This window comes from Archaeoglobaceae archaeon (assembly GCA_038734275.1).
In the GTDB taxonomy this organism is placed as follows: domain Archaea; phylum Halobacteriota; class Archaeoglobi; order Archaeoglobales; family Archaeoglobaceae; genus WYZ-LMO2.
In genome coordinates this window covers 57,109-114,779 of record JAVYOO010000001.1, presented here as the reverse complement: position 1 = coordinate 114,779, position 57,671 = coordinate 57,109, and the positions used below count along the sequence as shown (strand labels likewise).

52 protein-coding genes and 3 tRNA genes (2 of these 55 only partly in view) are annotated in these 57,671 nt (G+C 41.8%); 25 read left to right on the top strand and 30 right to left on the bottom strand.

All coding sequences use genetic code 11. The annotated features are described in order from the left end of the window. The 7 genes from QXI54_00595 to alaS all read right to left on the bottom strand — a co-directional run. On the bottom strand, positions 1-254 hold the start of the coding sequence (locus QXI54_00595; protein MEM0301651.1) for a hypothetical protein. The gene continues 424 nt to the left of window position 1, outside the view; the window shows 254 of its 678 coding nt (coding positions 1-254); it begins with the start codon at positions 252-254; its stop codon lies off the left edge, out of view. Between the two features lie 147 nt (positions 255-401). Continuing rightward, positions 402-2,042 carry an NEW3 domain-containing protein gene (locus QXI54_00590; protein ID MEM0301650.1) on the bottom strand — a complete coding sequence of 547 codons (1,641 nt, stop codon included), beginning with the start codon at positions 2,040-2,042 and terminating at the stop codon, positions 402-404. Positions 2,043-2,059: 17 nt separating this feature from the next. After that, positions 2,060-2,950, bottom strand: coding sequence for an ABC transporter permease (locus QXI54_00585; protein MEM0301649.1), 891 nt, complete (start codon positions 2,948-2,950; stop codon positions 2,060-2,062). Positions 2,951-3,034: 84 nt separating this feature from the next. Next, positions 3,035-3,946: an ABC transporter ATP-binding protein gene (locus QXI54_00580; protein MEM0301648.1), complete on the bottom strand. Its 912-nt coding sequence runs from the start codon at positions 3,944-3,946 to the stop codon at positions 3,035-3,037. A 103-nt stretch (positions 3,947-4,049) separates the two neighbouring features. Continuing rightward, positions 4,050-5,075 carry an ATP-grasp domain-containing protein gene (locus QXI54_00575; protein ID MEM0301647.1) on the bottom strand — a complete coding sequence of 342 codons (1,026 nt, stop codon included), beginning with the start codon at positions 5,073-5,075 and terminating at the stop codon, positions 4,050-4,052. Then, complete coding sequence (cofE, locus tag QXI54_00570; protein MEM0301646.1) at positions 5,054-5,908, bottom strand: coenzyme F420-0:L-glutamate ligase; 855 nt, start codon at positions 5,906-5,908, stop codon at positions 5,054-5,056. The genes QXI54_00575 and cofE overlap by 22 nt, the downstream gene beginning before the upstream one ends. Next, positions 5,793-8,486, bottom strand: coding sequence for an alanine--tRNA ligase (alaS, locus tag QXI54_00565; protein ID MEM0301645.1), 2,694 nt, complete (start codon positions 8,484-8,486; stop codon positions 5,793-5,795). Before alaS ends, cofE begins: the two co-directional genes overlap by 116 nt. 89 nt (positions 8,487-8,575) lie before the next feature. On the opposite strand from alaS, the gene QXI54_00560 reads away from it, so the two are divergent. Genes QXI54_00560 through QXI54_00550 form a run of 3 tightly spaced genes read left to right on the top strand, consistent with a single transcriptional unit; the run spans position 8,576 to position 11,282 of the window. After that, positions 8,576-9,658 carry a M50 family metallopeptidase gene (locus QXI54_00560; GenBank protein ID MEM0301644.1) on the top strand — a complete coding sequence of 361 codons (1,083 nt, stop codon included), beginning with the start codon at positions 8,576-8,578 and terminating at the stop codon, positions 9,656-9,658. Next, positions 9,643-10,794: a TraB/GumN family protein gene (locus tag QXI54_00555; GenBank protein MEM0301643.1), complete on the top strand. Its 1,152-nt coding sequence runs from the start codon at positions 9,643-9,645 to the stop codon at positions 10,792-10,794. The genes QXI54_00560 and QXI54_00555 overlap by 16 nt, the downstream gene beginning before the upstream one ends. Next, positions 10,791-11,282, top strand: a complete 492-nt coding sequence (locus QXI54_00550; GenBank protein MEM0301642.1) for an archaemetzincin family Zn-dependent metalloprotease — start codon at positions 10,791-10,793, stop codon at positions 11,280-11,282. The genes QXI54_00555 and QXI54_00550 overlap by 4 nt, the downstream gene beginning before the upstream one ends. A gap of 901 nt (positions 11,283-12,183) precedes the next feature. Here the strand turns inward: QXI54_00550 and QXI54_00545 are convergent. Next, positions 12,184-12,798 (bottom strand): hypothetical protein, encoded by a 615-nt coding sequence (locus QXI54_00545; protein MEM0301641.1) that lies wholly within the window; start codon positions 12,796-12,798, stop codon positions 12,184-12,186. Positions 12,799-12,914: 116 nt separating this feature from the next. Here QXI54_00545 and QXI54_00540 point away from each other — a divergent pair, with 116 nt between their 5' ends. The 11 genes from QXI54_00540 to QXI54_00490 all read left to right on the top strand — a co-directional run bounded on the left by QXI54_00540 (position 12,915) and on the right by QXI54_00490 (position 23,679). Further along, positions 12,915-14,054 carry an acyl-CoA dehydrogenase family protein gene (locus tag QXI54_00540; GenBank protein ID MEM0301640.1) on the top strand — a complete coding sequence of 380 codons (1,140 nt, stop codon included), beginning with the start codon at positions 12,915-12,917 and terminating at the stop codon, positions 14,052-14,054. Positions 14,055-14,065: 11 nt separating this feature from the next. Further along, entirely contained in the window at positions 14,066-15,319 is a 1,254-nt protein-coding gene (locus tag QXI54_00535; protein ID MEM0301639.1) for an acyl-CoA dehydrogenase family protein, read from the top strand. A 17-nt stretch (positions 15,320-15,336) separates the two neighbouring features. Beyond that, complete coding sequence (locus QXI54_00530) at positions 15,337-16,620, top strand: hypothetical protein (protein ID MEM0301638.1); 1,284 nt, start codon at positions 15,337-15,339, stop codon at positions 16,618-16,620. Next, positions 16,620-17,732 (top strand): 2-hydroxyacyl-CoA dehydratase family protein, encoded by a 1,113-nt coding sequence (locus QXI54_00525; protein MEM0301637.1) that lies wholly within the window; start codon positions 16,620-16,622, stop codon positions 17,730-17,732. Before QXI54_00530 ends, QXI54_00525 begins: the two co-directional genes overlap by 1 nt. Positions 17,733-17,735: 3 nt before the next feature. Then, the gene (locus tag QXI54_00520; GenBank protein MEM0301636.1) at positions 17,736-19,121 is read left to right on the top strand and encodes a 2-hydroxyacyl-CoA dehydratase family protein; all 1,386 of its coding nucleotides are present in this window, start codon (positions 17,736-17,738) and stop codon (positions 19,119-19,121) included. Further along, positions 19,097-19,885 (top strand): acyl-CoA dehydratase activase, encoded by a 789-nt coding sequence (locus tag QXI54_00515; GenBank protein MEM0301635.1) that lies wholly within the window; start codon positions 19,097-19,099, stop codon positions 19,883-19,885. Before QXI54_00520 ends, QXI54_00515 begins: the two co-directional genes overlap by 25 nt. Further along, positions 19,885-20,628 (top strand): acyl-CoA dehydratase activase, encoded by a 744-nt coding sequence (locus QXI54_00510; protein MEM0301634.1) that lies wholly within the window; start codon positions 19,885-19,887, stop codon positions 20,626-20,628. The genes QXI54_00515 and QXI54_00510 overlap by 1 nt, the downstream gene beginning before the upstream one ends. After that, on the top strand, positions 20,629-21,297 hold the full coding sequence (locus tag QXI54_00505) for a hypothetical protein (protein ID MEM0301633.1): 669 nt from the start codon (positions 20,629-20,631) through the stop codon (positions 21,295-21,297). It abuts the gene before it with no gap. Continuing rightward, positions 21,294-22,013: an AAA family ATPase gene (locus QXI54_00500; protein ID MEM0301632.1), complete on the top strand. Its 720-nt coding sequence runs from the start codon at positions 21,294-21,296 to the stop codon at positions 22,011-22,013. The genes QXI54_00505 and QXI54_00500 overlap by 4 nt, the downstream gene beginning before the upstream one ends. An 83-nt stretch (positions 22,014-22,096) precedes the next feature. Next, a tRNA-Val gene (locus QXI54_00495) sits at positions 22,097-22,169 on the top strand. 856 nt (positions 22,170-23,025) lie between these two features. Next, positions 23,026-23,679 carry an adenylate kinase gene (locus tag QXI54_00490; GenBank protein MEM0301631.1) on the top strand — a complete coding sequence of 218 codons (654 nt, stop codon included), beginning with the start codon at positions 23,026-23,028 and terminating at the stop codon, positions 23,677-23,679. Here QXI54_00490 and QXI54_00485 read toward each other — a convergent pair. Then, on the bottom strand, positions 23,669-24,373 hold the full coding sequence (locus QXI54_00485; protein MEM0301630.1) for an alpha/beta fold hydrolase: 705 nt from the start codon (positions 24,371-24,373) through the stop codon (positions 23,669-23,671). The two genes, QXI54_00490 and QXI54_00485, sit on opposite strands and share 11 nt — an antisense overlap. Further along, positions 24,373-24,741, bottom strand: coding sequence for an ArsR family transcriptional regulator (locus QXI54_00480; protein MEM0301629.1), 369 nt, complete (start codon positions 24,739-24,741; stop codon positions 24,373-24,375). Before QXI54_00480 ends, QXI54_00485 begins: the two co-directional genes overlap by 1 nt. 167 nt (positions 24,742-24,908) lie before the next feature. Between QXI54_00480 and QXI54_00475 the strand changes: the two genes are divergently transcribed. Further along, complete coding sequence (locus tag QXI54_00475) at positions 24,909-25,412, top strand: TIGR00288 family NYN domain-containing protein (protein MEM0301628.1); 504 nt, start codon at positions 24,909-24,911, stop codon at positions 25,410-25,412. Next, positions 25,409-26,317: an ATP-grasp domain-containing protein gene (locus tag QXI54_00470; protein MEM0301627.1), complete on the top strand. Its 909-nt coding sequence runs from the start codon at positions 25,409-25,411 to the stop codon at positions 26,315-26,317. Before QXI54_00475 ends, QXI54_00470 begins: the two co-directional genes overlap by 4 nt. Here the strand turns inward: QXI54_00470 and QXI54_00465 are convergent. After that, a complete protein-coding gene (locus QXI54_00465) occupies positions 26,298-27,812 on the bottom strand; it encodes an ATP-binding protein (protein ID MEM0301626.1) in 1,515 nt (504 codons plus the stop codon). The two genes, QXI54_00470 and QXI54_00465, sit on opposite strands and share 20 nt — an antisense overlap. Before the next feature lie 95 nt (positions 27,813-27,907). Here QXI54_00465 and QXI54_00460 point away from each other — a divergent pair. Further along, positions 27,908-27,978: transfer RNA gene (locus QXI54_00460), tRNA-Gly, on the top strand. Positions 27,979-28,210: 232 nt separating this feature from the next. Here QXI54_00460 and QXI54_00455 read toward each other — a convergent pair. Then, positions 28,211-29,863 carry a DUF262 domain-containing protein gene (locus QXI54_00455; protein MEM0301625.1) on the bottom strand — a complete coding sequence of 551 codons (1,653 nt, stop codon included), beginning with the start codon at positions 29,861-29,863 and terminating at the stop codon, positions 28,211-28,213. A 177-nt stretch (positions 29,864-30,040) separates the two neighbouring features. Here QXI54_00455 and QXI54_00450 point away from each other — a divergent pair, with 177 nt between their 5' ends. The 6 genes from QXI54_00450 (at position 30,041) to QXI54_00425 (ending at position 38,833) form a co-directional block, all read left to right on the top strand. Beyond that, positions 30,041-31,072 carry a (Fe-S)-binding protein gene (locus QXI54_00450; GenBank protein MEM0301624.1) on the top strand — a complete coding sequence of 344 codons (1,032 nt, stop codon included), beginning with the start codon at positions 30,041-30,043 and terminating at the stop codon, positions 31,070-31,072. A 4-nt stretch (positions 31,073-31,076) separates the two neighbouring features. After that, entirely contained in the window at positions 31,077-32,459 is a 1,383-nt protein-coding gene (locus tag QXI54_00445) for an FAD-binding oxidoreductase (GenBank protein ID MEM0301623.1), read from the top strand. Beyond that, the gene (locus tag QXI54_00440; protein MEM0301622.1) at positions 32,456-33,583 is read left to right on the top strand and encodes a (Fe-S)-binding protein; all 1,128 of its coding nucleotides are present in this window, start codon (positions 32,456-32,458) and stop codon (positions 33,581-33,583) included. The genes QXI54_00445 and QXI54_00440 overlap by 4 nt, the downstream gene beginning before the upstream one ends. Positions 33,584-33,668: 85 nt before the next feature. Continuing rightward, positions 33,669-36,509 carry a CARDB domain-containing protein gene (locus QXI54_00435; protein MEM0301621.1) on the top strand — a complete coding sequence of 947 codons (2,841 nt, stop codon included), beginning with the start codon at positions 33,669-33,671 and terminating at the stop codon, positions 36,507-36,509. Beyond that, positions 36,506-37,279, top strand: a complete 774-nt coding sequence (locus QXI54_00430; protein ID MEM0301620.1) for a PGF-CTERM sorting domain-containing protein — start codon at positions 36,506-36,508, stop codon at positions 37,277-37,279. The genes QXI54_00435 and QXI54_00430 overlap by 4 nt, the downstream gene beginning before the upstream one ends. Positions 37,280-37,399: 120 nt before the next feature. Beyond that, a complete protein-coding gene (locus tag QXI54_00425) occupies positions 37,400-38,833 on the top strand; it encodes a hypothetical protein (protein MEM0301619.1) in 1,434 nt (477 codons plus the stop codon). A 32-nt stretch (positions 38,834-38,865) separates the two neighbouring features. Here the strand turns inward: QXI54_00425 and aroA are convergent, their stop codons facing one another. The 8 genes from aroA to QXI54_00385 form a co-directional block, all read right to left on the bottom strand. Next, entirely contained in the window at positions 38,866-40,113 is a 1,248-nt protein-coding gene (gene aroA / locus QXI54_00420; GenBank protein MEM0301618.1) for a 3-phosphoshikimate 1-carboxyvinyltransferase, read from the bottom strand. Between the two features lie 169 nt (positions 40,114-40,282). After that, positions 40,283-40,852, bottom strand: a complete 570-nt coding sequence (locus QXI54_00415) for a hypothetical protein (protein MEM0301617.1) — start codon at positions 40,850-40,852, stop codon at positions 40,283-40,285. Positions 40,853-40,941: 89 nt separating this feature from the next. Further along, positions 40,942-41,463 carry a CO dehydrogenase/acetyl-CoA synthase complex subunit epsilon gene (cdhB, locus tag QXI54_00410; GenBank protein MEM0301616.1) on the bottom strand — a complete coding sequence of 174 codons (522 nt, stop codon included), beginning with the start codon at positions 41,461-41,463 and terminating at the stop codon, positions 40,942-40,944. 10 nt (positions 41,464-41,473) lie between these two features. Continuing rightward, positions 41,474-43,876: a CO dehydrogenase/acetyl-CoA synthase complex subunit alpha gene (gene cdhA / locus QXI54_00405; GenBank protein ID MEM0301615.1), complete on the bottom strand. Its 2,403-nt coding sequence runs from the start codon at positions 43,874-43,876 to the stop codon at positions 41,474-41,476. Positions 43,877-44,008: 132 nt separating this feature from the next. Beyond that, the gene (locus QXI54_00400) at positions 44,009-45,010 is read right to left on the bottom strand and encodes an ATP-binding protein (GenBank protein ID MEM0301614.1); all 1,002 of its coding nucleotides are present in this window, start codon (positions 45,008-45,010) and stop codon (positions 44,009-44,011) included. A 111-nt stretch (positions 45,011-45,121) separates the two neighbouring features. Beyond that, on the bottom strand, positions 45,122-47,368 hold the full coding sequence (locus QXI54_00395) for a vitamin B12-dependent ribonucleotide reductase (protein ID MEM0301613.1): 2,247 nt from the start codon (positions 47,366-47,368) through the stop codon (positions 45,122-45,124). A gap of 146 nt (positions 47,369-47,514) precedes the next feature. Next, complete coding sequence (rnhB, locus tag QXI54_00390; protein ID MEM0301612.1) at positions 47,515-48,129, bottom strand: ribonuclease HII; 615 nt, start codon at positions 48,127-48,129, stop codon at positions 47,515-47,517. After that, positions 48,126-49,415: a signal recognition particle protein Srp54 gene (locus QXI54_00385; protein MEM0301611.1), complete on the bottom strand. Its 1,290-nt coding sequence runs from the start codon at positions 49,413-49,415 to the stop codon at positions 48,126-48,128. The genes rnhB and QXI54_00385 overlap by 4 nt, the downstream gene beginning before the upstream one ends. A gap of 115 nt (positions 49,416-49,530) precedes the next feature. On the opposite strand from QXI54_00385, the gene QXI54_00380 reads away from it, so the two are divergent. Next, on the top strand, positions 49,531-49,755 hold the full coding sequence (locus QXI54_00380; protein ID MEM0301610.1) for a hypothetical protein: 225 nt from the start codon (positions 49,531-49,533) through the stop codon (positions 49,753-49,755). A 315-nt stretch (positions 49,756-50,070) separates the two neighbouring features. Here QXI54_00380 and QXI54_00375 read toward each other — a convergent pair whose 3' ends face one another. The 9 genes from QXI54_00375 to QXI54_00335 form a co-directional block, all read right to left on the bottom strand. Then, positions 50,071-50,715, bottom strand: coding sequence for an ABC transporter ATP-binding protein (locus QXI54_00375; protein ID MEM0301609.1), 645 nt, complete (start codon positions 50,713-50,715; stop codon positions 50,071-50,073). After that, on the bottom strand, positions 50,712-51,251 hold the full coding sequence (locus QXI54_00370; GenBank protein MEM0301608.1) for an imidazoleglycerol-phosphate dehydratase: 540 nt from the start codon (positions 51,249-51,251) through the stop codon (positions 50,712-50,714). Before QXI54_00370 ends, QXI54_00375 begins: the two co-directional genes overlap by 4 nt. Continuing rightward, complete coding sequence (gene hisA / locus QXI54_00365) at positions 51,235-51,954, bottom strand: 1-(5-phosphoribosyl)-5-[(5-phosphoribosylamino)methylideneamino]imidazole-4-carboxamide isomerase (GenBank protein MEM0301607.1); 720 nt, start codon at positions 51,952-51,954, stop codon at positions 51,235-51,237. Before hisA ends, QXI54_00370 begins: the two co-directional genes overlap by 17 nt. Then, on the bottom strand, positions 51,947-52,741 hold the full coding sequence (locus tag QXI54_00360) for a DNA-directed RNA polymerase subunit D (protein MEM0301606.1): 795 nt from the start codon (positions 52,739-52,741) through the stop codon (positions 51,947-51,949). The genes hisA and QXI54_00360 overlap by 8 nt, the downstream gene beginning before the upstream one ends. After that, entirely contained in the window at positions 52,741-53,139 is a 399-nt protein-coding gene (locus QXI54_00355) for a 30S ribosomal protein S11 (protein ID MEM0301605.1), read from the bottom strand. Before QXI54_00355 ends, QXI54_00360 begins: the two co-directional genes overlap by 1 nt. Continuing rightward, on the bottom strand, positions 53,132-53,632 hold the full coding sequence (gene rpsD / locus QXI54_00350; protein MEM0301604.1) for a 30S ribosomal protein S4: 501 nt from the start codon (positions 53,630-53,632) through the stop codon (positions 53,132-53,134). Before rpsD ends, QXI54_00355 begins: the two co-directional genes overlap by 8 nt. An 11-nt stretch (positions 53,633-53,643) precedes the next feature. Beyond that, on the bottom strand, positions 53,644-54,081 hold the full coding sequence (locus QXI54_00345) for a 30S ribosomal protein S13 (GenBank protein MEM0301603.1): 438 nt from the start codon (positions 54,079-54,081) through the stop codon (positions 53,644-53,646). Between the two features lie 105 nt (positions 54,082-54,186). Further along, complete coding sequence (locus QXI54_00340) at positions 54,187-55,002, bottom strand: IPT/TIG domain-containing protein (protein MEM0301602.1); 816 nt, start codon at positions 55,000-55,002, stop codon at positions 54,187-54,189. Between the two features lie 76 nt (positions 55,003-55,078). Further along, positions 55,079-55,915, bottom strand: coding sequence for an IPT/TIG domain-containing protein (locus tag QXI54_00335; protein MEM0301601.1), 837 nt, complete (start codon positions 55,913-55,915; stop codon positions 55,079-55,081). Between the two features lie 113 nt (positions 55,916-56,028). Between QXI54_00335 and QXI54_00330 the strand changes: the two genes are divergently transcribed. Beyond that, positions 56,029-56,111 (top strand) — tRNA-Leu (locus QXI54_00330). A gap of 96 nt (positions 56,112-56,207) precedes the next feature. On the opposite strand, the gene QXI54_00325 is transcribed toward QXI54_00330, so the two are convergent. Continuing rightward, on the bottom strand, positions 56,208-57,671 hold the 3' portion of the coding sequence (locus tag QXI54_00325) for a pectin acetylesterase-family hydrolase (protein ID MEM0301600.1). 2,280 nt of this gene lie beyond the right edge of the window; 1,464 of the gene's 3,744 nt are visible here — the last part of the coding sequence; the start codon falls outside the window, past its right edge; the stop codon is at positions 56,208-56,210.

Here is a 57,671-nt window from a genome sequence, read left to right as displayed (position 1 = left end):
AAGTCCTCGAATCTCACTCTTTCAAATCCTATCTCTGGCTGGCTGTAAATGAATATGAAGACGAGAAAACGCAAAAAATATGCAAGACCAAGGAATAAAAATGTGTTCGAGAAGTAATGAAGCCCAGGATAGTCTGTGAGCTTGTAAAGTTCGTGAACTCGGTAATAGATAACGAAGCTTGTAATGAAAATCACTCCAGAGAAGATCGCCTCTATGGCGAAGATTTCCAAGGGAGGTAGAATGAAATTCGGCATATTTTTACTTCTTCTATGGTTTAAAAAGAGATATGGATCTTAGATACATAATTTTTTTACCTCAAAAATATAATTTATAAAAAATTATGCTGTTTGAAAAATTTTGTCCAACTGCTCTCTAATTTGGATTGAGCATATTTGGAGCAGTCATCTCCTTCCGAGCTTCTTTATCAGCAAGTAGATCACAAACAGCGAAGCGGTGATTATCGCAATACCGACGAGCGTTCCATAGCCCTTTTCCTGAACAACAAAGGTTATTCTCTCTGCGGTCTCAGTTTGATCTGCTTTAACGTCAATCGTAACCTTATACTCACTCGGATAAGCATCTGAGGGGACATTGATCTTTATGCTCACCGGATAACTTTCTCCGGGCTTGAGCGAAGAAATCAGCTCTGGTGTTATGTCTTCAAGTTCCCAGTAGCTGTTTGGTAAAGTTACCGAAATGCGTATATTGGTTAGCGTTGTTCCAACTCCGGAATTTTTTACACTGCCTTTAAGCACAACCGCTTCGCCTTGAGAAGTTGTGATCGTGTATTTGCCGTTTTCAGGTTCGAAATAGAGTTTAAACGTCCCTATGAGCTTAAGATTTAAATTTTCAACCGCAGTGTAAGCACCTTCCACAACAACCTTAAGCGCTATCTCTCCCGGCTCAGCTGTTGAAGGAACGTAGATCTCAAGAGTTAATTCTTCAACATCTCCGCTTTCAATGAAGATCTCTGAGATCGCGAGGTTGTTTTGCTTAAAAGTAGCGGTGTATCCCGAAGGTAATCCCTCCACTCTTAAAGCGTAGCTGTCGTCTGCATAGCCGGAATTCTTTATTTTAACTGGAATTTTCGTTATCTCGCCAATCGTCGCAGAAACTCTTGAACTTACAACTATCTCTGCATAATAAGCTTTCTTTTCGAGCAAAATTGTGCCAAGATCTGTTGTCCTTCCACCTTTAACTTTTACATCCCTGATCGTCTTCTCTTCATAACCTCCTTTCGTGATCCTTAGCTCGTAGGTGCCCGGCAGAACTTCGATGATCGCTTCGCCATCTCCTGATGTGTAGAACACTTCCTCACCAACTGTGATTTTAGCTGAAGCGACACCCTTTCCATCTTTATCGATTAGCCTTAGCCTTATCTCTCCTTTTTCCCCAACATGAGTTTTATTGATCCAGATCTCAAGCTCTTCGATTTTATTGTCGAATTTCAGCTTAACAAAATAAGTGCCGACCTCTGCGGAGCTTTCAGTTTCGATTGAAACCTTAATAGTCCTTGTTTCTCCCGCTGAAAGTGTCAGCTTCTGTATTTCATAGCCTCCATCGTAAAACCGACATTCCCAGCTTTCAGGGACTTCACAGCTTAAGTTCAAGTTATAACGAGCGTTTAGCTTGTTTTTAAGCGTAAGATCGATGCTTACTGTGTCCCCAGCTTCCAGAATTACGCTTTTTATCTTTGGAATCACTTCGAGAGAGTTTTCGGGATAGCTTACGTTAAGAGTTATGCCTACACTCTCTCCAGCTTGCAGAGATATGTAATAGAGCCCAAGTTTTTCCGGAGCTTTGAAGACGAAGCTAAGCGTCGCGAATTCGTTTGCATTCAGCTTTATCGAACTAATCCGCTTACTTTCGTAGTAAAAGTAGCCTTCGATTTCGCCGTAGTATGAGAGGTAGTATGTTTCTTCTCGATTCTCAGTATTTATAATTTTGAGCGGAATCGCGACTTCTTCACCCGGCACAGCGTTTATCTCTGTAATCTTGCACTCCAATGCATTTGCAGATGTAAGAGCAAAAATTATTAGCATATAATATAAAAATATTTTCATAGTTCTTCCCTCGTAAATCTAACGTAAGCAATGGCAAAAAGAACTATGGGGATTATTATGAAGCTCAGCAAATTCTTTGTCACATCCACGGTTCTGAAGTATCCTCCCGCGGTTAGACTGCTCAGGATCGTTGTATAGCTGGAAACTGGAGAGAAGATCGAGAGCGAGGAAGTTATGCTCTGCACTTTTTCCCTGTAACTCCGCATTTCCTCCATGTAGCTCCTCAACCTTGGATCGTCGGTGCTAAGATTACCAATGCCTCGAAAGTCTCCGAATGGATTTTCTGGCTGAGGACCAGCGATCGATTGAGCGATGTAGTTGCTGAAAAGTGGGAGGAAGAGTGCAAGGACTATGAAAACCCCTATCGCTATTGTTAACGCAGTTGAAGAACTTTTGACAGTTGCAGAGATCAGGAAGGCGATGGAGAAGAATGTGTAAAGATAAGCTATGGTCACGAGCATCATCTTCCCAAGGTTAACGATTTCGTCGAAACTGGGTGTGTAGCGCATTGCAAGTGCACCGAGCATGAATAGCGAGGTGATCGCTACCGCGATGCAGATTGCGAAGAAGGCTGCGATTGCTTTGCCAATTATTATTTCATCCCTGAAAACAGGGTGTGTGAGCAAAGTCCTTAGAGTTCCGCTTTCCTTTTCCCTCGTGATCAGGTCAAAGCCAAGGGCGATGCCGAAGATCCCACCAACAAAAGCTACCGAGCCTCCAAAGAAGCCGATTGCTGGAGCCATCGAAATTCTCCCACCCGCTGTCGAGCTTAGAGTTTGCAGAACGCTCATGAGGTAGAAGATCACCAACGCGGAGAGCAGTGCAATGAACCTTCTGCTCGTAATTATGTCCGCAAGCTCTTTTTTTGCAACGATCAGAGCCCTCATTCCGATTCCTCCAAGTGCATTACCATTGGCTCCGTTTCTATAATAATAGACCTCTTAACACTCCAATTCGAAAGCCTTGCGGGTTTACCTTGGTAATAGATCCTCATTTGGACCCCCCACGAGACTGAAATAAACCTCTTCAAGGCTTGGCTCTTTCAAGTGCAATTCCTTCACAAGAAAGCGGTTCTCGACCAAGAACTTCGATAATTCGAGTCTGCAATCCTTTTCTACTTCGAGCAAAAAGCTCTTTGTTGTTTCTTCGTAGCTGACCTTCCCAAATTTCTCAAGCATTTCTTTGCTTATCTCTGGTTCCGTTTGAAGCACGATCTTAGTTTTATTCACTAATTCCGAGATCTTTCCGCTCTTAACAAGCCTGCCCCTATGAATGATCCCAATCGTTTTGCAAACCTCTTTTACCTCTGCAAGGATATGCGAAGAGAAAAAGATCGTCTTGCCTTTTTTCTGCAGTTCTTTTATAATTCTGCGGAAATCTGCAATACCTTGCGGATCTAAGCCATTCGTAGGCTCATCAAGAAATAAAACCTGTGGATCGTTGATTAAAGCCTGAGCTAAAGCTAAGCGTTGCTTCATTCCTCTGCTGAACTCTGCAACTTTTTTGTCCGCTACCGCGCTTAATCCCACGAGCTCAAGCAATTCATAAAGCCAGTCCTTGGAAATTCCGCCGTAGAATTCAGCAAAGTATTTCAGATTTTGCATTGCGGTCAGATTTTCATAGAGTCCATATCTCTCAGGCATGTAACCGCAGATCTTCTTGACTTCAAGCGGTTTCTTTTCCACATCTATACCGCAGACTTCAATTCTTCCAGCGTTTGGTCTTATGAGCCCGAGGATGCAGTTAATTGTAGTCGACTTTCCTGAGCCGTTTGGGCCAAGGAAGCCAAAGATCTCCCTCTCTTCGACCACGAGATTTAATGAGTCGAGAGCCTTGAAGTCCCCATAGAGTTTTGTCAAGTTTTCAATCACAACCGCGCTCATGCTTCATTTTCTAAATTTAGCTATTTAACCAAGAAGAAGCTCAGATGTGCATTTGAGATCCACAAAGAAAATTAAAAGTTCACTGAATAGAGAAAATCTAAGTTCAAGAGTTCTCAATTAGCTTTTTAAACAACTCCTTTCTGCCCTCAACTTTCTCAAATACATCTTCATAGCCACCGCTTGCCATTATAGAGACCAAAGGATCCCCTTTGCTGTAGAAGCCCTTGGGGATGTCTGCAAAGAATGGGTTGCCACAAAGGTCTTTTTTGATCTTCAGCTCCCGATCTGCAAAATAAATTGCCCGAATTGCAAATCGCTTGGGCTTTAATCTTTCAATTTTTCTACCCTCGAAAGCCTTTACGTGTAAAGAGAACAGATTGACATCTAAACTCCATTCAACACTGTCCAATGAGCCCTGAAATCTCGGATTGAGCTCCAGAACGTATGGCTTGTCTGCAAGAATAAAATCGATGCCGATTGAGCCTCTCAGCTCAAAAAGCTCCACTGTCTCTATGGCTACCTTTTCAAGCATTTTTCTCTGCTCCTCTCGCACATTCAAAGGGGTTAGATTTCCGCTATACCTGAAACCTTCCGCATTCATCTCTTTCCAACCAGAAAAGACATAGTTACAAGCTAAAGGAACGATTTCACGTGAAGCAAGCAAAGAAACACTGCAAGGAATTCCTTCAATGAATTCCTGCAAAATGTAGCCTTCTTCGCTTTTTTCTGCAAATTTTATCCCCTCTCCACCACCACCAAACCTTGGCTTTGCAATTGTTCTGCCCTCAGGCTTTTTCAAAACCTTTGGATGCGGAATTCCCGCTTTTTCGAGAGTTCTATAGAATTCAAGTTTGTCAACAATTCCCTTAACTTTTTTCGGCTCATTGCAGAGCAATTCCGCTTTTATTTCGAAACTTTCGAAGTTTGAACAGAGCACCACCTTGGCATTCTTTTCCTGAGCAATTGCTTCAGCCTCTTTAACCTTGTCAATTGAATATACTTCGTTGCAGTAAAGATAAAGGTCCAGATCTGGATACTTCGTTATCGCATAGACCTCATAACCCGCTCTTCTTGCGGAACTTGCGACATTTCTAACGTTAGTCCCAATCAGAAGCACTTTTTCAGGCATCTTCTTATTAAGTCTTCTTCTTCACTTCTGTAAATGTCTTTCACTTTCCCATTGCCCAGGACTTTTAAACCCCTGACAAGCACAGCGGGAATTGCATCGTTTGCTTCGCCCATCAGCAGATTTGCAAAACCCGCAATCTCGTCCGCTATGCATTCCACCGTTACTTCAAGAACGTTTCCGTAGAGGTCGCTGATTCCGCGCCAGTCCCTCATTGCCCAAAGTCCAGAGATGCCAACTGCAACTCCAACTACGCCTTTTCTGAAGCATCTTCCGTTTGTGTCAGTAATTATAATCCCGACTTTTTTGCCGGTAAGCTCCTCAATTCTTTTTCTGAGCCTTTCAGCACTCTGATCCGGATCCACGAGGGGCAGAATTATACTTCCTTTTTCAATGTTCGAAGCGTCGATACCAGCGTTTACACAAATATTTCCATATTTTGCCTTTACAAGCAAAAATGGACCTTTTATAAGAATCTCCTCGCTCTCCTCGATGACCGCCTGAACGAATTCTGGAGGTTTTCCGACCTTGGCACTTAATTCAAAAGCTAAAGGACTTGGCTTGTAATCGCTAAGCTTTCTAACTCTCCCTTCCGCCTTTGCAACAATTGTGGAGCAAATTACGATTATGTCCCCCTCCTCAAGTGTGGCTCTTTCGACAATTAGCTTGGCTATGTCATCCCCTTTTTTTATTATTGGTAATCCTTTTATTGGAATGAATTCAACCTTTTCTCGACAGATAGCCGAAGATGATGCTCGCAAGCTCGTCTCTGCTGAGCAATTTCTCAACTGCTCCCTGAGCGAGCTCTTTTCTTCCCCCACCACTTCCCTTTGCATGTCTCCCTACCTCCCTTATAATTTCCCTTGCGTCATAATTCCCAGAGGCGAAGGCTACAATAAACGCCTTTCCCTCGCCGGAAGACATAAGACATCCAACCACGCCTTTACGAGCTAAATAATCGCCAAGTTTGAGCAGTTCAGCCATATCTCCTGTGACGATTTCAGCGACAACCTTCAGACCGTTAAATTCCTCTGCATTTTTCAGCAAATTCTCTCCAATTGCCTCTGCAATTCTTTCCTTTAGCCTCTCTATCTCTTTCTTTTGTTCTTTCCACTCCTCAAAGAATCTCTCAACAGTTTTTGGAAGCATCTGTGGTTCAACTCGCAATATTCTGCTTGAATCTCTAAGCAGAGACTCCATTTTTGCAATCGCTTCAATTGCTGATTCTGCGACCGCAAATTCAAACCTGATAACACCATCCTGAATTGAATCAACGCTTAGAATTTTGATTACTCCAATCTCTCCCGTGCTACTGCAATGCGTCCCTCCGCAAGCCTGAACGTCGTCTCCAACCATTACAATTCTAATCTCCTTTCCTGGTGGAACTCCGCCTTGGTAGAGCCTGAAGCCGAATTTCTTCTCCGCTTCGATTCTGTCCATCCAGAACCACTTTATCTCCTTATTCGCAAAGACTTCCTTATTTGCAAGTCTCTCGATTTCTCTGACCTCTTCTTCGCCAATCTTTTTATAATGGCTAACGTCAAGCCTCGCCTTTTCAAATTCCTTTTTAGCTCCAGCTTGCCATATGTGCTTTCCATAGAGTTTTTGTAGTGTGTAAAGAAGCACGTGCGTTGCAGAGTGATGTCTCATGTGCCTAATTCTTCTTTCTGAATCGATAATACCTTTAATCTCACCGCTGATAGCTATGGGCTTTTCGAGTTTGTGCAAGACTACGCCATCGACTTCAGTAACGTAAACTACCCTTAATTTCTCACCATTCCAAACTATGTAACCCGCATCGCTGTCCTGTCCTCCGCTCTCTGGATAGAATGCGGTTCTGTCAAGAATCAGGAACCCATTTTCGTAGCCAATCGCTTTAGCGTTGAACTCAAAGAGCTTTGGATTGTCATAGTAAAGCTTCTCAGTTTTTGGATAACTTCTTGTAAGCTTTATCTCCTCTTTTTCTTCTTTTACAGCTTTAGAATGCCTCTTTGCAAGCTCAGAGTAAAAGTCAGCTGGCAAATCAACTTTCAATCCCTTATCTTCTGCGATCTTGAGCACAAGCTCCGCAGGAATGCCGTGTGAGTCGTAGAATTCAATCAGGTCTTCTTTTCCTATGCTCTTCTTTTTCTCAACTGTTCTCTCTACAAGCTTTAACCCCTTAGAAATCGTAGCCATGAATCTCTCCTTTTCGAGCTTCAGAACTTCTTCAATTGTCTCCAAAGGAATCTCAAACTTAAATTTAAGTGTCTTGTTGTGCAGATCGACAAGATCGTAAAGATCGAGGCTAACTTGTAGCTCGTCTGCAAGTCTAAGGCTTCTTCTAATCATCAGCCTTGCAAGATAGCCCGCTCCCGCATTGGAAGGCACTAAGCCATCGCCAAGCATGAAAAGAAGGCATCTTGTATGATCCGCCAAAGCATAAATCTTCGCTATTGGCTCCGTTAGGCTTTTTGCTTCTTCAACGCTCATATCGAACTTTTTAGAGATCTCTGAAAGTATTTTATCCCTCGAATAGCCCATTCCCGCAAGTCTTGAGGTTTCAGCAACTATTGCCCTCGTGTCTTTGCCTTTAAGATCCCTAAGACCACTTGAATCAAAGATCTTGTCAAGAACTTTGCCAAAAATTGCATCGTAAACCGTCGGAGAGCCCTTGCTCATCCATACAAATCTCTCAAGCCCGTAGCCCGTGTCGACGATGTAGTTGTCCATTCTGCGATATCTCTCCCCCTTGATCTCAATGTCCCCGTTTTCGTCAGCCTTTAAATTCATGAAGACGAGCGTTGCAAGCTCAAGTCCGCTGATGATTGCTTCCAAGCAGGGTCCAGCGTTTCCTCCACCCGCCCATGGTTCTTCTTTGTAAACTATGTTCTCTTTTTTAATTCCGAGCTTTTCAAGGAGCTCCGTGCAGTAAGCAACGGTTTCGTTCTTCCAGTAGATCTCCTTGCCCGGAAAGTTGAACGCATGGTGTGCCATCATTTCAAAAAGTGTCAAGTGTCTTCCAGTTCTACCAACGCTGTCCAAATCATCAAGCCTTATGCACGGCTGAGAAATTGTAAGCGGATTAGCTGGAGGTGGAGCAATTCCTGCGGTGACGAATGGCTGAAAGTCCGCAATGCTTGCGATTGTTAAGTAAATATCATCTCTCCATCTCGCAACCACCGGATACCTCTCAATCCTTGCATGTCCTCGCTCTTCAAAGAATTTGAGGTAGAATTCCCGCATTTCATCGAGCTCAAAGCTTCTCTTAAAAGGAGAATTGCCTATAAAGGTATAACCACCGCAAGGTGGGTCTCCGCAGATCTCACGTTCGTCCGCAGTCCAGAAGAACTTGCCACACTTGACGCATTTCTTCCTGACAAAGCCATTCTCCTTCAGAAACGTGATGTCAAGGTATTCCTTTTCGAGAGTCATCGAGTTCTGTTCTAATCACGGTATATATCTTTACTCTTCATTTGCAGAAAGAACCTAAAAGCTTAAAGATTGCATGAGCAAGAGAGACTATGGACGCCTCTCTCAGAATCGCAAGGGTGAAAGGTATCGAGATTATGATCCACTGGAGCCTTTTCATAATTCTATTCATACTTTCAAGCTACTTCTACGTCTCAAGTGAGCCATTTGGCTTTGCAAATCTTAAAGAACCTGAAAGAATTGCTTTTTCAATCTTGGCTTCGATCTTTGTATTCATTGCGGTGCTTTTGCATGAGCTTGCCCACTCACTTATAGCAATGAAGTTCGGCGTTAAGGTGAAGGGAATAATGCTCTTCATCTTCGGCGGAGTCGCAATGATGGAAAAAATCCCAAAGAATCCAAAAGAAGAGCTTGCCATAGCATTAGCTGGGCCTTTAGCGAGTTTAACGATTGCCATTCTGAGCTTCATTGTAGCTCTAAACACAGCGGGCGGAATTTCTATGTTTTTCCTGATCAGTGCCTATTTCAACTCAATACTTACGATCTTCAACCTTATTCCCGCTTTTCCAATGGATGGCGGAAGAGTTTTGCGTAGCATAATAGCAAGAAAGGCAAGCTACACAAAAGCTACAAAAACCGCTGCAGGAATTGGCAAAGCGATAGCGATTGCCATGGGAATAATCGGATTTTTTGGTGTGAATATCTGGCTCATGCTCATCGCACTCTTTATATATCTCGGAGCAAGCGAAGAAGAGAAGATCGTGACCGCTGAAGATCTATTTTCGAGGTTTTCAATAGGAGACATAATGACAAAAGACGTGATCTCAGTCTCTCCAGAGACAAGAGTTGGAGAGGTGATCGATCTTATGTTCAGACACAAACATCTTGGCTATCCCGTTGTTAAAGATAACAACCTTGTTGGAATAGTGACCTTAAAGGACATTATGAATGCAGATCCGAATGCAAAAGTGGAAGAAGTAATGAGCAAAGAAGTTATTACTCTCTCTCCAAAAGACAGGGCTTTTGAGGCTTTTAGGCTCATGAGTGAGAGGGGAATTGGGAGAATTCCAGTTGTCGAAGACGGAAAGCTTGTTGGAATAGTTTCAAGGAGTGATCTAATGAAGATCAAAGAACTGCTTGAATTTCTGGAGGTGTTGGAGTGGAAAAGAAGCTGATCATTGTTGGCACCGCTCATGTTTTGCAGAAGAGCGTTGAAGAAGTAAAGGCGGTCATAGAGAACGAAAAGCCCGACGCAGTGGCTGTGGAGCTTTGTCCAGCAAGATATAGAGCTTTGATTGGAGAAAGAGAAGAAGTAAAAGTGTCTGAGATACTTAAGAGGGGTGATTTCTTCTTAATATTGCTACAGCTAATTCTCGGCTATTTCCAGAGAAAAATGGGAGAAGAGATGAAGACAAAGCCCGGAGAAGAAATGCTTACAGCAATAAACAAGGCAAAGGAGGTCAATGCAGATATTCTGCTTATAGATCGGGATATTACGATTACCTTTAAGCGCCTCTGGGGACAGATGAGCTTCTTTGAAAAGCTAAAGTTCTTCTATTACATGCTCAGGGGTTCTTTTGGCAAAGATGTTGAAGTCGAGGAAGTGCTTAGGGAGGACATAATAGATCTTCTCGTTAGGGAGTTCAGAAAGATTTCGCCAAAGGCTGCAAAGGTTTTGATCGACGAAAGAGACGAGTTCATGGCTTACAATTTGCTTAGGGCAATGGAGAAATACAACAAAGTTGTTGCGGTAGTAGGAGCGGGGCACAAGAAGGGGATCGTTGAGGCGATGCAGAGAGGTGTGCAGAATCCTGAGAAACTGCTTGAGGTAAAGCAAAGCAATAAGCTCAGGTGGATCGGGATTGCATTCATTGGCATAATACTTACATTCTTCGCTCTGACTGCGATTTTTGCATTCGAGTTGCTATACAAGGTCTTTATCTATTGGTTTCTGATCAATGGAATTCTTGCAGGACTTGGAGCACTTATTGCAAGAGGACATCCGTTGTCTGTGCTGTCAGCATTTTTATGCGCATGGCTTACGTCTTTAAACCCGTTTTTAGCAGCTGGATGGATCTCTGGAGCAGTTGAAGCTTGGATCAGAAAGCCAACGATGAAGGATGTAGAGGATGTTTTCAAGACAGATAGCTTGAGAGAAATGCTCAACAACAAATTCTTCAGAGTGATCCTTGTCGCAGCGTTAACGAATCTCGGTAGCACGATTGGAACGATCTATGGGGGGTATTATATCCTTACAAACTTTGGTGTAGACGTTGCAAAAGTGATCTCCGAAAACCTGCGATTTTTATGATCCAGCTTCAGCCTCTCGGAGAAGTTGATGTGGAACTTTTAGAGTGGCTTGCAGGAGAATTAAGAAATGTATTCAACACTGAGATCTCGATTCTTCCCAAAATCCCGATGCCTTCGAATTGCTACAGCAAGCGGGGACAATACAATTCAACCTGTATCCTTGCTACATTGAAAGTGTCTGAGATCACACTTGCGGTAACATCAGAAGATCTATACGCAAGAGGGCTTAATTTTGTCTTTGGCGAAGCGGAAGTAGGGGGCAAAAAAGCGGTTGTTTCTTATCATAGGCTAAAATTAGGAGTTGACAGAGAAGAGCTCAAGATTAGGCTTCTAAAAGAAGCAGTGCATGAATTAGGGCATGTTTTTGGTTTGGAGCACTGCAAAACTCCTGGATGCGTTATGAACTTTTCGAACAATGTTCTGGAAGTCGATAAAAAGACTTCGAATTTTTGCAAGAATTGCGTTTCAAAATTAAAAAATAGAATTTAATTCTTCCTCCTAAGCAGATAAGCCACCGCTAAGAGCCCAGCGATTGCAAAGAGAGCTTCAAATCCAGAAATGAATCCTTGAGTGTGTGTTGTAACCTCTATTTTTTATCTGCTGGAATTTGTGTTTGCACGGGAGTTTCCGATTTTTCTGGAGTTTCTGTTGCAGTTGGAACAAATTTTTCCGAAGTTTGAACAGTTGGAGTTAGAAAAGGTTTTCATTTCCCCCTTTTCGAGAAAATTTCTTCTCCCTGTGAGTTGTAGAGCTTTGCAAAATTTATTTTCAGTTCACCCTCAGATTCTATTTTTGCGAGATTCATTTTTCCATTCAAAGGTTCGGCGCTAAAGCCAACTATCTTTATGATTCCAACTTCCCGATCTATGTTAAAATCTCCGTTAAAAGTTCTTTCTATCGATAGATTTTGAACTGAACTACCTGGATCAAATGCTATTTCGATTTCGAAAGCGCAAAGATCTTCAGCTTCTGCAACGAAGTCTATCTTCTTTCTGAAGCTCCTCTATCGTCTGATCAAATTTATTTTCAATTTACTATTCTTTATCGTTTCGTCGTGCTTCTCGAGCATCATTCTTTTTTCTTAGCATTGTGTCTTTCTTTTCGGGCATCTTGTCCTGTTTTCAAGCATCTTTACTCCGATTCGAACGATCTTTGAGAGCTGGGAATTTTTGAAACTCGCTCTGAACTTCGAATATCTCTAACTCTGCCTCTTGAACTCTCGATCGAAGCATGGAACGGAAAGCGAGTCAGCTTCTTCAATCAAAAAAAGTGATAACCAACATTCTGAACTTTTCCCTTAATCGATCTTGCAAACTATAGCTAAGCTTTGCTTTACTCTTAAAAAATTTCCTATTTTCCAAAGCCATTTCGTTATAATTTTAGGTAAAAATCAGGCAATCTGGAATTCTTTGCCCGCTTCAAGTCTCCCAGACTGTTCTGGGATCACAAGATCCTGTTTTATATGCTTTAACTCTGCAAAAATGCTATATCCTTGCGAAAATACTTCAAATGAAACTTTAACGTTGAAGTTTTTCTCAAGAAATCTTCTTATCGCTTCGCATACGATTATATCCGTATTTTTTCCGAGATTGGACGTCACAAGCAAGTAATGACCTCTGTTATCGGTTTTCAAGTTGACCTTTATTGCCTTTCTAGTTGTCAAAAGGCACTTTTCAATACCCTGAATAGCCTCGAGAACTGATATTTCGGCAAGTGGTTTTTTATAGATCCTTCTTATAATTATCTCCAATTCGTTATCGCACAAAGCTTTTTCGATTTCACCTGAAACCACGAGTTCGATTGTTTTTGCATTGAACGCAACGAGATTCGCTTCATCCATCAGCTCGATGAGATTGCAGGTGGTATCGAAATTGCCCTGTTTATACCGATCAAAAACCATTAAAGCTTCCTCAATAACATTATTCACTCTGCCATATTCGGCGAGATACTTTTCAATTATCTTACTCGCCTCAGCACTTATAGTGGTGTGAAGTCTTTTCTTCATGATCGAATGTTTTTTAGTCGATTTAAAACTTTTGTGCATGATATTTAAAGATTTGTGCAAGACATTATCATGTTTATACAAAACAGTTTTATCGATGTGTCTGCAAATAAAATACGATGAAAATGGAATTTGAGAGTATTTCCGAACTTAGAAGTGACGTTGCAGAGATGCTTGGAAAAAGCATAAATGAGTGGGCAGAGAAGGAAGTTATTCCCTTCAGAGCACAGATAGACGACGAACTTGAAATAGCTGAAAAAGCCATGAAGAAGCTTTTTTTGGATATTGGGATGCAGAAGTTAGTGCTTCCCGAAGAATTGGGTGGTGCGGGTGTTAGTGGTGAGGAATTACCAGCGGTTTTACTCAGAAGCTTTGAGGAAATAGGGAAAGCAGATTCTGGAATAGGTTTTGTGCTCTCTGCAGTATTGGCTTCGATGATTTCCGCTCAGGGAAGCGAGGCATTTGATTTAATTGCTAAAAAATCTTCACAGGATTTGCTAAGGATCTCTATTTTTCCGCCACAGTTTGGAAAGAGTGATTTTAGGGGTTTCGAACTTGCTAAAGCTGTAGATAGGGGGGATAAAATAAAAATAAAGGGTTTTGGAAGACCTTTGAACTCGGGCTTTGATGCAAATTTATTTGTTGTTTTTTGCAATTACAATGGTGTATCTCTTGCTCTCATAGATTCCGAAGATGTTGAAAAAGGCGAATTGGTTAAAAACACTGGATTGATCGCAAGCAGGAATTGTGATGTCAAGATCAACGCAGAGATTGAGAAAAACAGAATACTGACTGGAAACGCTTGGATGAAATTATACACGTATCTAAATCTATGTCTCTCAGCGCTCTGCGTAGGCTCAGCTTTTGATTCATGCAGAATTCTTAGAGACTGGGCAGAAAAAAGAACGATCAGGGGAAAGCCTCTACGAGACAACACAGTTGATGCGCTTGTAATAGCTGAGGTTGCAAGAGAAGCGATTGAGGCAAAGTCAATTGCACAAATTCTGGCAAAAATGATGCTTGAAGATAGAAACGAAGAAGAATTATACCTTTTCTCGATACTCTCTGCTCTGAAATGCTCAAATTCCGCTTTCTTATCTGCAGACCGAGCCATGGAGCTAATGGCTTCTCAAGGCTATGCGCGAGAGGGGCTTTTGGAGAAGCAGTGGAGAGATGCAAAGAGCCTAAAAACAGTTCTAAATCAATATCATCTGCTTCTGGAACTATCCTCTGGTTACTTTGGTGCTAAACTCTGGTAGGGGGTGATATTTTGGAGTTTGCGAGAATTAAAGAATTTGAATCTCCTCTTGAAAGGTATCTCGCTGAGATGATAAGGGATTGGGGCGAGAAATACGTTATACCACATAGAAGAAACTTCGATGAGGACTGGAAAGAGCACAAAACAATAGAACCCGCCTTGGAGAAGCTAATGGTTAACTACGGAATTCAGATGGCTATTTTTCCAGAAGAAGTTGGTGGATGGGGGCTTGGCAGTTCAGACTATTTTGGCTCAATCACCGCAAGAGTAATGGAAGAAATCGGAAGATACGACACTGGAATAGCAGTATCGGTAGGCGTTTCTTTATGGCCACTCTTCGTGATAGCTGTGAAGCCTCACATAAATTATGACCTTTGTGCAGAGTTTGCTCCACTTTACAGGCGTAAAAAGCTGACAATTTCAGCAAATGCTATGACAGAACCACAGGGTGGCTCAGACATAGAGAACCTCGATGAGCTTAAAGGAAAAACCATAAGAACTACCGCAAAGCTCGAAGGCGACGAATGGGTCATAAACGGTCACAAACTTTGGCCAACAAACAGTGGAGGTCTTGCAGATTTATTTGGGGTTGTTTGCACGACAAATCCAGGCGTGGCAGATGAGAGATGCTTTGCCTATATCTACGTTCCTGCGAATTTGCCAGGAGTAAAGCAAGGGGAGCCATACAGAAAGGCGGGAATGGCTGCAGACAAAAATTCTGACATCTGGTTTGAAAACGTAAGGGTTCCAAAGCATTACCGAGCCTGGGGCGAAGGACTGGATGCAAGGTATTTCAGAATAATCATCTCTACAGGCTGTCTTGGTAGCGCTGGGATGGCACTTGGAGCAATGGAGAACATTTACGAAATTCTGCTTGAGAAATGCAGTGAGTTCAGGTATAGAGGCAAACCTTTAAAGGAGAACACAGCAGTTGCAGGAATTCTGGCTGATATCGCTGCTGAAATAGAGATCTGCAGATCTGCTGTTTACACCTACGCAAGAATGCTCGACAACCCTGAGCTCTATGGCGAGAGGTTCTCTTCTGAGATAATTGCCAGAGGGAGAGCTTTAAAATTGAAGGTATGTGATGCCTGCTGCAATGTTGCAGAGAAGGCGATGAATCTTCTCGCACACTACGGTATTGATCGGAACTTCGATGTTGAAAAGCACTGGAGAGATGTTAAAATAATTCAACTATGGATGGGCGGAAGGCAGTTGTGCCAGATGGATGTTGCAAGACATTTTTATGCCTGCACCCAGCTTTAAAATTTGGAGGTGATGCTATGTTCGACATGTTTTTCGGTTTGATGAAAACGATGGGGACTTCGGTATTTGCCAAAGATCTTGTTAGAAGAATGGCTACGGAGTTTGCGAGTCCTGTTAAGATAGAAAAAGACGTTAGAGAGCTTCTCAGCAAAGATCTGGAGTTTGCAACAACTCTCTTCAGCCTTGCACCGAGAACAATAAATGCAACTTTTGGAGTTTTTCGTGGATTAAATTCCTATATTGGAAATTTTGCCACTGATGCGGTATTTGGACTACTCAAGGGAGTCGCTAACGATCTCAATGCAATTTACGCAGCCAAGGCGGTCAACGACTTTTTCGATCAGATGGAAAGGCTAAGAAAGGAGCATCCAAAGCTTGTTGCAGAAGTATTGGGAAGCAAAATTGGTGAATTTATCGACACTATGGACTTTGGTAAACTCAAGAAATTCATTGAGGATTCCGCATACTGCGCAACTGGAACATTTGAGATTATAAATGAGAAAATTTTTGGAAATCCTGTAAAGCTCGGGAATCTGATAACACCTATTCCCGCTGTTGTAAATGCCAGCTTGACTATAGCTAATGATGCGCTCAAAAGAGTCGAGATGCCGTCCGAAGTTCTTGCGAGTGCTCTTTTTGGAACTATCGGCAAGTTTGACGTGGAACAATTGGGAAAAACCGTGGGAAGCGTTTCCGCACTGATCAATAAGGTGCATGAGGGTAATTATGTGCTCGGGAAGGGCGACAGAAAGTTCAAAGAGGTAGCTGAGGCTACAATGGAGAAGTTTTTCAACTCTTTAGACGTTGAAGAGTTCAGAAAAGCGATCAACGCAATTTTAGAAGATTTAAGCGATTTAAGCGATGCATTAAACAATGCGCTGTGGAAAAATCCGCTAACAATTATGGCTTTAGCTCCTTTGGCACCCACTGCACTTAACCTCTTGATGAGTATGGGAAGCAAAGCAATTTCGAAGTTTAACGAACTACCACCAGATCTCTCTGCACAGGTTACAACATCTTTGCTTAAGGAGGTTGACACAAAGAAACTTGGCGAAATTTTAAGCGGGATTGCGAAGATCATAAATGGAATTGCTGAGAGTGATCCAAAGGCGATTTCAGGAATTATAAATTCTGTAATCGCTTCTTCAGACAAGAAAGAGCTCGAAAAATTACTAAACAACTTAGTAAAGTCAATAATGGACGTCATAGCATCAAATCCGCAAATACTCTCAGCTCTTGCACTTCCACTGCTCCAGTCCTTTGCGGGTTTTATGAGCATGAGGAGAGAAGGTGAGAGATAATGGGGCTGGATAAAGTCCAAGAAATCTCCAGAATTCTGGAAAATGATTATATAAAAGACTGGAAGTCTAAAGGCGGTTTTGTAATTGGTCATGCATGCATAGCTCTGCCAAAAGAAGTTGCTGAAGCAGGTAAAATTCTGCCCTTTAGGCTAAGAGGAAACAGCAATCCAGATACTTCCACAGCAGATTCCTACCTCTCCAGATATAACTGTAGTCTGTGCAGAAGTTGTCTTGAACTTGTTTTAAATGGGAGCTACGATTTTCTCGATGGCTTTGTTAGAGTTAGGGGTTGTGATCACTGGATGGGCACTTTCGATGAAATCAACCACGCAAAGAAGGCTAAATTCATTTATTACTTTAAAGTCCCACACATTGTCAATGAGGATACCCTAAAATTTTTCGCAGATGAAATAAGGGATCTAAAAAGCTTTTTTGAGAAACAATTCCAGCTGAAAATACACGAGGATGATATTATAGGTCAAATAAGGCTCCAAGCTCAGATTAACAAAAAGCTCGCAGATTTTGGCAAAAAAAGATACAAGATTCCAAATTTTTATGGACACGAAGCCATAGCACTGGCTATCGCACGCGAATCCTTGCCTTCAGAGACTTTCAACTCTTTGCTTGATAAAGTTTTGAGCCAAGGCAGAAAAATAGACTTTAGGGCTAAAATCGTGCTTGGAGGAAGTCCGTTAGATGAAATTGAACTTCTAAAAAAGATCGAAGAAATGGGTGCGTTGATTGTGGCAGAAACAACGTGCTTTGGCACAGGTGGATTCTGGAATGCGATGGAGTATGATGGTGGAGACATCTACGAGTTTCTTGCGAAAAAGTATCTCGAAACTCTGAAGATATGCGCAAGGATGTTCGGAGAATACAATTTCAGGAAGAATTTTATAAAACAAATGGTTGAAATGGCTGAAGCAGACGGGGTTATTTTGACCCATAACAAGTTCTGTGATTTATTTGGTATTGAAAACGCCAAGTTAAGATTGGATCTTGAAAAAGAGGGCATTCCAGTGCTTTTGCTGGAAAAAGAATACGCTTCATCAGCAGACATTGGCAGAATAAAAACGAGGGTTCAGGCTTTTATGGAAAGGCTGGGGAGGTGAATTATGTCGGAAATTAAGAATGGGCTGGTTTTGAGAAGTTATCAGGTTCTGAAAACGATCAGGAATTTTGGTGCTTATACAAGAGATGAAATCAACAGCATGTTGGATCTATTTGTAAAGGAGCAGGCTCACACGCTCAAAAGCTTTCTTGATGAAAGACATGATGGGGCCGGACTACAATTTTTGCAGGATATTCTTGGTAAACACGTTATTGAAGCTGTGGAAGCGAAGGATAAGGGCAAAAAAGTCGTAATGATACCCTTTAACTTCCCTCCTGAAGTTATAAATGCTTTTGATAACGCGGTTCCGTTTACAACTGAAGTTGTAACTACAACTGGCACACTCGCTCTTGCTCATCAGGGCGAGCCATACTGGGATTTCGCAGTCTCTCTCGGAATTCCCGACTTTGTGTGCTCAGCAAATACAATAGCATTGGGTTCTATTTTGTTGTCCACGCAGGCAAGAGAATTTGTTCCCGATATGATGATCTCTGCAGCTCCCGGATCCTGTGATGCAAACTCGAAGATTCATGAATTTGTCTCTGAGTATCTTGGAATACCTGAGATAATACTTGACAAAACTGGAGAAAGTGCAAGGGATTTCGAACTATACAGGAGACTATTTCATAAGATGTTTTCAAAGCTTGAGGCGGAATTGGGTGAGGTTGATGAAGACAGATTGATAAAAACGATCGAAAAATGCAATGAAGCGACAGAGCTTTACTGGGAGCTTTATGAGCTCAAGAAAAATTCTCCGTGCCCTGTGCCAAACATGTTCACACTGATGAGCTACGGAACCCGCTTTACAATGTGGGGAAGAGATGAAGCAATCGAGATGTTTCAGAAATTCATAGAAGTGGCAGAGAAGAGACTACGTAAAGGAGAATACCCTGCTGAAAAGGAGATTGCAAGAAGTCTCTGGGTTTATACTGGCTATTACATCGACCTCTTTGAGTTCTGGCTCTGGCTTGAGGACAACGGAATAAGCTATCTCAACGATCTCCTTAATTCTCAGGTTTTGAAGGAGATGCATGAAGTTAGCACAAAGGAAGAAGCGATTGACGCTCTTGCCAACAATGCTTGGAACTACGTTATGACGAGGCAGATGGGTGCGGAAAACATGGGACTCAAGTGGGTTGAAGATACTCTGCATCTGGTAAAAGATTTGAATGCGAATTGCGCTGTTTATAGCGGGCATCATGCATGTAAGCAGTCCCAAAGCGTGTTCAGAATTCTAAGAGATGAACTGACGAAAGAAGGAATACCAGTTTTGAGACTTGATGGGGACTGCTGGAATCGTAGAATAACGCCGATTAGCGTTCTTCATAGCAAAAGGCAAGAAGAGGAGGCGAAAAGGCTGATATTATGCTATTCGCAGGAACCGATGTAGGTTCTCTTACGGCTCAGGCTGTTATAATTGAAGATAACAAGGTCATCGGTTGGAAAAACATGAGAGTGCTTCCAAATCCAGTGGAATCTGCAAAAAAGGTGATGGGTGAGTTACTCGATGAGCTTGGTTTGAGCAAAAACAATATAATAACTTTTTCAACTGGCTATGGAAGAGAGAAACTTGTCGAAGCTGGATTTGCCAAAGAACACGTTAGCGAGATAAGCTGTCACGCAAAAGGAGCCTTCTGGCTTAATCCCACGGTTAGAACTGTTATCGACATAGGCGGACAGGATGCAAAGGTTATAAGAATAGATGAAAAAGGCAAGCTTGTAAACTTTGTGATGAACGATAAATGCGCAGCAGGCACTGGGAGATTTTTGGAAATTCAGGCAAGAGCACTCGGGATAAAGCTTGAAGAACTCGGAGAGATGACTTTTATATCAAAAAATCCAATTGAGATTACTGCAAGATGCAGTATTTTTGCTGAAACCGAAGTTCTTCATTTTCTACAGAGAGGTTTCCCAAAGGAAGACATTGCAGCAGGAGTGAACAGATCGATGGCTCAAAGAATTTACTACCTCGCAAGACGTGTAGGGGTTGAAAGGGAAGTTGCTTTGACTGGTGGTGTGGCAAAAAACAGAGGAGTTAAATGGGAACTCGAGAAAATTCTGAACATAAGGTTTATCGATTTGGGTATGGATCCACAGATAATCGGAGCCCTTGGAGCGGCGATTTTTGCAAAGGAGAAATATGGAGGTAAATGATGTTTCTCGGGATTGATGTAGGAACAAGATTCACTAAAGCTGTTTTATGGGATGGAAAAGTCAAGGGCTACGTAATTGAAGAAACTGCGGGAAACTTGAAGCCCGTGTTTGAGTCTGTGCTCGGCGGGATTAAAAAATTTGGAAAATTTGAGAAATGTTGTGCAACAGGAAGCGGTGCAGAACTTGTTGAATTTGCTGAGATCAAAGAAGACGATGTTGTGTGTCTTGCAATAGCTGGAAGAGACATAGTAAACGCTGACTACGTCATCGACATCGGGGCGCAAAGCATAACTGTAGTTTCTATTGATAAAGATGGCAACGTAATTGATTACGTTAAGAACGACAAGTGTGCAAGTGGTAGCGGTAAATTCTTGGAAGTAATGAGTTCTGCACTCGGCTTAGACATTCGCAATGTGGATAAATTTGCGGTGAATTCTGATAAAAAGCTCTCCATAACTTCGCAGTGTGCTGTTTTCGCTGAAAGTGAGGTAATTTCATACGTAAATGATGGGGAAAAGAGGGAAAATATTATCTCTGCAGTCTGCGACTCCATTGCGAAAATTGTGGCATCTCAGGTGAAAAAGCTGAATATAGCTGGAAAATACACGATTACAGGAGGAGTTGCAAACTTTGCAACCATTACAGAAAGAATAAGAAAAACAATTGGCGGAGATTATGTAAGCTTCCCACAACCACAGCTTGCGGTAGCAATTGGAGCGGGAATAGTGGCAGAGGAATTTTGAATGTTTGACGAAATCGTCGATAGAATAAGGGACTACGTTGAGGAAGAGATAAAAATGGGAAAAGTTCGCAAATACGATCCTTTTCTGTTTCAGCAGTGGAACAGAAAAAGAGATGTTGTGACAAGAAATGAACTGGCTTATGAACTCGGAAAAAATAGCTCAGCACTCCTGCTCATCTGGGGGAAGGCTGAAAACAGGATTTATATCTCTGAGGATTCTGATGGATCTCTTGCGATTATTGTTATCTGCGAAATTTTATGGAATGACAAGCTTGAGAAGTATGAGTGCTTTAAAGCTATGAGAGATGCCTTCTATGATCTTGGATTGTCAGGGGTAACAATCAGAAGCCTTCCAAGCCAGATGAAAGTATGGCTTAGGGTAGGCAAGAATGCCACAGCCAGTGGCTTCAGTCTTGGAGTTTTTGGAAGAGCTGTTCTGGAAGCCATGAATTCAATTAAATTTGTCAAGGCTACCGATGTGATAATTCTGACTTCAAAAAAGGATATCGATGCCCTGAGCGATGTTTTTGAAAAAGCAAGAAAGATAACCAACGCTTTGATAAAAATGCACGAGGAAAAACTGCTGAATTGCGAAGAATGTGATTATAAGGACGTTTGCACCGAAATTCCAGAACTTAAAATGATAAGAGAGAAAATCAAGAGAGTATGAAAATTGCGGTTGTTGGAAAGGGTGGTGCTGGTAAAACAACCGTTTCCGCACTGTTAACCAGAGTTCTGTCTGAAAAAGGCAAGGTTTTGGCAATCGATGCAGATCCAGCAGGAGGGCTTTCGATTGCCCTTGGAGTCGAGATTGAAAAAACGCTGGAAGATATAAGGAAAGAAATAGTCGAAATGATCAGAGAAAAATACGACAAGGTCGAGATTGCAACTTCGATAGATTACAAAATACTCGAAGCATTGATTGAGAGTGATAAATTCTCATTTCTGGCGATGGGAAGACCTGAAGAAGAGGGATGCTACTGTCAGCTGAATTCGATGCTAAGAGAAGCAATTGAAATTCTTTCAGGATCTTTTGACTACGTTGTGATCGATGGCGAGGCGGGAGTTGAGCAGATAAACAGAAGAGTGATGAGAGACGTTGACGTGCTTTTAGTTGTATCAGACATGAGCAAAAAAGGATTTTTGGTGGCGGATCAAATTAGATCCGTAGCCCAAAAGGCTGTAAAATTCAGAAAATGTGCACTCGTGATCAACAAGGTTCGAGAGGCGATAAGAGTTGAAAATAAGAATTTTGACTTTGTCTTCACGATTCCTGAAGATGAGGCTATATTCAGACTTGATGTCGAAGGAAAGCCTTTGCTGAGCATCAGCGATTCAATTGCCCTAACTTCGGCTATAGATCTGACAGAAAAGCTCCTTGGCTAATACTAATTTTTCCCTCTGAGATATAAAATTCCTTTAAGTTAGAGAAGAGAAAGGGATAAAAACAATAAAGCTTACGACTTTCAGGGCTCGTGGTCTAGCGGTTATGACGTCGCCTTCACACGGCGAAGTTCGAGGGTTCGAATCCCTCCGAGCCCATTTTTTGCGGGAATTTGAGCAATTTGAGAGGTTATCGTTAAATTCTCGATTTTTTGAATGGCTTGATTTTCGGTTTGAGGGCTTTGGAGTTTTATTTTTGCTGGATATCTCATATGAGAAATTTTTTCGCATATGAGATTCGCCTTTCTTAGAATCAAACTCTTTTATCAATTCGAGTATTTTCCGCTCGATTAAATCTGAAATGGCAATGTCGTGGACTTTAGCAATCTCTCGCAACTCTGAGAGAAGATCTTTATCCACACGGAACAATTAACTCTACCGCTTGGCTTTCTTCCCATGCGTGGAGTTGAATTGCTATCAAAAATTATCTTTCATCTTTTTTCATATACCTGCTTTTCAACAAATGGATCCATATAACTATAAGTTGGCTATAGGTGCGACTTGAAGAGAAGAAGACATCCAATTTTTCCTGAGAGGAGCTGACAGCCAAAGCATTATGCTACGTCAAAACTTTCAGATAGACCTAATGGATAACTACTCCTGAAACTCACTTTCAGCTTTAGAATTTCTTTTCAACCAACTCTGCAATTAAAACCGCGAAGTCTACAATCTAAGAATATTTTTACTCATAGAGGCAAAAGATTAGTTTACCGCTGATTTTTGCCCGGAGTCCTAATTGGTGGGTAGTTCAAGATGTTGAATTATTCCCAAAACTAAACCAAGATCAAAAAATTGATTGAGAAAAATTTTAAAATCCCAGCACTAATTTTTATCAGCTCTCGCCACCCTAAGCTTTGAAAGCTTTTGCTGAGCCATGAGGGGTGGCTCCCCGTTTCCTTATTTTTCAAGAAGAAAAATCAGAAATAATTTATACCGCTCTTCTTAGCTAATTCTCATGAAAATAATTCTTCTAGGTGCTCCCGGAGCAGGAAAAGGGACGCAAGCTAAGTTTCTGGCAGAGAAATATGGAATACCGCAGATATCCACGGGAGATATGTTAAGAGAGGCAGTGGAAAAGAGCACTGAGCTTGGGAAAAAAGCCAAAGAATATATGAACCAAGGAAAACTCGTTCCCGACGAGATAGTAGTGGGCATAGTAAAGGAAAGGCTCAAACAAAAGGATTGCGAAAGAGGTTTCATTTTGGATGGCTTTCCAAGGACTATAGCCCAAGCAGAAGCCTTAGACGCAATGATGGTCGAATTAGGTAAAAAAATAGACGCTGTAATTAATATAAACGTTTCTGAGGATGAAATAGTCAAAAGAATTGTGAACAGACGAATCTGCAGAAAATGTGGTGCGATTTACCACTTGATTTATGATCCCCCAAAAAAGAATGGGGTATGCGACAAATGCGGGGGAGAATTATATCAGAGAGATGATGATAAGGAAGAAGTGGTCAGAGAAAGATTCAAAGTTTACAGAAAGAATACCGAGCCTTTAATAGAATATTACAAAAGAAAAGGCATTCTTTTCGATGTTGATGGCACAAAGGACATTGAAAAAGTAAAGGCTGAAATTCTATCGATTCTTGAGAAGATTAAACTCTGATCTCTAATTCTTTATCCTTTATTCCTCCAGCAAGCCATTCCGCAATAACGCTCATGACTTTAAAGTTTCTTCTGAGAAAATGATCCCCATTTAAAACCTTAAGAAAAGCTTTTGGTTCTTTAGAGTTCCTGTAAATATCTTCTCCGCACCAAAAAGGAACTATTTCATCGTTTGTCCCATGAACTATAAGCTTCGAAGCCTCTATTTCACGTGCAAATTTTCTTGGATCCATTTCTTTTGCTTTGCTAAATTCCTCGTAAAAATACTCAAAGCTTCCTACTCTCATAATTTTCTTGGCATTTTCGAAGATAATTTCGATTCTTTCTTTTGTGAAAATATCCGGGACTGGGGTTGAAACCGCTACAATTTTTTCCAGATTGTCCAGTTCTGCTCCCACTCTTATTGCAATCATCCCGCCCATGCTATAACCGACAAGAGAGACTTTTTCGAATTTTTCAGCAATATTTTTGACGTCCTCTACCCATCTTTCTAAGCCAAATACTCCGGAGCTGTTTCCACAGCCAGAAAAATCAAAAATAACCGTAGGAGCTACACTTGATAATAACTCTGCTAAAGCCCCATATCCCTTATCAATCACTGATCCGGCTTCGTATGGGAATCCATGACAAACTATTATCGCATAGCTTACATATACTCTCCCAAAATTTCTTCCAAAAATTGTATCAAAAAACATTATTTTGTAGAAACGATTCTTTCAAGTTCTTCCAAGTCTTTTTCGATTTTCTTTATCTCCTCTCTTTTCTTCTGGATAATTTCCATTGCTATCTCTCTAAGTTCTCTTGTCATCTTATAGCTTTTTAGTGGTCTACCCTTTCCTTTTTTCTTCAGCTCCCTTTCTTTTACCCATCCCCACTCTTTTAGTTCTTTCATTGCAAGGCTTACTTCTGGTTGTCTAAGGTTTGCGGTTCTTTCGATGTCCCTTGAGACTGCTTCTCCTACTTTGGATAAGAATACAACGACCTTTGCAATATTCCTATTAAGCCCTGCTTCCGCAAGTAGAGAGACCAGTTTTTCGTCAGTTTCAGATAGTTCCTCAACCATCATGCTCACCTCAGATAGATAGTAGATATACTATTGAGTATATAAATTTTTTTGCATTTAGCTATTTATCTAAAACCGACGTTTTAAGGTTTTGGAGAGACATATCCTCATATTATTAAAAATGTCCATCATAAGATTTTTAAACTTTAAAATCTCAGTGTTATAGAATGAAAAGCTCAAAAATTCAAAAAATAAGAGAGTATCTCTCCAAGAGAAAATCGCTCTCAACCAAGAAAATCGGTGTTTTAGTTGATGGTCCGAACATGCTCAGAAAGGAATTTAATACCAACTTAAAAGAGATACGGGAACTGTTAGCCGAGTATGGCGACATAAAGATCGCAAAGGTATTTCTAAATCAATACGCCACTGACAAGCTCGTTGAGGCAATTGAAAACCAAGGTTTTGAGCCTGTGGTTACCTCGGGCGATGTCGACGTTAGAATGGCGGTCGAAGCGATGGAGCTGATCTACAATGAGTCAATAGACGTTATAGCTCTCGTAACGAGAGATGCTGACTTTAAAGCGGTCCTAATGAAGGCAATGGAGATGGGCAAAGAGACGATCATAGTCGGTGCTGAGCCTGGATTCTCTACCGCCTTGAAGAACTCTGCAGACATTGCTATCATTTTAAATGAGGAAGAGGAGGAAGAAAAGGATCTACTTGAAGTATGAGTCTGTTCTTGTTTGAATTTGCCACATGTGGCGAGAAGGTAGTTGACTCCATTGCGGTTGAAGGACTGGCAATGTTTAAGACTCTCTACAATGGTTTCAGAAGACATTGCGAGGTTAAAGCTTTTGTAAGAGAAGAATTTAGCCCGCTCGGTTTTCCAACAGACAAATTGGAAAGAATTGAGAATTGGTTGGAGAATTGCGACAGTTTCTTAATCGTAGCTCCTGAGGACGAATTTATTTTGCTAAATCTAACCAAGAAAGCAGAGAAATACTGTGAAAACCTTGGATCTTCAAGTAAAGCAATTGCAATAACCTCAGACAAGTGGAGGCTTTACAAAAAGCTCAAAAGCAGAGTTTTAGTTCCTAAGACCTCAAAAAGACCTCTTGGCGAGAAATTCCTCGTTAAACCAAGGGTTTCATGTGGTGGCGAAGGCATAGGCTTTGGCAAAGAAGTAAAAAAAGGTTTTATAGCTCAAGAATTCATTTCAGGAAAAGCTCTGAGTGTCAGCCTTGTAGTTAAAGACGATATCGAGGTAGTAAGTGTAAACGAACAAATTCTTGAGGATTTCAGGTATAAAGGGGCGATTGTTCCCGCAAAAATAGATGAGAAAACCGCCATAGAGGTTTGCGAGGAGGCAATTAATGCGGTCGAAGCAATTAAGGGGCTGAATGGCTATGTTGGTGTCGACCTTGTTTACGCTGACCAGCCATACGTTATAGAAATAAATGCTCGAATCACAACACCGGTGGTTGCATTCGAGCGTGCCTATGGGGTAAACGTTGCGGATATGATCTTGGGCGACTTTGAATATTCTGGATTTAGGAGACAGAAAATTGAAAAGGGAGATTTTGAAGACTGCGTCGCAAAAGTTGGTAGTGTAGCGCTTAGGGTTTGCGACTTCTGAAAATTCTACTTAAAAATCCCTTCCTTTTCTCCTTTTCTTTAACTTCTTTCGTCTCCACTGCAGTCTCTTCTTTTGCCTCAATCTCCTCTTTTTCTTCTTCTAAAACACTCTTAGCCTCGCTGTGCTGGCTTCTCCTAACCCTGACCCTTACTATAACTGGAACCTCAAGCTCAGGGCTTACAACCACTGCGCTACCCGTCGGAAGCCTTTTTATTTCTTCAACCATCTCAGCGGTTATTCCCTCAATTCCCTTCTTTATCGCATTTATGTCATTAGGATTCGTGACGCGAAGAATGATCTGGGTATTGCATTGGCTTATGACGTTCTTGTCGATCCTTGCGGGTCTCTGGCTGATCACCATCAACCCAAGACCAAATTTTCTACCTTCGCTTGCCACAGTTCTCAGCACATTGCTTGAAACTGTCTTCTCTCTTTCAGGAGCAAAGTTATGTGCTTCTTCAACCACGATCATTCCCGGCTCAACTTCCCCTCTCTTTCTGAGCTCGAAAAGCTTTGAGATAACTCTTGAAACGATTAAGTTCTGATAGGCAGGCTCAATTCCACGGAGATCTATTAAACTTGCCTTTCCCCTAACCAAGAGGGTTCTAAGATCTGTTGGTCTCTGCTTAAAAAGTCCTGACTTTTCGATCTTTGAAAGCGCTCCTATGAGTGTCCATTTTCCGCTGTGTCTTATGCTCTCAACTTCTTTTATTATATCTGCGATCGTATAATTTTTTAAGTCTCTGAGAGCCTGATAAAGCAAAGCCTGCGCGGTTGGGCTTCTCAGACCACTTAATTCGATGAGCTCTTCAGCAGTTAGGTCTACCCCATCCAGAGACAACTCCTTATCTGCAGAATCAATAAAGGGTGATGTTGGAGGAGCGTAAACAACGATTTTGTCAGCGTAGCCTTTTGGTTCCACTCCAAACTCGTTATCCTTAATCTTTGCTGGCTTTTTCATTGAAACATATTCCCCATGGGGATCGATGATCAAAAGCGGAACATTTCTTTCAAGGAGCTCTTCTATTATAACCCCAGCGGTGTAGCTTTTTCCGCTACCAGTCTTTGCGAGAATGCAGACATGCTTCTGCACAAGAGTGTTCGGATTAAGCTTAACTTTAACGGAAGTGTCTCCAAGAAGCCCTATGTATGCTCCATCTTCGGCAAAACCGAAGGTTTCTGCAATCAGCTCATCTTCCGCAATGTAAATATTATCTCCCGGGATAAAGGGGCTTGTAGGCATTCTTAGCTTCCCCGCTTCTCTTTTTCCAAGCACTCTTGCCTTGGCGATTAGAACTTCCTTAACCTTGTATAACTCAGAGAGCTTCGGATTGTCAACCGCTAAGATGTCGGAAACCTGTCCAAGAACCCAGCCGTCTTTGTCGTTCCAAACCTTTATGTAATCTCCCCTCTTTACCAATTTCGAATTTGTTATCACAAACTCAAATTCAAACGAAGATGCGGAACCATGAATTTTTCCAATCGCACTTCTCATTAGTCTTAGTTTTCAAAAGAATATTTTTATTTTTCGCTCCCTGAAAATACTGCATTTCGAAAAAAATTTAAGCTACAAGACTTATAGTTTCCCAAGCGCGGATAGTCTAGTGGTAGGACAACGGCTTTCCGAGCCGTTAGCCCGGGTTCAAATCCCGGTCCGCGCATCTCTTCTTTTGGATCATTTCTTGAAACTAATGCATATACGGGATGTATATGAGATTTAGAGCTTATTACTTGGCTGTAGATTTCCTTATCAGGGGGTTATGTGTAATCTTGGCTTTAAGCGGTTCGTTCTGGGTTCTGAGCCCTATAAGGGTTTTAACTGTATCCAGACAAAGAATTTTTGCTCTCATTTTTTGTTGTTTTTGATTTAAAAAAGATAGAAATTATTTTAGGCTAACCAAAACCGAATTTCGTTAAATCAATACCTCCTTTTGCATTTTTAGCCACATAAGTTATCTCGAAATTCTCTTTGTATGCCTTCCAAATAAGATCCATTCTGGTTTCAATGAATTCCTCGTATTTCTCTAATTTCCATATTTCTTTGTCAGTGGGAATGAAATGCGCTTTTAAAACCCCAAGATAATCATTAAGGTATTCTTCAGGTTTTTTGTTTTGAATTTCAGTATTCAAGCCGCTGTTCATAAAAGTAAGATTACCTAAGTGATTTATCAAGACAGGATCGTCGTATCCCTTCTCGATCAGCAAATCTTTCGGGAATATGTGGTGTTTTGCGAGATTGTGATAGTTTTCGTAAATTGGTTTTCCTGCCCAATCGGTAGCTTTGTTTATGTGAAGGAGGATGTAGAGAATAAAAAGATACCTTTTTCCAGCAGATCCACGTAAAATGTTTATTTCGATGTTTTTGAAATCTTTTTCGCTGATTTCTTTTGTTCTGATCTTATCCTTCATTGATTCAAGAAGTTTAAAAATCGGAAACTCTTTTTTGGCTTCTCTTATTTTCTTGAGATCGTCTTCTAACCTTTTATCTGTATGAGAAGAATACAACCCATTAAAGGACGCGACTGTGAACCAATAGAGTAAACTTCTTTTTTCGCTTTCCTCTGGAATTTTGTCGTAGAAATGCTGGAAAATCGGGACAAGAACGGTTTCAGAAGGTAAAATATCAACAGAAACTATTCCTAGCTCTTCTTTAAGGAAATTCATTGCTCTTTCAATCGCTACTTTGCATTTATTTATAATTTTTTCCGCTTGCGTCTTGTCATATTTTTTGCTTAAATCGTTAATGGCTTTTTTGAACGAGTCTATTTTTGAGATCTGGCTCTGGCTTAATCCAAAATTTGAAAAAATGAACCTTATAATTGGTTCCAAATCCATGCCATATTTTTTGTTCATTTCTCTATATAGCATAGTTACATTTTGCTTTCCGAGACCAGTCGAAGCAAAGAAAGACAGAAACATCTCCAAATTTCCCAATCTGACTCCTGCTCTATTTATTCTGGTGAATATCTCTGCCATGTCTCTATACATCTCTTCCTCGGGTTTCGAACCTTTAATCTCAATTATGTAGAACGGAATCGTTCGAATAAGGAAATTTCTATCTATTTCCTGTAGAGTTTTTAAACTATGCTCATCTGGTTTTTCAAATCCTAATTTCTGTCTAACGATTGAAGAGAAGTCAATACCCACGGGAATTTTGCCTTTTATTCTGAGTTCTTTCTTGTCTGGATTGTAGTAGATTGGTTTTAACTCTAAGATTTCCCCATCTCTTTTGATTTTCCATTGGTTTCTTACCATTAGAAGTGATGTTAATCGCTGTTGTCCGTCTAAAACGTAGTATTTTGTTCCAGAAGAATTATCAATACCAAACCCATCTGGATCTAAAAAAGGTATCGAGGGTAATTCGAGTTCTGTTTTGACAACTGTTATAATCCCTACTGGATATCCTTTAATAAGAGACTCTATGAACTCTTTCACGTCCTCTTCGTCCCAGACAAATCCACGTTGTATAAGGGGTAACCGAAATTCTGAGAAATCTTTTAGTAAAATCTGGTGTACAGTAAAAGTTTCGGTTCGAGCTTCATACATACTATTTTTCTTAAAATACCCTATTTAAGTTTTTCTGCATTTTTTACTTGGTAATTTTGAGCGTCTAAATGATTATTCGAGTATTAGAAGCACGATAAGGTTCCGCCAATCATTCTCTATAAAACCTTACAATACGACCAAAGATAAATTTTAATATTTTTAAATGCTACAATTCCTATGCAGAGCCAAAATTTTGTTTTGAAATTCCAAAAAGAGCTTTGCGAAACTTGTCCAACATACGACTGCCTTACAAGATGCCAATATCTGAACATTGACACAAAGACTGCAGAAAGAGAAATTAGAAAATTGCTCAACGGTGAAGATTCATTCGTTCTGCACGAATGCGTAACCTGCTACGCTTGTGAGGAATACTGCAAGCGTGGAAATCATCCATTTTACCTGATCACCGATCTACAGGAAAAGAAAGGAATTCTCCCCGCACCAAAGCCAATTGTTAAGCAATGGGTCAATCTTGGAATTCCTGATAAGAAGGACATTCCGCATTTTTATGGTGCTGAAGAACCAGTAATTTCTTTATGCCTCTTTCCAGATTTTGTTAACTCAATCCGTGGAAAGCTTTTCCAAGGCGTTTCTATTGTGCTTGGGAGGCACTTTTTCTGCAACCTTGTCTATTTGCACTTTGGAAAACCCTCGCTGATCAGGGAAAGACTGCCAAAGATCATAGAAAACATTGCAAGCCACGGCTTCAAGGAAGTTGTATTTTTCCACGACGAATGCTACTCAACTTTCACTTCTTATGCGGATGCTTATGAAATTAAGGTTCCATTCCGTCCAGTCCATTTATTCGAGTATCTATACAACAGACTTAAGGAGCTAAAAGACGAAATAAAGCCTTTGAACGTTAGAATTGCATATCAGAGGAACTGCTCTACAAGATTAACGCCACAAAAGGAGCATTACTTGGACAAGATCTTTGAGCTTTTGGGAGTTGAGAGGGTTGAGAGAAAATACGACAGAGAAAATGCACTTTGCTGTGGTGGGATAATAAGGGGTTTGCAGAAACTCGATCTCTTCGTTGAGGTGCAAAAAAAGAATGTTGAAGACATGAAGAACGCCAAGGCAGAGTATTGTGTCTTTAATTGCCCCGCATGTTACTCTTCTTTAGCAGAGAGGGTGAGAAAAGAGGGAATAAAGCCAATCATGCTTCACCAGCTTTGTAAATTAGCTCTCCGCGAAGAACCGAGGTGAGGGTATGGATAAGATCTATAAAGCTCTGGCTGAGATCGTTGGTGAGGAATTCGTTTCAAACCGAAAGGAAGAACTTTATATCTATTCTCGAGACTCTGGACTTTCGGAGCCACGTTTTCCAGATTACGTCGTAATGCCGAGGACTGTTGAGGAGGTTCAGAAGATCATACAGCTTGCAAACAAGGAGAAAATCCATGTTGTTCCAGCGGGAGCCTCGCTAAGCCTTTCAGGGCTCACGATTCCGCAAAAGGGTGGCATTGTGATCGACATGAGGAGAATGGACAGAATTTTGGAGCTAAACCGAAAAGGCAGGTATGTTGTGCTCGAAGCAGGAGTCACGCAAGGGAAGCTTCAGGCTTTTCTTGAAGAAAATGCACCAGATCTCTGTCATTCTCTCCCAGAAGCACCTCCTTCAGCGACAGTAGTTGGAAATCTTGTAATTCATGGGCAGGGGAATTTAACGCAAGCTTACGGCTTCAACTCTTCAATGATCTCAGGACTTGAAGTTGTTCTACCAAATGGTGAGATCTGCAGAATTGGCTCATGCTCTCTGAGCCCTTACTGGTTCTCTATTGAGCCTTTGCCTTATTTGGCGGGGCTCTTCCTTGGCTGGTTTGGAACAACAGGTGTTATAACGAAGGTCGGTTTGAGACTATACCCAAAAAAGAAGCTAAGAGATGTTGAGCTATTCGTATTGGAGGATCCAAAGCTTGTCTCTGAGGTAATTTACCGCGTTACCCATACGGAGATGGCTGAAGACATCACAACTGTAGCCCAGCCCTATCCGCTCATGTTTCAGGGAACGATCATGATCGGCATTTATCTGACTGGCGACACCGAAGAGGAGCTTGAATTCAAGCGGAGGCTAATTTGGAGCAGTTTGAGTGATCTCATAAAGGCAAAAGAGGGTGGATTTATGGCATTAACCCCAGATATGAAAGTCGGACTCCTTGAAAAGCCAATGTCGAGCTTAACGAGGAGTGCGGACATACTAAAGGGTGGTGGATTCGTTTACTGTGGGGCAATAATACCCATAGAAAAATTTCCTGAAGCTTTAAAGAAACTTTTTGAGATCGCTGAGAGAAATGGGGTAACATTTGCTCACACGGGGAGAGTGATCGGTAGGGGGCACTGCATGATGTTTGCATTTGCCTATCCATTCAACAGAGCGGATTTGGAGAGTATGGAGAAAGCTAAGAGAGCTCTTTTCGACTCATACGTTGCAACGCTTGAAATTGGAGGTGTTCCATGGAAGCCCGGAGCGGAAGAGCAGAAGTTGATCCTCGAGAGAATGGACAAAAATTCAGTTGAGCTTATAAAAAGGATCAGAGAACTTCTTGATCCAAACAAGATCATGAATCCCGGCAACTGGGAGGTGGAATTATGAGCATGGAATTGCACAGATGCTTCAGATGTGGCTGGTGCAAGCTACCGAGCGACTTTGTCGACTACAACTGTCCTTCGTATGCTAAATTCAGGTTCGAGAGTTTCTCTCCGGGAGGTAGATTGTGGCTGATAAGGGCTTGGTTGAACGGTGAATTGACATGGTCAGAGAATTTTGCAAAGATCCTTTTCTCATGCGTTGCATGCAAAAATTGTGCTGAACAGTGCAAAATGAGGTTTAAGGACGAGATCGTTGACTGGATCACTTCTGCAAAGAGCTCGGCAATCGAGAAGGGCTTAGCACCGCCTAAGGTTAGAGATTTTCTTGAGAATATAGCCAAGCATGGAAATCCATGGGGTTTGCCAAGAGCTCAAAGAGCGTCATGGTTGGATCTGAATAAATTCGAGGGCGAGGGGGATCTTCTCTACATTGGTTGCGAATGTGCTTATGAGGAGAGGGGGCAAAAGATGGCTAAAAACGTTATAGAGCTTTTTAAGGTCGCTGGACTCTCATTTGGCACTCTCGGCAACGAAGAGGAGTGTGATGGAAACGAAGCGTATATGCTCGGCGAATTGGGGTTGTTTCAGGAATTGGCTTCCAAGAACACACAGAAATTCAAGGAGCTCGGAGTTAAGAAAGTCATAACGATCTCACCGCATGCGTTCAATGCAATGAAGAAATACCCAGACAGAGATTTCGAGGTGCTCCATTTCACACAGCTTTTGCTCGAGCTAATTCAAAAAGGAAAGCTAAAACTTTCAGAGCTTGATCTCACGGTTACTTACCATGATCCCTGCTTCCTTGGTAGACACAATGGGATCTACTCAGAGCCAAGGAAAATTCTGAAAAGCATTCCGGGGTTAAAGCTTGTGGAGATGAAAAGAAACAAAGAGAATTCCTTCTGTTGCGGCGGTGGAAGCGGGAACTTCGTTTTCGATCTGCTTAGTGGCTCTGAAAGTCCCGCAAGGCTCAGGGTTAGAGAAGCTCTGAATACTGGGGCGGAAATTCTTGCGGTTGCTTGTCCAATCTGCAAAGCAATGTTTGAGGATGCTGTGAAAGACGAGGGTTCAGATCTTGAGGTTAAGGACATTGCTGAGATTTTGCTGAGTTCGACAAAGATGTTGTGAGAGTGTTGTTAAAATTTAAGTTTATTATTTTTACCATAAAAGTAGACAGAGGAAAAAATATATACTAAAAGAGCGAAAATCAATCATGAAAAAAAATTTTGGTATTGGTGTATTGGTTGGAATGATTCTACTGATTCTCACGATTCCGAGTGCTTTATCAGCAGTCTGTCCAGAGGGATGCACCTGTTTAACTGAAGAAAATGCCAAAAAGCTTGGATACGCTTATTGTCAGAAAGAGAAAATCCTCTGCGGATACGACCAGTTCAAGAATCCGATGTATTGTTATCAGCTCCCAGTAACCACTACTCCTTCTTGTCCCGTGAACTGCAGTTGCCTAACCCAGGATGAAGCCAAAAAGCTTGGCTACGTTTACTGCAGAAATGAGCAGATTGTATGCGGTTATGACAGCTACCAGAATCCGAAGTATTGCTTTGAAAAGCCCTCCATTACTCCAACACCTACCACTCCAACTCCAACCACCCCTACAACCCCATCTGGAAAACCCGATCTCGTTATTTTAGACGTCTGGGGCTATGGAGATGTTGAAGGAGTTTACACAGAGATTAGATACACGATCCAGAATATTGGCAACGCTACCGCAGGAGCGAGCACGACAGAGATTTACATAGATAGCATAAAGGTCGCTGAGCACAGCATCGCCCCTCTGAATGCCAGCGAAGTAAGAGTTGAAAGAGTTGCTTACAATGGAACCTGCTCAGGAAGCTCAGACGAGTTCGTTGCAAAAGCAGATGCTCAAAACGTTGTGGATGAGCTCAATGAGGCAAATAACAAGTATCTGCGCATCTATAGCTGTCCCACAACCATAGTAAAGCCAGATTTTGTAGTTGTCGATTTCTGGCAGGAAAATGAGAGCATTTATTATTGCAAGAACAGAGATTACGAGAACAACATAAAGTTTAGAGTTACGAATAAGGGTAACGCGAGTGCTAGCGCTGAAGCAGGCCTTTACATCGACGGCACATTGGTTGCAACACGAAGTCTTCCAATACTTGCTCCCGGGGAAAGTTATGAGGGGGCGTTTACTTATTTCGGCACTTGTTCTGGAGCAAGCGATGTTATTGAAGTTTATGTTGACTATCAAAGGCTGGTGAGCGAGTGGAACGAAGATAACAACGCTTTGCTCAAGTCTTTCAACTGCTTCGTCTCACCAAGCACTGGAACACCAGATCTTGTTATCGATTACACAAGATGGACTATGCTTAGGCAATGGGTTTACAAGCTCGAATACAGAATTACGAACCGTGGCAGTGGATATGCATGCAACTTTACTGTTGGAGTTTTTAATGAGACCTGGCATCTCATAGCCACAGATTCCGTCGAAAGATTGGCTCCAATGGAATCCAAGCTTGAAGAGTTCACTACATGGAGATATGATCGATCTCGCTGTGAAGACTCGCAAGACATAATTAGACTGGTTGCAGATTACGCCAATGAAATAGCAGAGATAAACGAAACTAATAATATCCACACAGACGTTTGGGATTGCTTGCCACCAACTCCAGTTATAAAGCCAGATCTTGTAATAACAGAAGTGCATTACTCTCCGCCAAGCTCAACGAGGGATCTTTCTATAAGCTATACAATAACAAATCAGGGTAACGTAGCCTGTGGGGCTTCACAGACAAAAATCTGGATTAATGGACAGTTAATCTCAAGCGACAACGTTCCGGGATTGAACAACGGGGAATCTTTAACAAGGACTTTTGCAGTCAGGTGGACTCCAACTTTCAAGGAAAATCGAGTTCAAATTTGTGCTGATGCGAACAATCAGGTGGACGAAATTACTCCACCGCCTTCAGGAGAGCTGAACAACTGCTTAACCGTAACCTGGAACTTCGTATTCAGCTGTCGCAATGGAGTAAGGGATGGAGATGAAACTGGCGTAGATTGCGGTGGAAGCCTTTGCCCGCCATGTGGTAACTGCAGAACAGGAGCCAAGTGGGCGCCAAACGATTCGCCTTGCACAACGCACTGGCCAACAGATGAAGGACCAACTATAGGTATGAACACTGAAGACGATTCGTGTGCAATCGTTGAAGTCTGCCACCCAGGCTTGGACTACATTGTTGACGATGCAATAGCCTGTTGCGAGAACTCGAATTTTGCAACGATCTTTGCTGGAACTAACAGAGAAAGCGGAAAGATAAGCGCTTGCCAGTACGCGAGAGACAAGTCTGGAATAAATGTCGCCACAACCGCGATTTCTTTCAAGAAATGTCTTGGATTTTATGCAATTCAGAGCCTTGGTTATGGAGCGGTTTACATGCAGGGGTATTTTGATGGCGAATTCTCGTGCTATGGAGATCCAACTGCTGAAAATTGTCCAAAGTGGAAAGTTAAGCCTACCGCATGGGAAATGGGAACCTCTGCAAGCTGTGCGGGTCCCTATGGAGCACGACCAGACTTTATGATGGGTGGGCATAGGTGCGAATACTATGATGCATGGATCTTTGGCAAGTATGGAAAACATGGTTACTGGAAATCTGACACGGACTTCAGAAAGAACAGCGACAGCGCTGCAGACGTTCCAGCACATGCAAGCATAAATTTGCTCTCGACTGGCACTTGCGTCGATTATTCATTTGCTCTAACAACACTCTTGCGAAGGCTCGGCTACAGCAAAGACGAAGTATTCTCGGTGAACGGTGATGGTCATGGCTACAATCTCGTAAAGTTCCCGGGAGAGACGAAGTGGCATTACGTTGATACAGTCGGAAACAATGGCGGTGGGGTTTACGGCGGCACCGGCTTTCCAGCAATTTACAACTCAACGGGGCATTTGGTGGCGTGGTATGATTACTGCAAGAATATGGACGAAGGTTGCTCCAACGACTATTATTCCGAGAGTGTGAGCAATTGTCCGCCAAACAGTCAGATCTACAGCTGTGAGGGGGTGAGCAGATGAAAATATTGGCTATAATTTTAATTGCTTTGCTCAGCATGGCAACAGCTTTAGCCATTAAACCGCTCGAAGATCAGTTGCCTCCGAATGTTCCGAAGGAGAACGTTACAATTCGAGAAGAAATCGAAGAGGGCACGATTGTGGTAAAGCAGACGAACATGTCAATTGCAAGAATACACGAGCCAGAAGCCAAAGCTAATGAATTGGTCGAGATTAAACTGCGGATCACCAATGGCGAAAATTCAGAGATGAAGGTTTTTGTCACCGAATTCCATGTTGCGGGACTGGAATACCCAGATCCGATTGAAGTGAAATTTGTTAAATACCAGGCGTTTAAACTGCCCTACTATGGCTGGTCTTTGAGCGTTCCAGCGAAGAGTAGCAAAGAGATCGTTTATCATATAAAAGCTTCAATTCCCGGGGCTATAAGCTTCTCTCCAGCAACGATTGCTGACGAGTTTGGCAACGTCTTTGAAAGCGCTCCTACAACGATTAAAATTTTGTGCAACGCAAATGGAGTTTGCGAGAAAGGCGAAAGTTATGCAAATTGCCCTGAGGACTGCGAAACTGGGATTGCTGACGACAACTGCGATGGTGTGAAAGATGACAAGGTTGATCCCGACTGTGCTCCAGGATTTGATCCTGATTCCACAATGGTGACACCAACAGTAACCCCAACAGCGACTCCAAAGGCTTTCATTCCTGGATTTGAGTCGATCTTTGCAATCGCTGCACTGATAGCAGTTTTTTACCTGCTTAGAAGAAGGGATTAACCTTTTTTATCTATTTTTTCAATTGGGCTAAACAAAACTGGATAAGCCGAACATTATAATTATAATTGTTATACATGTTGTCTCAGTAAAACTTATATATTGAATTATGATGATTCCAATATGAAACGGGTGCTGTTGGTAATCGCGTGTGTGTTTTTGTTAGTTCAGACTGCAACTGCAGAAGACTTCAGACCCTTGATCTTTGTGCACGGTCTTGCTGGTTCTGGAGCGCAGTTTGAAAGCCAAGCGTTGCGATTTACCTCGAATGGATATCCAGAAAGCTACATTAAAGTATTCGAGTATGACACCATAATCTGGGCACTTGTAGTGGAAACAGACTTGTTGATGAGCGGTTTAGGTGGAGAACTCGGCATTAATCTTACCGAAATTATTGACCCAGAAACTCTAAATGAGATCCTCAAGAAGCCAAGAGATAAAGTTATCGGGGAAGTCTTTGGCAGATTAGACGAGCTGATAAATAAAACGCTGGCTGAAAGTGGAAAAGATAAGGTTGACCTCGTTGGACATTCAATGGGAACCTCATTGCTGATGCGATATGTCAACTCATCTCCAGAGAGAGCTTCGAAAGTTGCACACCTAATCCTACTTGATGGTATTTTCGGGGTTAATGCACCTCAAGGCATTCCGACGCTTGCAATCTTCGGAAATCCAAAGAGCCTTTCATTTGGAATTTCACCAGATCAAAAGGAGATTTATGGAGCAGAGAACGTTTACTTTAACAACATGACTCATGTGCAGGTATGCACAGCCCCACAGACTTTTGTTGAGATGTTTAAATTCATAAACGGCTACGAACCAGCAACAGCGGAGATTTTGCCTCAGAATGGAGACTACGTAAAGGTGCAAGGAAAGTTCTTAGCCTTTGCGACAAATGGAAAAGTTTCTGGCTGGCTTGCGATCTATCCTATTGATAGCAACGGAAAAAGGCTAACAGCTTATCCAATCAAATCTGTTAGGCTAAATGACGGAGCATTTGGACCTTTTAATCTGAAGAAGGGACAGAAATACGAGTTTGTTCTATACAAAGACCTGAGTCCAATTACCTACCATTATTACAGAGCAGAATTCCTTAGAAACGACAGTTGGGTGAGGTTCTTAGCTTCTGTGTTCCCATTGGACATAGAGCTACTGATTCTGCCAGAAAGACTTTCTTCGAAGGCAAAAGAAACTTCTGGACTGCTTTTAGTCAGATATAAGGAGATGATAGGCGAGTTTGACGAAGAAATTGGTGGAGTCGATGAAGTCTACGTAAACAATGTGAATGTCTGCACAGAAAAGATATGTCCGATTTCTAAAGCGGTGAATGGTCTGTGGGTCTTTGATAGGGGAGCGGATGGAAAAAGCGAGCTTGATAAAGAAGTGGTTAGATTTTCAATACTCCCATTCATGTCCGCAGCTGATCTTGTTGTGCCAGCAAAGGGAACAATTAGCTTAATGGTGAAATCTCGAACTGGTGGAGAAGAAACCTTTGTGGTGCCAGCTTGGTCTGCTGACAAGCATTCGATAATCGTGCAGTTCTCGGATTATAGATAAAAAATACCTGATTTTATTTTTTCAAATAGCGGTCAATAGACATCTAATTCAGCCCCTATTTTTTTAAGGTCATCAAAAAATCCCGGATACGAAACCGAGACCACTTCAGCATTTCTGCACCTTACTTCTCCAAGCAATCCAAGTAGCGAGAACGCCAGAGCCATTCTGTGATCTCCAAATGAATCCACTGTGCCGAAGAATTCTCTTTTTCCACCCTTAATTTTTAAACCGTCTCTCTTCTCCTCTACGTCAACTCCTAAAGCTTTTAGATTTTTGCAAATTCCTGAAATTCGGTCAATCTCCTTAATCCTAAGATGCTCCGCATTGTAGATCTCGCTTACCCCGTTTGCAACCGCACAGAGCACAGCAACTGTTGGAACAAGATCTGGCGTGTCTCCAGCGTTGAAGCTAATTGCAGAAAGCTCAGATCTCTTTGCAACGATTAAGCCTTTTTCTTTGTCCCAGCGAACATCCGCACCCATCTCTTTGCAGATCTCGACGATCTTCTTGTCCCCTTGCATAGAATCGAATGCGTTTACAATTTTAACTTCTCCTGCAAGAATTCCTGCTGCAATGAGATAGCTTGCAGAAGAAAAGTCTGCGGGAACTTCAAAATTCCTAAGGTGGAACTCCTGTTCTCCGGGAATGAAATACCCCTCAGCTGTTCTCTCGATCTTCACGCCAGCTTTTTCGAGAACGTCTGTTGTGAGATCTATATAAGGTCGAGATTTTGTTGCCAAGATCTTCAAAAAGCTGTCCCCTTTAGCCAAGCTTAGGGCAAAGAGGAGAGAAGAAATAAACTGAGAGCTTTCCGCCTTTATTTCGATTTCTCCACCCTTAATTATTCCCTTTATTTTGAATGGGGCTCTAAAAAGCTCATCTCCCTTTGCAAAAGCACCAAGTTTTTTCAAAGCAAGAACAAGGTCTCGATTTGGTCTTGTTCTAAGCGAAGAATCCCCGTCGAGTGTGCTAAAATCTGGGCAGAGAGAGAGCAAACCCGTAAAGATCCTAAGAGTGGTGCCTGAGTTTTCAAAGTTGAAATAACCACCGTGGATTTCATCAGTTCCAGAAAATTCAAAAACTTCCGCTTTTCTGCTGAATGAAGCTCCGATCTGCTTGCAAGCTCTCAGCGTTGCCAGAGTGTCACCTGATAGCAAAGGATTAACAATAACGCTCTTTTTTGAAATAGAGGCTGAAATAAAAGCTCTATGAGTGTAGCTCTTCGAAGGAGGAGCTTTTAAATCTCCTGAAACATAGCTTTTACGCACAACGACTTCCATGATCAGCAGAAGCTTTGAGATTAAAAATCTTTATGGGTAAAAGATAGTCTCTCTTTATATTTCTATTTTAAAAAATCCCATTCCAAAGCTCGCTTTAGCTCCAGCACCGATCAGCTCGCCAATTGTGAGTAATTTCATCGCATTATCGTTTGCCTCATAAACTCTGTATTTAGCAAACCCCGTAACAGCTTTGAAAAACTCTCTTCCCTTTTCTTCTTGAATGGTGCTTAAGATCGTGTTCTTTCCATTCATTTTCAAGAACATCAGCCTTGCAATTGAAATCTGGAACTTCTCCAGCGCCATATTCGTTCATGTAAAGAATAAGCCTTCTTCTTATCATCGTCAGTAGTTCTTCGAGCTTTATCGGTCTTGAGGCTTCTATAGGGGTGTGGTATCTTACAACGAATTCTTCGAGCTTTTTTGGATTCAATTCGCCGAGATCTACGGTTTTAAGTCCCTCAACGCTCACTTTTTCGCCGTCATAAATTTCCTTTCCGCTCAAAACATCTCTTATGCTCACAACTTCGTATTTGCTGTTCGAATTCAAGCCAAGTTTGCCGAGAAAACGCAGTCCATAGATCACGTGGGGTAAAAAGCGATAGAAATCGCCAAAGAGCGCTATCTCGACGTCTATTTCTCCCCTGCCCTCAACATGCTCAGCAAAGAATGGCGGAATAAAAACGATCGGTCTCGGAGGCTGACTTCTTCCCCTTTTTTGCTTCTCTTTCTCGTAGATCACGTAGTAAAGGCAATCTTCGCTTGATCTGCAAATGCTACAGCGGGGCTTTATGTAGGCAAACTGTAAAAATTTAAAGAATTAATAAAAATTTATAGATCTGCTACAATTTCATCGAGTAGGGCCAAGTATTCCTCCTCCTTCCTCCAGAGGTTTCCAAAGCTCATCGCCGCGTTTGGATGATAATAGCGGTCTATGGCAATCGCCCTTATGTGCGGAGCGAAGTTCTTGATCGCCGCAAGCATTTGCGAGCCATGATAGTAGATTGTGCCCATCATGAGCACAACGTCGTAGTTTCCTTTGCCATCGAAGCCTTTCCAGTTCGGATCAAGCAAAAATTGCGTAAGCTCATGCAAAACAGCGTATTTCGCATTGATTCCTGCTTGAGTAAGCTTCGTTATTGCATTGCCAGTTGCAACAATCGTCACACCTTTCTCAGCGAATTTCTTCACTCTTTCGATCATCGCAGGAGTTATGTCGGGGCCAACGATCAGCAGTGGATGCTTTGCCTTCTTTACCGCCATCGCTACCGGCCTTCCCTTCTCAAGTAGCATTGCCATCTTTGGTCCAGGGATGTTTGCCGCATCAAATGGCTGTTCATATGTTTTGGGCATTTTCACCACCTCACTTCTTTGCAAGGCTTGAGAAGCCTTCCTTGAACAATCTTTCAACGCAAGTTGGGTTGAATCCCGCATGGTATGGTCTTATTGGCCCTTCGACAATCTTCTTTCTGCTCCAGTCGATCTTCCAGCCATGCTTCTCCTCAAGCTCCTTCAGAAGTTCTTCTCTCTTCGCCAACGGCAGATCGCTTTCAGTCCTTACGTATAGATGCCAGTCGTCTGGCATTCTGCCCAAATACTTAAGGCTCAGATCGATGTAGTGCGTGAGCTTCATTGATCTTCCTCTGTCCGTGTCGTTGGGGCGGAAGCATAGCTTTGCAATGAGTGGAATTGCCTCTTCAACCGTCTCTGCTGCAACAAGCAGATCTTGTGGAGCGGGCTCAACGCGGACTTTTTGACCACTCCTAACATCGTAGACCATCCAGTCCTCGTCGTTATACGGGCGACCAAGGAATGCTCTGCGGTATTTGCTTCCATGAGGCCCAACGACTACCGGCACTCCAAGGCGATTAACGCCAGTAGCAATGCTTGCAGCCTTTTGCGAGTAAGCGCCCCAAGCAACTCCGCAAGCACCTACGCGGTTGAGGATGTAGTCCGCAATCTCTTCAAAATTCGCTCTTATGTTTCTCATTGCGAAGATTCTTGCAACCTTTATTGCAGCCCCATGAATATGAGCGTTGCTCACACAACTGCCAAGGTTCGCAACGCAACCGCCATTGAAATCGTCGGGATACTTCTCGTAAATTGTTTTTCCTTCCTCATCCTTGTAAAGTCCAGCGTCCATTGCCATGCATCCAGTAGTTACGACAATGTAATTGCGTGAGGCAAATTCGTTCATTATCGTGTAGGCATCCCTTGTTCCATTTGGATAATTGCTGCAGCCAACAATTGCGATGACTCCAGGGATAGTTCCGAGAACAATTGGAGCTCCAACGTTGCGAATCTCTGAATCCCTGACTGGACCTCTGCCCCTTCTAACCTTGCCCTTCTCGTTCAATATTCTGTTCCAAGCTGCGTAGTTATACATGTCTATGATCGGGATCTTCTTTGGGCAAACCTGTTCACATCTTCCACAGGCAATGCAGACATCCCACTTCTCTTCAAGCTCCTTTCTGTTGCCCTTCTCTGCAGCTTCCATCGCTTCGCCGATGCGAATCTTCTCTGGGCATGCAATCGTGCAAGTTCCACACTGCGTGCAGGATTTTGCATAGTTCATGAACTGCTCTTCGGTAAGCACCGGCTTTATTTCTCCACGTTTTTTCCTTCTTGCCCTTGCAACCTCAACCGCAATCTCGCCAACTTTAAGCGGATCAAGCACAACAACGCCGGGGTTTCCTTCGAGAAGGTATTTGATCACTTCCTTTGGATCCTTCTTCGTCATGTTCGGCAAACCATGCATCGCCTTTGCGTTTGTGCATATTACTGGAATTCCAAGCTTTCCAGCGTGGTATAGAATGTCTGCCCTGATGCACTGCTCATCTATAACGATAACGTCCGCAATTCCTGCTCTAACGACTTTCAGCTGTCTCCCTAACGAGCCTGCGATCTTAGCCTTTGGCCAGTATCTGCTCGTGTCATGGGCAGTGCAGCAGATTCCAGCGAGCTCAACCTCGTCGCCAAGCTTGTTGTTCTCTATGTAGTCTGCGATGTTGAACGCCGGAGGAGCGTGGTGTCCAATAACGAGCACAATTGCTTTGTTTCTGTCCAAAGTTCCCATTCCAACGTCGATCAGAGGCTGGTTGCTTTCTCCCTTTGGCAAATTAAATGCGCAGATTTGTGCAATGTCTGCGATTTCTTTGCCGAGAGCATCCATCATCCCGAGATGGAAGGCTTTTGACTCAAAGTCGAGATAACTACCTTCCTGTCCCGTGTGAATCGAATCCATGACCTGAGTGATTTGTTCCTCAACGTATCTCAAAGCTCTTTCTAAATCTGCGAGGGTTTTTGGCTTTATTCCCGTGATCAATTGCGTTAATGGGGCAACCTCGCTTATCTCTGGACCAAGATCAACTGGAATCTCCTCGAGCTTCTTTCCAGTTATATGCTCAATGTCGTGAAGCATGTGTCTCGCATGTCCAGTATGGCATGCTGTGCCTATTGCGACAGCAGCAGCCACAATTCTGCCAGTTTGAGCTTCAAGGTTTATTCCACAGGCACCGTGTTTGTTCTCCGTCAGATCGCATTTGCCCATCGTGCAAAGGCAACACATGTCGCAATAAGGAGCGTAGAAAGGTTTGTAGCGTTTTAGTAATGTAAAATCCCAGTCTCGAAGCGTATCGATCTGCGGAAACGGCGTTGGACCCATTGGCGCCCATTCCTCCTCTTCTTCGGTGATTTCCCCTATTTTGATACTGACATTCTTTAACTCATCTACAAATATTGCTCCCTTTCTAAATTCAAGAACCATCTTACCACCACTCTTCCCTGAATCAGATCACATATAAGCTTTTTTAAAGTTAATATCAGAATTTTTTATAACAAAAGGTAATATGAAATTTGCCCAATAATTTAACAAATAGTATTATCTATAAGTTGAATTTTAAAACCAAACACACGGAATCCGAATTTCAAATACCGTGCCTTGGGGCTTATTGTCATAAACCCTTATCGAACCCCTAAATGTTTCAACAATCTTTTTTACTATTAGAAGTCCCAACCCTCCTCCTTTTCTCGTCGATATTCTCTCAGAAAACAGTTTTTTCTTAATCTCACAATCTATGCCTACTCCGTTATCCGAAACTCTCACAACGCAATCTTTACCGTCTCTAAAAACATCAATTTCTATTTTAACCCCTTCGGGATTGTGAACAATCGCATTATTAACTATGTTCTCAATTGCTGATTTTAAAGACTCATTTGCCATCACGAACACATTTTCATACCTAAAAACTATATTAGCCTCTCTGCTATATTTTTCAACAGCATAGCGAGCCATTTCTACTGCGTTAACTATCTTTAATTCTCCCATTTCTTCCTCAAGTTTTTTGATGTCTTCAATTTTCTCCCTTATCTTTTTTATCCTCTCAAAAGCTGTCTGAAGCATATTTTCATCTCTCAATTCTATCGCAGCACTGATTATAGCTACATCACCAAGAATATCGTGCCTCAAAATACTCGAGAGATGAGATAGCAACTCGTTCTTTTTTCTTAACTCTTCAGTAAGTTCAATTAAATGTGTTGTGTCCATCGCATTTACTGCAACACCTGGTTTGCCCTTATAATTAATCCCCAATGCCCTTGCGGTAATCCATCGAACTGCTCCATCTTTGGTGATTATTCTGAAGCTATATGTTTCATCTTCTTTGATTCGGTTTATCCTCGAAACATACTTCTGATAAACTACGCTTCTATCTTCTAGGTGAACAATTTCAAAGGGATTTAAATTTTTCAGCTCCTCAAAAGTGTAGCCAGTCACCTTTTCAACTGCCTCGTTGAAATAGACGAGCCTTTCATCTTGAATTATAAAATTTCCTACTAAAGATTTTTGCAAGAGAATTTCAAACAGTTCTTCACGATTTTGATTCAGATTATAGACATTCATAACATCTATAATCGATTAAGACGTATATAAAGATACCGAATTTTTCTAAAGATAACGAATTACTTTAAGTTTAGCACTTTTTCATACAAAAATTTGTATTAATGATAAAATCTATCCGCACTTGGTAAAGCCACAAAATCTACATGTCGCACAACCTTCTCCATATTCGAGCACATTGCCACATTCTGGACAAACACCACCGATCATCTTTGTCTTTCCCTCTTCTTCCGCTATCTCCCCAGCAAATTCTGTTAACGGCTTTATACCTTCAACACCAAACTTTATCTTCTTATATTCGCCCTTTAACCATTTTTCAAGGACTTTTGCTACTCCGTCTGCACAGCTCGTTATTATTTCACCGTTGTCAAAGCCTATAGAGGGGCATCGAATCCCTTTTAACTGCTTGATCAGCACTTCCGGATTTATCCAGCTTCGTAATGCAACGCTTAAAAGTCTTCCAATAGCTTCGGTTTGCGAAGCGGAGCATCCTCCACTTTTTCCAAGCTGAACAAATACCTCGGCAATTCCTTCGCTGTCCTCATTGATCGTAACATAAAGCGAACCACAGCCCGTCTTGGTTTCAATCGTTCTTCCCTCAGTGACTCTCGGTCTTGGGCGTGGTTCTATGAATTTTGATGGTCTTCTAACTTTCTCCTTCTCTTTTTCAGCTTTTTTAAGCATTAAGACCTGTTCCTCCCTGCTTCCATCTCTGTAAACTGTTATACCCTTGCATTTCAGCTCATAAGCGAGCAAAAATGCTCTTTCGACGTCAGAACGAGTTGCAGAGTTTGGAAGATTAATAGTCTTACTGACCGCATTGTCCGTATACTTCTGAAAAGCTGCCTGCATTCTAACATGCCATTCCGGAGCTATTTCTAGCGCACATTTGAATACTCTCTTCATATCATCGGGAAGGTTAAGCTTCTGAATGCTGCCCGTTTCAGCTACTTTTTCAATTAACTCTGAACTGTATAATCCTCTTTTTCTCAATACCGCTTCAAATACAGGATTCGTCTCGAAGAATTCCTCTCCATCGAGTATATTCGCTCTCCTGTAAGCTAAAGCAAATACTGGCTCAATTCCACTACTACAGTTAGCTATTATGCTTATTGTCCCTGTAGGAGCAATTGTAGTGGTGGTTGCATTCCTTATCTTTATCCCCTTCTTTTCCCATGTGCTTCCCTTCCAGTTCGGAAATACCCCACGTTCCTCTGCCAAGGCCTGTGAAGCTTTATGAGACTCGCTTTGAATGAAACTCATAACTTTTTCTGCTAGATTTATTGCCTTTTCGCTGTCATAAGGAATTCCAAGCATAAAAAGTGCGTCTGCCCAGCCCATGACCCCAAGCCCGATTTTTCTATTTGCTTTAGTCATTTCCTCTATTTCTGGAATTGGATAACAGTTCACATCAATCACATTGTCAAGAAATCTCGTTGCAGTCCAAACTACTTCTTTAAGCCTGTCCCAGTCAAAATCCTCTCCTTTAACGAACTTTGCAAGATTTATACTTCCGAGATTGCACGACTCATAGGGTAGCAAAGGCTGTTCTCCACAAGGATTCGTGGCTTCAATCATTCCAACATGCGGAGTTGGATTGTGACGGTTTATTTCGTCAATAAACACGATACCGGGTTCTCCATTTCTCCAGGCTCCTTCTACAATCATGTTGAATATCTTTCTTGCAGAAACTTTTTTCACAACTTCTCCGGTTCTTGGGTTTACAAGCTCATAGTCCTCGTCTTTCTTCAATGCAGACATGAATTTATCTGTAATGGCCACACTTATGTTGAAATTTCGGAGCACCCCTTCTTCCCATTTTGCTTTTATAAACTCCTCAATGTCGGGATGATCGCAACGCAAAATACCCATGTTGGCTCCTCTTCTCCTCCCTCCCTGCTTTATTTGTTCAGTAGCTGCATCGAATATTTTCATAAAACTCACCGGCCCACTCGCAACACCCATGGTGCTCTTGACGAGATCTCCTTTAGGTCTAAGTCTTGAAAAACTAAATCCTGTGCCTCCTCCACTTTTTTGAACTCTTGCCATGTCCCATAATGCCTTAAAAATTCCATCTATACTGTCTTCAACTGGTAAGACGAAACATGCGGACAGTTGCCCTAAAGGAGTCCCGGCATTCATCAAAGTTGGAGAATTAGGCATAAATTCTTGATTCCACATCATCTCGAAAAACTTTTTAGCCCAATACCTCGAATCGCTACCGTAATTTTCTTCTGCACATGCGATGGCATTCGCAACTCTCCAACACATTTGCTCTGGAGTTTCAACTATCTCTCCATTCTCATTTTTCAATAAGTATCTCTTTCTGAGCACAGTCTCAGCTGTTTTTCCGAGAATCATTAAACCACCAGAATTAACTCCTCTTCTTTTACAAAAAGATTACGCCAACGTTGCATTTGAAGCAATTGAAAAGCCGAATTTGCATATAAAATTTTCTTTACTTTAGATCAAAGAAATTTACATTAGATTTTTACCCCTCCAATTCACTAATCATTAAAATCCTCTAACGATCGTTGATATAGTCTCTCTATGGTTTTCCATTTTTTTCTGACAAACGAAGGCATTTCATTTAACTGCTTTAAATAGGCTATCGTCTTTGGATCACTTGCATATCCGCTTCCAAAGTCTCCAAAAGTCTTTTTTAGTCTTTCTATCTCTTTTTCTCTTTCAACTTTTGCTATAATCGATGCAGAAGAGACAAGAACGTATTTTTCGTCCGCTTTATGCTCCGCAATTACATCTATGCTCGTCATTTCCTTTAACTGATTTGCAAGTCTTTCGGGTTTAACATCTGGACTGTCAACAAGAGCAATTTGAGGATTTAGCTTTTTAATTATTTCAGCATAGCAATCCTTAAGGATTTCGTTTATCGTTTTCGTTTCCATCATCTTGTCAAGCTTTTCAGCAGGTATTTTGACAACTTCAACCCTCGCAACTTTTCGAATTTTTTCTGCCAGCTCTTCTCGTCTTTTCTGGCTCAACTTTTTTGAATCTTTAACTCCTATGCTTTTCAGATATTCTTCGTTATCACATGCTACACCTGCAACCACCAATGGTCCAATAACACAACCCTTTCCCGCCTCGTCGATGCCGGCTTTCATATTCCAAACTTTAATCCCTTCATTGGTAGTTTTTTCTTCTTCATCTTCTTCATTACACTTTTTACTGTTTCATAATACTTTAACAGTTCCTTAACTTCCTGTTGTGAGGTTCCACTACCAATTGCGATCCTCCTGATCCTAGAACTGTCTATGATCTTTGGATTCAAAAGTTCCTCTTCTGTCATTGAATCCATAATTACCTTGAATCTCTTCATCTTTTCCTGTGTCATCTCCGCAGTCTGATCATCAACTCCTAATCCAAAAACAGGAATCATTTCCAACACTTTTCTGAGTGGTCCAAGTTTGTTCATCGCCTCAATTTGTTTGTAAATGTCCTTTAAAGTGAAGTTGCCCTTTAGAAACGCCTCTGCATCGATTTCCTCCTCTTGTGCTATTCTCTCAACTTTTTCCATCAGAGTTTTTAAGTCTCCCATTCCAAGAAGCCTTGATAGAAAACTCGCCGGATCGAACTTTTCAAAATCCTCCACCTTTTCCCCCGTTCCTATGAATGCTATGGGTATTCCTATCTCTCTCGCAGCGCTTAAGGCTCCACCACCTTTTGCAGTCCCATCGAATTTTGTGATAATTATTCCGTCTATTCCAATCGCATCGTGAAAAGCCTTTGCCTGTTTGCTTGCGAGCTGTCCAATTGCAGCATCGAGCACAAGAAACTTGTAATCCGGATTTGCAACTTTTGAAATTGCAATCATCTCATCGATGAGTTCCTTTTCAAGTGCATGCCTACCAGCAGTGTCGATAATTATAACTTCTTCTTTTGCGTTCTCCAAAGCTTTTTTAACTACTTCAACAGCATTTCTGCCCTTTTCACCATAAAAGGCTATGGAATTTGCATCCGCAAGCTGTTTTAACTGCTCATAAGCAGCAGGTCTCCATGTATCTCCTGCTACCACGGCGGTTTTCATTCCTCTATCTCTAAAGAATTTGGCAAGCTTTACTGCTGTTGTGGTCTTACCACTTCCCTGAAGTCCAACAAGCATAATTCTTGCTTTTTTAAGCGGAATTTCAAGACCCTCACCAACTCCTTTGAGCAGTTCTTCATAAACAATCCTGAGGACATGTTCTCTTGCATCAAAGAATTCAGGAACTTCTTCACTCAGAGCTCTTTTCTTTATCGCTTCGCTTATCTCTTTCACCTGCTTAACGTTAACATCTGCCTTTATCAGAGCTCTCTGGATATCCCTTACCATTTCCTCGACGAATTTCTTGTCTATGGAAGTGGAACCCATGATTTTCCTTGCTATGTCCTTCAAAGCATCAAGTGCCATCGAAAAACACTATACGGATGGTATAAAAATCCTTTTAGATTAGAAGAGATAATCTGAAAGCAAGAGAGATAAAGTGTAAATTATGCCCGCATAAGAAAGCATAAATAAGAGACTCATGGAGTCGATAATTCCCACGTATGCCAGAGATATCGATTTTACTGCGGGCATAAGAACCGGGAAAATTATCGGAAAAATCATTGCAAGAAGAAGCATTTCCCTACTCTTTGAATTTGTAGATAAAGGTGCAAGAATAGTTATTACGCCAGAAATTGGCATAATCGCAATTAATATGACACCCAAGGTTAAAAGGAACTCACCCTCGAGATTGAAAAGACCATAGCAAACAGGATAAATTACTGAAGAAAGAATTAAAACAAGGATAAAGTTCGAAGTCATTTTTGCTGTCATTATCTGAGAACTCGTTAACGGTGAAGCCTTTAGACCCTCAATCGTCTCAAGATCAAATTCCCTGAGAACAGAGACAGATATTCCTGCAATTGAGGTAAAGATAATTAAAAGAAGAATTACCTGTGAAAAAAAACTTTTTGTGTCCAGAGAATGGCTAAAAAGAAACGCTACTGTTAGAGCAAAGATTAACATTTGGTTTAGACTCGATTTGCTCCTTAACTCGATCTTCAGATCTTTTTTTACGAGTTCAGTGAGTAGATAAAGACTCGATGGCTTTTTCATAACTATCCCCAAAGTATTTTAGCCTCCCATTTTCCAGCACTAAAAAACTGTCACAGAATTCTGCATCTTCAAAGTTGTGTGTTGAAAAGACAAGAAGACCATTGAATTCCTGTATTATTCTTACCAATATCTCCCTGCTCTCCACATCAAGTCCTGAAAAAGCCTCATCTAAAATCAAAATCTTTGGATCACATATTAGTGCTCTTGCTATCGCAACACGCTGAGTGAAACCTCTTGAAAGTTCTGAAATTCTATGGTTTAAAATTTCGTTCAATCTCAACTTTTTTACCACAACCCTCCAGTCCTCGGAATTGTAAAGTTTAGCGTAGAACTCGAGATTCTCCATGACAGTGAGCTCTCTGTAAAGCATAGGATTGTGTGTTACAACACCAATTTTTCTTCTTATTTCTGGGCTCTTGCTTGGCTCAAGCCCAAAAACTTCAATCTTTCCAGAACTTGGTTTCAGAATTCCGGCTATTATTTTTGCAAGTGTCGACTTTCCTGCTCCGTTATACCCAAATACGCCTATCTTTCCTTCACCAGAAAAGGATATTTCCCGAAGGGCAAAGTGGTCTCCGAATTTCTTGCTAAGATTCTGGCAGACAATCAATCAAGAACACCCTTAGCACTCCTGAATTCTGTTCCAGTCTTGGCTAAGGCCTGTTTTAAGGCAATGCCAAATGCCTTAAATGCACTCTCCATCATGTGATGCGAATTCTTACCTTTGACCATCATGTAAATATTCAATCCAGAATTTCTGCAGAGTGTGTCGAAGAAGTGTAAAAAGTCTTCTGCTTTTATTTCACAATCCTTCAACTCTCCATCAAATACAAAAACACCCCTGCCACTGAAATCAAGGCCACAGATTGCTACAGCCTCATCCATCGGAACGATAGCATTACCAAACCTCTCTATGCCCTTCTTATCTATCTCTGAAATGCTTTTGCCCAGACAAATTGCAACATCTTCGATCACATGGTGCCTATCGAGTCCTGAGGCTTTCACTTCCATTTTAAACCCCGAATGTTTCGAAACGGTTTCTAACATGTGGTCAAAGAACGGGATACCCGTGCTTATCTCCGTCTTTTGAGAATCAAAGATTATCTGCACTTCAGTCTCATTGGTTTTCCTACTTACCCTCTTCATGTTCAAATTTGAGTGCATCTTCTAATTTAATCTTTCCCGTGTATAGTGCAGAGCCGAGTATCACTCCTCTCGCTCTGAGTTTTTTAACAAATTCTATGTCTTCTAAAGATGAAATTCCTCCCGCTACGTAAAATGGTTTGCTCATAGTTTTCAAAAAAAGCATTTTCTCTCTTTCTATTCCAGAAACGAGTCCTTCTACATCAATGTTTGTGTATAAGAATGAAACCTCAACATCTTCATAACGCCGAATGAAATCCAGAGGTTCCAGTAATGTCTTCTCTTTCCAGCCCCTCACCGTTACCTTCCCTTCTCTCACATCAACCGCAATCATTACCCTCCCTTTCCATTTTTTGGAGAACTCTTTAACCTCCTCAACTCTCTCCACAGCCAAAGTGCCGAATATAACTCTACTCGCTCCAAGCTCAAGCAGTCTTTCCGCGATTTCAAAGCTTCTTATTCCACCACCAACCTGAACTTCTGCTCCCAAGGAGATTATGTCCGTAATTATCTCCTCATGCCTAAGTTTTCCGCGAAAAGCTCCGTCGAGATCCACAACATGGAGCGCTTTAGCACCTTTTTCAATCCATTTTTTTGCAATCTTAACGGGATTTTCTGCTGAAAACGTTATTTCCTCTTCTCTCCCCTGTCTAAGCCGAACAACTTTTCCGTCTTTTAGATCGACTGCAGGAATGATCCTAAACATCTATTTCAGATAGAAGCTTGTTGAAATTCTCCGCCTTTTCTTTAAGAATCGCTATTGCTCTCGATAAAACCTCTCTAATCGGCAAAGCACCTGTTCCTTCTGCAAAAAACAGGAAGTCATTGGTTTCAATTACTCTGATTGCCCCGGGTTCGCAAATTTTCACACATTCCATACAAAAAGAGCATTTGTCCAAATTTTTAGCGATAATTTTACCATTATGCTCCTCAAAAACCTTTCTTGGGCATGCAGAAATGCAATCTTTGCAAGCACTACATTTTTCGTTAATTTCTATTCTTGGAATTACTCTGTAAAAACAAGCAGATACCGGCTGGAACTTGGAATGCTCTTTTCCTATTCCGAGCCTTGCTACTGCCTCGATCATCAACTGTTGTCCATTAAATAGCTCAAGGACCGGAATGTCACCAAATGCAAAGTGAACCGCGGGATCATCGCTTATAAAATCCCTTGCATAAACAACTCTTGGTCCTTCCACGTTTAATCTAAATGAGATCTGACAGTTTGGGCAACCTACTCCTTCGCAACTGCACTTCTCTCGAAGGTTAAATCTTGTAAGGTCTGTTTTAATTGGGAGCATTGCAAGCCTGTGAGCGATCATCTCGTCGTAAAAATTGCTCGAATTCACATAAAAATCAACATAGTCTATCGCCAAAACAGGAACAAGAGACTTCATTGCCCTTCTTATAGAATTAGCTAAGGCTGGAGATGCATCGAGAAGTTTAAAAATAATCCTATTCTCATTCTCGCTGACAATTTCAATTTTCGGCATTAAACTCGCCTACCTCTTCTACCGCCTGGTGGTCGAGTTCCATCGTGCGGTATCGGAGTAACATCTTCAATTCTACCTATTCTAAGTCCTGCTCTCGCAAGTGCTCTAATAGCAGCCTGCGCTCCCGGGCCCGGGATTTTTGACCTGCTACCTCCAGGTGCTCGAACCTTTACATGCACAGCATTTATCCCCTTTTCCATCGCTATACTTGCAGCCCTCAAGGCTCCCTGCATTGCAGTGTATGGATTACCTTCATCTCTGGCAGCCTTTACGATCATTCCTCCGCTGACCCTTGCTATTATTTCAGAACCGGTAATATCAGTTATCGTTATGATTGTGTTATTATAGGAAGAGTAAATGTGCGCGATTCCCCATCTAATTTTCTCTTTCTCAGGCATTCTCCTTCACCCTCACTCCAATCTTCTTTTCAAGATCACGCAAAACGATAAAGCTGGGGGAGGTAACCTTCCTGCCATCCACTTCAATATGTCCATGAACGATCATTTGTCTTGCCTGTTTTATTGTTTTGGCTAATCCTTGCCTGTAAACTACAGTTTGAAGCCTTCTTTCAAGGAAATTCTCCACTGAAAGCCCAAGGACATCATCAAGAGTAGAATTCTCATTTAATATTCCATATTTTTGTAATTTCTTTATCACAGCCTGAGCTTTGGCCTTTGCGATCTCTCCTTCTCTTCCTGGAAGGTTTATCTTGCCTAAAAGATCCCTTGCAACCCTCCTATATTTTCTCAAGATGTTCTGAAATCTCCATAGCTCTCTTTTATTTCTTAAACCGTAATTTATTACAAGCTGATTGTCTCTTTCCAATCTATGTCTATCCCAAGGACGAACAGGAGTCACATAGCATTTTCTATTTTTCTTAGGATCCCCCATACGATCACCTTTTAAGATTTCTTCCTAATCACTCCGACTGTTCTTCCCTTTCTACCTGTGGATCTTGTTCTTTGCCCTCTAACCTTCTTGCCTTTCGCATGTCTAACACCGCGGTAGCATCTGATCCTCATCAGTCTTTCTATGTCGAGCATTCTGCCAAAGTTTACGTCTTTTGAGAGCAAATGCAGATTTTTGCCTGTATAAAGGTCTGCACGCCTATTTAGCATCCAACTAGGGAATTTCTCAATCTCTTCTTCAATCAGACGCCTGATTTTTGCTATCTCCTCATCTTCAAGGGTTCCAAGTTTTCTTTTGCCATCAATTCCAAGTTCGTTAACAATACTCCTTGCCATCCTTATGCCAATCCCGGGTATGCCAGTTAGAGCATGAACCACATTTCTGTTCCCATCAAGATCCGTGTCTGCAATTCTCACTATGTGCTTGAACATTTCATCACCGCTATGGAAAAAGAGTTTATGGGCGATATTTAAATATTTTGCGAAGAGACCAATCCGAGCAAGGCAGGATTATAGATAAAGAAATAAAAAATGAAGTTATCTGTGTCTTCTTGAAACAAGAATAGCTGTAGCAATACCGCCGATTGCAATTAGAGCTTCAAATCCCGGAGTTGACTTTGGTGAATAAGTTACTGGAGTTTTAGGAGTTGTCTTTGGAGTTGTGGTTGGTTTTGTCTGATTCGTTTTGTTCTGATCTTGTGGTTGTGTAGTGGCAGGAGTTGGGGTTGCGGTTGTTTTTGGCGCCTCTACAGTAAATTTGGTGTAATCTGTCTTAAGTCCAGTTTTTAAGTCTATCGCAAATATTCTGTAATCGCCTGCTGAAACCTGTGGGATTTCAAAGTTAACCTGAATGACTCCAGAGTTGTTCGACTGAATACGCATTTGTGACAATATCCAAGTTTCGTTGAAGGGATCAACAAATCTTATATCAACATCGGAATTTGCCGAGAAACCATTACCCGAAATGGTCACAATTGTCCCAGGAACTCCTTTCGTAGTTGAAATCTTTGTTATCTTCGGTGTTACTCTAAAGGTAGCGTAAGCATTGTATTTTACCTCATCCACTGCTGTAATCTTATAATAACCGCAAGGGACTTGTGGAACGCTTATAGAAGCTGAGAACGAACCTTTCGAGCTCGTTTTACTCGTGGCTAATAGCTTATCTTCCCAATAAATCCTGATTTCTGAATCCATGGAGAAACCCTCTCCTTTTATGCTCACAGAACTGCCAACAGTCCCGCTAACAGGTTTTATTTCAATAGAGGGTGACGGTATCACAGCACTTGCAGAATAAACCATTAGGACTGTCAAACATACGAACAAGAACCATTTAATTATTTTTGGGAACTTCATAACAAAAATGATGTTTAGCGATATTTAACACTTATCATTGCTGTTTTTAAAATAAAAATCGAAATTTGGAGCTAAATCACTTGCGTCTTATTGAAACCAGAATAGCTGTAGCAATACCGCCGATTGCAATTAGAGCTTCAAATCCCGGAGTTGACTTCGTTGTTTTTGTTGTAGGAGTTTTTGGAGTTGTCTGAGGTGCAGTTTCTCCAGCTTCACTTGGCTGTGCTAATTCATTTTGCACTGGTGTCGTTTTTGGTGTCTTTGGCGTCGGTGTAGGAGTTGGTGTTGACTTCGGTTCTAACACCTCAAAATTTGTATATCCTGTCTCAATACCGCAATCTGGGTCATAGGCATAGATTAGATAGTAACCCGGGTTAACTTCGGGAATCTCAAATTTTATCTCGAAAGTGCCCTTCTCGTTGGTTCTAGCCATTTTCTCAGATATTATATTTTCTTGGAGCATTCCCGTAATCTCAAAAAGGTTTACAAACCTAACCTTAATATTCGAATTCGCAGAGAAACCTTTGCCTGTAATTGTAATAGCTGAACCCGGTCTACCATCATTTGGGTATACCCTCGTTATTTTCGGAGTTACATTGAAAAACACATAAGCATTGTTTTTAACTTCATCAATCGCTAAAACTTTATGCTTTCCACAGGAAATTTCAGGAACTTCTAATCTGACTGAGATACTCCCACTTCGATCTGTAGTGATAATCCCAATAATCTGATCACCAAACATTAATCCAACTTTCGAATCGGGAACGAAACCACCACCCCTGACCCAGAAATTCGACCCAACTGTTCCTTCTATTGGATTTATTCTTATCCAGCCAGCAGCACTGGAGAGTTGAATAGCGGAAATTAAAACAATCAAAAAGGCGATCCATTTTACTTTGCCAAAAGAACTCATAACAAAACTAAATTTTAGGATATTTAATTTTTTCGATTAGAAAAGCTTTCCTCAGCTTATGACCAAGAATTACCAAAAGTTTAATATGCCTATATCCACTTGTTTATAAAAAAGCGGGGGTTGCCGAGTGGTCAAAGGCGCTGGCTTGAGGGGCCAGTTCCGTAGGGATTCGAGGGTTCAAATCCCTCCCCCCGCATTATTATTGAACTCAAAGCGGTTCTTGAGAACTGGAAATGTAAGACAATGAAAATCTTGAATGTAAAACTATAAAATTTAGATAAAAAATAAATTATCAATCTTTCTTCCTCCTAAGCAGATAAGCCACCGCTATCATTCCAGCAATTGCGAAGATTGCTTCGAAGCCAGGAATGAACGGTTTCTCAGCTGGAGTCGTGGTTGGTGTTGTCACGAGTGTTGTTGGTGGAGTTGCCACTGGTGTTGTCGGCTTTGGAGTTTCCAAAGGCTTTAGCTGTGCGACGAAGTAGCTAAAGCTTGTAGTTTCAGCCTCGTAGTAGTTGTATTTTCCATCACTGCCAACGAAATTCGTAGGCAATTCGATCCATTCCTTGCCGTTCCACTTTAGCAGAATTACTGCGACAGCCTTTGGATCGAAGCCTTTAGCTTTTATTTCTTCTATTGGGATTCCGAATTTGATCTTTCCTTTAATGCTTGCTTCTTTGCTCAGAGTTGGCTCTATGCTCAGTATTAGCACTACTAAGTCTCCCTTCGGCTCTGGAATTCCAGGTGGCAGTTCTTTAAGCTTTTCAATCCTGAAGCGGATGTTGTTGTCCTCTGAGCTCAGTATCAAGAGTGCAACAACATTTGTCTCCCAGAAAGCACTCTGCGGTAGATCTATTATGCTCTCTTCATTTGCTTTTACTGTTTCATATGCGGTTATGTATACTGGCACTCCCGGCATTGCTCCTCCACCGCCACCACCGCCGCCGAGTATTGGGCGTGGAGTGGTGGGGATAACTGGAGAGGGTAAGGATTCCAGTTTTAAGTAAGCCCACATTCCATCCTTGTCGTCCCATGCATTCACGTGCTTTGTAACCCAACCGATTGATGCTGGAATCCCATACTGTAGCCCACCCATCCATGCATGCCCGCCATTGCCGACTTCAAAGTAAACAACCTTAACACCGTTCTTGCAACCTGTGTAAACATATCTCGTCACATTCGTGTTGGGATCATTCTGATTGCTTGGCCAGAATTTAGTCTCTGGAGTTGGAGTGCAGTTCCACGCTTGAATGAGTAACTGTGTTGCATTTCTGCCATTTAAGTGCTCGTTTATTGGATTTCCTGTTACACGCTCACCGGTTCCAGCGCTGATCACAACTGTCATTGGTCTGGGTGGAAGTGTTCCATTCATCAGTTCACTTGCGAGGACTCTTGAGCCACTAACGATTCCCACTGCGGCGATCTTGTCAGATAGATCGTAAAGCACATAAGTCGTCATCATTCCGCCCATGGAAATTCCCATAGCATAAATTCTGCTCTTATCAATGTTGAACTTTGCCTGCATATCTTCGATGATCTTCTCCACAAATGGAACGTCTCTCGTTCTATTCCATGTCCAGCCGTAACCGTCTGGGGTTACAAGTATGAAGCCATATTGCTCCGCAAAGTCGTCAGCAGCAAGCATCTGTGCTAAACCACAAGAGCCTCCGCCGTGGAAGACGAGAACGAGTGGAGTTGGTTTGCTTACATTGTAAGAAGTCGGCACATAGTAGTAATAAGTCCTCTCAAGTCCTCC

Bases quoted from the DNA above. Each gene is read 5' to 3' on its own strand.
- cdhA (MEM0301615.1), bottom strand. From the start codon at position 43,876: ATGGTTCTTGAATTTAGAAAGGGAGCAATATTTGTAGATGAGTTAAAG.
- QXI54_00370 (MEM0301608.1), bottom strand. From the start codon at position 51,251: ATGAAGAGGGTAAGTAGGAAAACCAATGAGACTGAAGTGCAGATAATC.
- QXI54_00385 (MEM0301611.1), bottom strand. From the start codon at position 49,415: ATGGCACTTGATGCTTTGAAGGACATAGCAAGGAAAATCATGGGTTCC.
- QXI54_00455 (MEM0301625.1), bottom strand. From the start codon at position 29,863: ATGTATGAAGCTCGAACCGAAACTTTTACTGTACACCAGATTTTACTA.
- QXI54_00530 (MEM0301638.1), top strand. From the start codon at position 15,337: ATGTTCGACATGTTTTTCGGTTTGATGAAAACGATGGGGACTTCGGTA.
- QXI54_00400 (MEM0301614.1), bottom strand. From the start codon at position 45,010: ATGAATGTCTATAATCTGAATCAAAATCGTGAAGAACTGTTTGAAATT.
- QXI54_00575 (MEM0301647.1), bottom strand. From the start codon at position 5,075: ATGCCTGAAAAAGTGCTTCTGATTGGGACTAACGTTAGAAATGTCGCA.
- QXI54_00480 (MEM0301629.1), bottom strand. From the start codon at position 24,741: ATGGTTGAGGAACTATCTGAAACTGACGAAAAACTGGTCTCTCTACTT.
- QXI54_00340 (MEM0301602.1), bottom strand. From the start codon at position 55,002: ATGAAGTTCCCAAAAATAATTAAATGGTTCTTGTTCGTATGTTTGACA.
- QXI54_00470 (MEM0301627.1), top strand. From the start codon at position 25,409: ATGAGTCTGTTCTTGTTTGAATTTGCCACATGTGGCGAGAAGGTAGTT.
- QXI54_00510 (MEM0301634.1), top strand. From the start codon at position 19,885: ATGTTTCTCGGGATTGATGTAGGAACAAGATTCACTAAAGCTGTTTTA.
- QXI54_00500 (MEM0301632.1), top strand. From the start codon at position 21,294: ATGAAAATTGCGGTTGTTGGAAAGGGTGGTGCTGGTAAAACAACCGTT.
- cdhB (MEM0301616.1), bottom strand. From the start codon at position 41,463: ATGCCCAAAACATATGAACAGCCATTTGATGCGGCAAACATCCCTGGA.
- QXI54_00560 (MEM0301644.1), top strand. From the start codon at position 8,576: ATGGACGCCTCTCTCAGAATCGCAAGGGTGAAAGGTATCGAGATTATG.
- QXI54_00395 (MEM0301613.1), bottom strand. From the start codon at position 47,368: ATGATTCTCGGAAAAACAGCTGAGACTGTGCTCAGAAAGAGATACTTA.
- QXI54_00440 (MEM0301622.1), top strand. From the start codon at position 32,456: ATGAGCATGGAATTGCACAGATGCTTCAGATGTGGCTGGTGCAAGCTA.
- rnhB (MEM0301612.1), bottom strand. From the start codon at position 48,129: ATGAAAGCCGGCATCGACGAGGCGGGAAAGGGTTGTGTTATTGGACCA.
- QXI54_00545 (MEM0301641.1), bottom strand. From the start codon at position 12,798: ATGAAGAAAAGACTTCACACCACTATAAGTGCTGAGGCGAGTAAGATA.
- QXI54_00445 (MEM0301623.1), top strand. From the start codon at position 31,077: ATGGATAAGATCTATAAAGCTCTGGCTGAGATCGTTGGTGAGGAATTC.
- QXI54_00540 (MEM0301640.1), top strand. From the start codon at position 12,915: ATGAAAATGGAATTTGAGAGTATTTCCGAACTTAGAAGTGACGTTGCA.
- QXI54_00525 (MEM0301637.1), top strand. From the start codon at position 16,620: ATGGGGCTGGATAAAGTCCAAGAAATCTCCAGAATTCTGGAAAATGAT.
- QXI54_00380 (MEM0301610.1), top strand. From the start codon at position 49,531: ATGGAGTCGATAATTCCCACGTATGCCAGAGATATCGATTTTACTGCG.
- QXI54_00580 (MEM0301648.1), bottom strand. From the start codon at position 3,946: ATGAGCGCGGTTGTGATTGAAAACTTGACAAAACTCTATGGGGACTTC.
- QXI54_00435 (MEM0301621.1), top strand. From the start codon at position 33,669: ATGAAAAAAAATTTTGGTATTGGTGTATTGGTTGGAATGATTCTACTG.
- QXI54_00515 (MEM0301635.1), top strand. From the start codon at position 19,097: ATGCTATTCGCAGGAACCGATGTAGGTTCTCTTACGGCTCAGGCTGTT.
- cofE (MEM0301646.1), bottom strand. From the start codon at position 5,908: ATGCAAAGGGAAGTGGTGGGGGAAGAAAAGAGCTCGCTCAGGGAGCAG.
- QXI54_00485 (MEM0301630.1), bottom strand. From the start codon at position 24,373: ATGTTTTTTGATACAATTTTTGGAAGAAATTTTGGGAGAGTATATGTA.
- QXI54_00585 (MEM0301649.1), bottom strand. From the start codon at position 2,950: ATGAGGGCTCTGATCGTTGCAAAAAAAGAGCTTGCGGACATAATTACG.
- QXI54_00550 (MEM0301642.1), top strand. From the start codon at position 10,791: ATGATCCAGCTTCAGCCTCTCGGAGAAGTTGATGTGGAACTTTTAGAG.
- QXI54_00450 (MEM0301624.1), top strand. From the start codon at position 30,041: ATGCAGAGCCAAAATTTTGTTTTGAAATTCCAAAAAGAGCTTTGCGAA.
- QXI54_00465 (MEM0301626.1), bottom strand. From the start codon at position 27,812: ATGAGAAGTGCGATTGGAAAAATTCATGGTTCCGCATCTTCGTTTGAA.
- QXI54_00355 (MEM0301605.1), bottom strand. From the start codon at position 53,139: ATGCCTGAGAAAGAGAAAATTAGATGGGGAATCGCGCACATTTACTCT.
- aroA (MEM0301618.1), bottom strand. From the start codon at position 40,113: ATGGAAGTCGTTGTGCGTAAAAGCTATGTTTCAGGAGATTTAAAAGCT.
- QXI54_00590 (MEM0301650.1), bottom strand. From the start codon at position 2,042: ATGCTAATAATTTTTGCTCTTACATCTGCAAATGCATTGGAGTGCAAG.
- QXI54_00430 (MEM0301620.1), top strand. From the start codon at position 36,506: ATGAAAATATTGGCTATAATTTTAATTGCTTTGCTCAGCATGGCAACA.
- rpsD (MEM0301604.1), bottom strand. From the start codon at position 53,632: ATGGGGGATCCTAAGAAAAATAGAAAATGCTATGTGACTCCTGTTCGT.
- QXI54_00360 (MEM0301606.1), bottom strand. From the start codon at position 52,741: ATGCCGAAAATTGAAATTGTCAGCGAGAATGAGAATAGGATTATTTTT.
- QXI54_00505 (MEM0301633.1), top strand. From the start codon at position 20,629: ATGTTTGACGAAATCGTCGATAGAATAAGGGACTACGTTGAGGAAGAG.
- QXI54_00520 (MEM0301636.1), top strand. From the start codon at position 17,736: ATGTCGGAAATTAAGAATGGGCTGGTTTTGAGAAGTTATCAGGTTCTG.
- QXI54_00475 (MEM0301628.1), top strand. From the start codon at position 24,909: ATGAAAAGCTCAAAAATTCAAAAAATAAGAGAGTATCTCTCCAAGAGA.
- QXI54_00345 (MEM0301603.1), bottom strand. From the start codon at position 54,081: ATGTTCAAGCACATAGTGAGAATTGCAGACACGGATCTTGATGGGAAC.
- QXI54_00490 (MEM0301631.1), top strand. From the start codon at position 23,026: ATGAAAATAATTCTTCTAGGTGCTCCCGGAGCAGGAAAAGGGACGCAA.
- hisA (MEM0301607.1), bottom strand. From the start codon at position 51,954: ATGTTTAGGATCATTCCTGCAGTCGATCTAAAAGACGGAAAAGTTGTT.
- QXI54_00425 (MEM0301619.1), top strand. From the start codon at position 37,400: ATGAAACGGGTGCTGTTGGTAATCGCGTGTGTGTTTTTGTTAGTTCAG.
- alaS (MEM0301645.1), bottom strand. From the start codon at position 8,486: ATGACTCTCGAAAAGGAATACCTTGACATCACGTTTCTGAAGGAGAAT.
- QXI54_00335 (MEM0301601.1), bottom strand. From the start codon at position 55,915: ATGAGTTCTTTTGGCAAAGTAAAATGGATCGCCTTTTTGATTGTTTTA.